At 71.9% G+C, this 57,671-nt stretch carries 41 protein-coding genes and 1 other RNA gene (2 of these 42 only partly in view); 30 read left to right on the top strand and 12 right to left on the bottom strand.

Translation table 11 applies throughout. From position 1 onward, the window contains the following. Window positions 1-1,259 carry the final stretch of an NAD-glutamate dehydrogenase gene (locus OG524_RS14250; RefSeq protein ID WP_405390442.1) on the top strand. Its footprint begins 3,775 nt before the window's first position, so the window shows 1,259 of its 5,034 coding nt (coding positions 3,776-5,034); the start codon falls outside the window, past its left edge; the stop codon is at window positions 1,257-1,259. A gap of 113 nt (window positions 1,260-1,372) precedes the next feature. On the opposite strand, the gene OG524_RS14245 is transcribed toward OG524_RS14250, so the two are convergent. Further along, a complete protein-coding gene (locus tag OG524_RS14245) occupies window positions 1,373-2,149 on the bottom strand; it encodes an ABC transporter ATP-binding protein (RefSeq protein WP_405393200.1) in 777 nt (258 codons plus the stop codon). A gap of 10 nt (window positions 2,150-2,159) precedes the next feature. Further along, window positions 2,160-3,101: an ABC transporter permease gene (locus OG524_RS14240; protein WP_405390443.1), complete on the bottom strand. Its 942-nt coding sequence runs from the start codon at window positions 3,099-3,101 to the stop codon at window positions 2,160-2,162. A 141-nt stretch (window positions 3,102-3,242) separates the two neighbouring features. Here OG524_RS14240 and OG524_RS14235 point away from each other — a divergent pair, with 141 nt between their 5' ends. Further along, complete coding sequence (locus tag OG524_RS14235; protein WP_384499019.1) at window positions 3,243-3,854, top strand: TetR/AcrR family transcriptional regulator; 612 nt, start codon at window positions 3,243-3,245, stop codon at window positions 3,852-3,854. Here OG524_RS14235 and OG524_RS14230 read toward each other — a convergent pair. Then, a complete protein-coding gene (locus OG524_RS14230) occupies window positions 3,838-7,248 on the bottom strand; it encodes a CDP-glycerol glycerophosphotransferase family protein (protein WP_405810501.1) in 3,411 nt (1,136 codons plus the stop codon). The two genes, OG524_RS14235 and OG524_RS14230, sit on opposite strands and share 17 nt — an antisense overlap. A gap of 101 nt (window positions 7,249-7,349) precedes the next feature. Between OG524_RS14230 and OG524_RS14225 the strand changes: the two genes are divergently transcribed. The 6 genes from OG524_RS14225 (at window position 7,350) to OG524_RS14200 (ending at window position 18,787) form a co-directional block, all read left to right on the top strand. Beyond that, window positions 7,350-9,365, top strand: coding sequence for a CDP-glycerol glycerophosphotransferase family protein (locus OG524_RS14225; RefSeq protein ID WP_405810499.1), 2,016 nt, complete (start codon window positions 7,350-7,352; stop codon window positions 9,363-9,365). A 179-nt stretch (window positions 9,366-9,544) separates the two neighbouring features. After that, on the top strand, window positions 9,545-10,279 hold the full coding sequence (locus tag OG524_RS14220) for a methyltransferase domain-containing protein (RefSeq protein ID WP_405390446.1): 735 nt from the start codon (window positions 9,545-9,547) through the stop codon (window positions 10,277-10,279). Window positions 10,280-10,290: 11 nt separating this feature from the next. Next, window positions 10,291-11,184, top strand: a complete 894-nt coding sequence (locus tag OG524_RS14215; RefSeq protein WP_405810497.1) for a TylF/MycF/NovP-related O-methyltransferase — start codon at window positions 10,291-10,293, stop codon at window positions 11,182-11,184. A 160-nt stretch (window positions 11,185-11,344) separates the two neighbouring features. Continuing rightward, window positions 11,345-14,797 carry a CDP-glycerol glycerophosphotransferase family protein gene (locus OG524_RS14210; RefSeq protein ID WP_405810495.1) on the top strand — a complete coding sequence of 1,151 codons (3,453 nt, stop codon included), beginning with the start codon at window positions 11,345-11,347 and terminating at the stop codon, window positions 14,795-14,797. Continuing rightward, the gene (locus OG524_RS14205; protein WP_405810493.1) at window positions 14,794-17,655 is read left to right on the top strand and encodes a CDP-glycerol glycerophosphotransferase family protein; all 2,862 of its coding nucleotides are present in this window, start codon (window positions 14,794-14,796) and stop codon (window positions 17,653-17,655) included. Before OG524_RS14210 ends, OG524_RS14205 begins: the two co-directional genes overlap by 4 nt. Further along, window positions 17,642-18,787, top strand: a complete 1,146-nt coding sequence (locus tag OG524_RS14200; RefSeq protein WP_405390450.1) for a glycosyltransferase — start codon at window positions 17,642-17,644, stop codon at window positions 18,785-18,787. Before OG524_RS14205 ends, OG524_RS14200 begins: the two co-directional genes overlap by 14 nt. Before the next feature lie 54 nt (window positions 18,788-18,841). On the opposite strand, the gene OG524_RS14195 is transcribed toward OG524_RS14200, so the two are convergent. The 5 genes from OG524_RS14195 to OG524_RS14175 form a co-directional block, all read right to left on the bottom strand. After that, window positions 18,842-21,076 (bottom strand): CDP-glycerol glycerophosphotransferase family protein, encoded by a 2,235-nt coding sequence (locus OG524_RS14195; RefSeq protein WP_405810490.1) that lies wholly within the window; start codon window positions 21,074-21,076, stop codon window positions 18,842-18,844. Window positions 21,077-21,245: 169 nt separating this feature from the next. After that, window positions 21,246-22,142 carry a carbohydrate ABC transporter permease gene (locus OG524_RS14190; RefSeq protein WP_405393201.1) on the bottom strand — a complete coding sequence of 299 codons (897 nt, stop codon included), beginning with the start codon at window positions 22,140-22,142 and terminating at the stop codon, window positions 21,246-21,248. Between the two features lie 17 nt (window positions 22,143-22,159). Continuing rightward, window positions 22,160-23,536 carry a carbohydrate ABC transporter permease gene (locus OG524_RS14185; protein WP_405390452.1) on the bottom strand — a complete coding sequence of 459 codons (1,377 nt, stop codon included), beginning with the start codon at window positions 23,534-23,536 and terminating at the stop codon, window positions 22,160-22,162. A gap of 4 nt (window positions 23,537-23,540) precedes the next feature. Then, window positions 23,541-24,905, bottom strand: coding sequence for an ABC transporter substrate-binding protein (locus OG524_RS14180; protein WP_405390453.1), 1,365 nt, complete (start codon window positions 24,903-24,905; stop codon window positions 23,541-23,543). 217 nt (window positions 24,906-25,122) lie between these two features. Then, entirely contained in the window at window positions 25,123-28,437 is a 3,315-nt protein-coding gene (locus tag OG524_RS14175) for an FHA domain-containing protein (protein ID WP_405810488.1), read from the bottom strand. A 439-nt stretch (window positions 28,438-28,876) separates the two neighbouring features. On the opposite strand from OG524_RS14175, the gene OG524_RS14170 reads away from it, so the two are divergent. The 4 genes from OG524_RS14170 to OG524_RS14155 all read left to right on the top strand — a co-directional run bounded on the left by OG524_RS14170 (window position 28,877) and on the right by OG524_RS14155 (window position 34,347). Then, window positions 28,877-30,520: a serine/threonine-protein kinase gene (locus OG524_RS14170; protein ID WP_405390455.1), complete on the top strand. Its 1,644-nt coding sequence runs from the start codon at window positions 28,877-28,879 to the stop codon at window positions 30,518-30,520. Window positions 30,521-30,674: 154 nt separating this feature from the next. Beyond that, entirely contained in the window at window positions 30,675-31,913 is a 1,239-nt protein-coding gene (locus tag OG524_RS14165; RefSeq protein ID WP_405390456.1) for a serine/threonine-protein kinase, read from the top strand. A gap of 69 nt (window positions 31,914-31,982) precedes the next feature. Then, entirely contained in the window at window positions 31,983-33,089 is a 1,107-nt protein-coding gene (gene prfB, locus OG524_RS14160; protein WP_405390457.1) for a peptide chain release factor 2, read from the top strand. Between the two features lie 349 nt (window positions 33,090-33,438). Beyond that, entirely contained in the window at window positions 33,439-34,347 is a 909-nt protein-coding gene (locus OG524_RS14155) for a hypothetical protein (protein WP_405390458.1), read from the top strand. Between the two features lie 129 nt (window positions 34,348-34,476). On the opposite strand, the gene OG524_RS14150 is transcribed toward OG524_RS14155, so the two are convergent. Then, the gene (locus OG524_RS14150; RefSeq protein WP_405390459.1) at window positions 34,477-34,668 is read right to left on the bottom strand and encodes a hypothetical protein; all 192 of its coding nucleotides are present in this window, start codon (window positions 34,666-34,668) and stop codon (window positions 34,477-34,479) included. 259 nt (window positions 34,669-34,927) lie between these two features. Here OG524_RS14150 and ftsE point away from each other — a divergent pair, with 259 nt between their 5' ends. From ftsE to ssrA, 5 genes are all read left to right on the top strand, one after another. Next, a complete protein-coding gene (gene ftsE / locus OG524_RS14145; protein ID WP_014046319.1) occupies window positions 34,928-35,617 on the top strand; it encodes a cell division ATP-binding protein FtsE in 690 nt (229 codons plus the stop codon). A gap of 63 nt (window positions 35,618-35,680) precedes the next feature. Next, window positions 35,681-36,598, top strand: coding sequence for a permease-like cell division protein FtsX (gene ftsX / locus OG524_RS14140; protein WP_405390460.1), 918 nt, complete (start codon window positions 35,681-35,683; stop codon window positions 36,596-36,598). 68 nt (window positions 36,599-36,666) lie between these two features. Then, window positions 36,667-37,854: a S41 family peptidase gene (locus OG524_RS14135; RefSeq protein WP_405810484.1), complete on the top strand. Its 1,188-nt coding sequence runs from the start codon at window positions 36,667-36,669 to the stop codon at window positions 37,852-37,854. 18 nt (window positions 37,855-37,872) lie between these two features. Then, entirely contained in the window at window positions 37,873-38,361 is a 489-nt protein-coding gene (gene smpB / locus OG524_RS14130; RefSeq protein ID WP_384498990.1) for an SsrA-binding protein SmpB, read from the top strand. A gap of 110 nt (window positions 38,362-38,471) precedes the next feature. Next, window positions 38,472-38,859: a transfer-messenger RNA gene (ssrA, locus tag OG524_RS14125) on the top strand. Window positions 38,860-38,949: 90 nt separating this feature from the next. On the opposite strand, the gene OG524_RS14120 is transcribed toward ssrA, so the two are convergent. After that, window positions 38,950-40,155, bottom strand: a complete 1,206-nt coding sequence (locus tag OG524_RS14120) for an MFS transporter (protein ID WP_405810482.1) — start codon at window positions 40,153-40,155, stop codon at window positions 38,950-38,952. An 83-nt stretch (window positions 40,156-40,238) separates the two neighbouring features. Here OG524_RS14120 and OG524_RS14115 point away from each other — a divergent pair, with 83 nt between their 5' ends. The 7 genes from OG524_RS14115 to OG524_RS14085 all read left to right on the top strand — a co-directional run bounded on the left by OG524_RS14115 (window position 40,239) and on the right by OG524_RS14085 (window position 49,009). Beyond that, window positions 40,239-41,213 carry a LysR family transcriptional regulator gene (locus tag OG524_RS14115; protein ID WP_405390463.1) on the top strand — a complete coding sequence of 325 codons (975 nt, stop codon included), beginning with the start codon at window positions 40,239-40,241 and terminating at the stop codon, window positions 41,211-41,213. Window positions 41,214-41,379: 166 nt separating this feature from the next. Continuing rightward, window positions 41,380-42,021: a hypothetical protein gene (locus OG524_RS14110; protein WP_405390464.1), complete on the top strand. Its 642-nt coding sequence runs from the start codon at window positions 41,380-41,382 to the stop codon at window positions 42,019-42,021. After that, window positions 42,022-44,220, top strand: coding sequence for a glycosyltransferase (locus tag OG524_RS14105; RefSeq protein WP_405390465.1), 2,199 nt, complete (start codon window positions 42,022-42,024; stop codon window positions 44,218-44,220). It begins immediately after the preceding gene. Continuing rightward, complete coding sequence (locus tag OG524_RS14100) at window positions 44,217-45,668, top strand: acyltransferase (RefSeq protein ID WP_405810479.1); 1,452 nt, start codon at window positions 44,217-44,219, stop codon at window positions 45,666-45,668. The genes OG524_RS14105 and OG524_RS14100 overlap by 4 nt, the downstream gene beginning before the upstream one ends. Window positions 45,669-45,820: 152 nt before the next feature. Beyond that, entirely contained in the window at window positions 45,821-47,152 is a 1,332-nt protein-coding gene (locus tag OG524_RS14095; RefSeq protein WP_405390467.1) for a nitrate/nitrite transporter, read from the top strand. A gap of 130 nt (window positions 47,153-47,282) precedes the next feature. Continuing rightward, window positions 47,283-48,425 carry a uroporphyrinogen-III synthase gene (locus tag OG524_RS14090; protein WP_405810476.1) on the top strand — a complete coding sequence of 381 codons (1,143 nt, stop codon included), beginning with the start codon at window positions 47,283-47,285 and terminating at the stop codon, window positions 48,423-48,425. 20 nt (window positions 48,426-48,445) lie between these two features. Beyond that, window positions 48,446-49,009: a GNAT family N-acetyltransferase gene (locus tag OG524_RS14085; protein WP_405390469.1), complete on the top strand. Its 564-nt coding sequence runs from the start codon at window positions 48,446-48,448 to the stop codon at window positions 49,007-49,009. On the opposite strand, the gene OG524_RS14080 is transcribed toward OG524_RS14085, so the two are convergent. Further along, window positions 48,942-49,565: a GNAT family N-acetyltransferase gene (locus OG524_RS14080; RefSeq protein WP_405810474.1), complete on the bottom strand. Its 624-nt coding sequence runs from the start codon at window positions 49,563-49,565 to the stop codon at window positions 48,942-48,944. The genes OG524_RS14085 and OG524_RS14080 overlap by 68 nt on opposite strands. A 114-nt stretch (window positions 49,566-49,679) precedes the next feature. On the opposite strand from OG524_RS14080, the gene OG524_RS14075 reads away from it, so the two are divergent. From OG524_RS14075 to OG524_RS14050, 6 genes are all read left to right on the top strand, one after another. Continuing rightward, the gene (locus OG524_RS14075) at window positions 49,680-50,270 is read left to right on the top strand and encodes a CGNR zinc finger domain-containing protein (protein WP_405390471.1); all 591 of its coding nucleotides are present in this window, start codon (window positions 49,680-49,682) and stop codon (window positions 50,268-50,270) included. Window positions 50,271-50,528: 258 nt separating this feature from the next. Further along, on the top strand, window positions 50,529-51,116 hold the full coding sequence (locus OG524_RS14070; RefSeq protein WP_405390472.1) for a sigma-70 family RNA polymerase sigma factor: 588 nt from the start codon (window positions 50,529-50,531) through the stop codon (window positions 51,114-51,116). Then, on the top strand, window positions 51,113-51,985 hold the full coding sequence (locus tag OG524_RS14065; RefSeq protein WP_405390473.1) for an anti-sigma factor family protein: 873 nt from the start codon (window positions 51,113-51,115) through the stop codon (window positions 51,983-51,985). Before OG524_RS14070 ends, OG524_RS14065 begins: the two co-directional genes overlap by 4 nt. Before the next feature lie 84 nt (window positions 51,986-52,069). Next, the gene (locus tag OG524_RS14060) at window positions 52,070-54,448 is read left to right on the top strand and encodes a HelD family protein (protein WP_405390474.1); all 2,379 of its coding nucleotides are present in this window, start codon (window positions 52,070-52,072) and stop codon (window positions 54,446-54,448) included. Between the two features lie 449 nt (window positions 54,449-54,897). Continuing rightward, the gene (locus OG524_RS14055; protein WP_405390475.1) at window positions 54,898-56,331 is read left to right on the top strand and encodes an NAD-dependent malic enzyme; all 1,434 of its coding nucleotides are present in this window, start codon (window positions 54,898-54,900) and stop codon (window positions 56,329-56,331) included. Between the two features lie 379 nt (window positions 56,332-56,710). After that, window positions 56,711-56,992: an HU family DNA-binding protein gene (locus tag OG524_RS14050; RefSeq protein ID WP_003968811.1), complete on the top strand. Its 282-nt coding sequence runs from the start codon at window positions 56,711-56,713 to the stop codon at window positions 56,990-56,992. A 380-nt stretch (window positions 56,993-57,372) separates the two neighbouring features. Here OG524_RS14050 and murA read toward each other — a convergent pair whose 3' ends face one another. Next, window positions 57,373-57,671, bottom strand: partial view of a UDP-N-acetylglucosamine 1-carboxyvinyltransferase gene (gene murA, locus OG524_RS14045; protein WP_361884629.1) — the end only. 1,042 nt of this gene lie beyond the right edge of the window; only the last 299 of its 1,341 coding nucleotides appear in the window; the start codon falls outside the window, past its right edge; it ends in the stop codon at window positions 57,373-57,375.

The following is a 57,671-nucleotide window of genomic DNA, read 5'->3' as shown; positions in this document are numbered from 1 at the left end:
AGCGCAACAAGGTGCTCGCCGAGATGACCGACGAGGTCGGACAGCTCGTGCTGCGCAACAACTACGCGCAGAACGTCGCACTGTCCAACGCCTGCGCCCAGGCTCCGTCGCTGCTCCACGCCCACCAGCGGTTCATGCGCAGGCTCGGCCGCGACGGGCATCTGGACCGGGCGCTGGAGTTCCTGCCGAACGACCGGCAGATCCGCGAACTGCTGAACCACGGCAAGGGGCTGAGCCAGCCCGAGCTGGCCGTGCTGATCGCGTACACCAAGATCACGGCGGCCGACGAGCTGATCTCCACGAGCCTGCCGGACGACGCGCATCTGCAGAAGCTGGTGCACGCCTACTTCCCGAAGCAGCTCCGCGAGCGCTTCCCCGAGGCGGTCGACGGGCACGCCCTGCGCCGCGAGATCATCACGACGGTGCTGGTCAACGACACGGTGAACACGGGTGGTTCGACCTTCCTGCACCGGCTGCGGGAAGAGACGGGGGCCTCGCTGGAGGAGATCGTGCGGGCGCAGTTCGCCGCCCGTGAGATCTTCGGCCTCTCCGGGGTGTGGGACGCCGTGGAGGCGCTCGACAACCAGGTGGCCGCCGATGTGCAGACCCGGATCCGACTGCACTCACGCCGGCTCGTCGAGCGTGGTTCGCGCTGGCTGCTCGGCAACCGGCCGCAGCCCGTCCAGATCGCGCAGACCGTCGAGTTCTTCCGCGACGGTGTCGAGCGGGTGTGCAACGAGCTGCCCAAGCTGCTCATGGGCGCCGACCTGGAGTGGTACGGGGGGATCCTCGACGAGCTCACCGCGGTGGGCGTGCCCGAGGAGCTTGCGGTGCGGGTGGCCGGATTCTCCTCGGCCTTCCCGGCGCTGGACATCGTCGCGATCGCGGACCGTACGGGCAAGGACGCCCTGTCCGTCGCGGAGGTCTACTACGACCTCGGCAACCGGCTGGGCATCACCCAGCTGATGGACCGGATCATCGAGCTGCCGCGGGCCGACCGCTGGCAGTCCATGGCCCGCGCATCCATCCGCGAGGACCTGTACGCGGCGCACTCCGCGCTGACGGCGGACGTGCTGGCCGTCGGCAACGGGACGTCCACCCCCGAGCAGCGGTTCAAGGCCTGGGAGGAGAAGAACGCGGCGATCCTGACGCGGTCGCGCTCCACCCTGGAGGAGATCCAGAGCTCGGAGGCCTTCGACCTGGCGAACCTGTCGGTGGCCATGCGGACCATGCGGACGCTGCTGCGTACGCACGCGTGACCGGGAGCGGCTGACGCAGCCGCGACGGCTCCGGCCGCCGGACGGGCCCCGCAGGCCCGTCCGGCGGCCGTGTCATTTCCCGGGCCCGCCAAGCCCTGCGGTCCCGGCGCGTGTCACTTCTTGCGGGACTTCGCGGGCGTCGTGAACTTCTCGTACGCGGCCACGACGTCCTCGGCCGGGCCGTCCATCCGCAGGGTGCCCGCCTCCAGCCACAGCGCCCGGTCACAGGTCTCGGTGATCGACCGGTTGCTGTGGCTGACCAGGAACACCGTCCCGGCCTCCTTACGGAGCTCCCTGATCCGCTCCTTGCTGCGCCGCTGGAACTTCGCGTCGCCCGTGGACAGCGCCTCGTCGATCAGCAGGACGTCGTGGCTCTTGGCCGCCGCGATGGAGAAGCGGAGCCTGGCCCCCATGCCGGAGGAGTACGTGCGCATCGGCAGGGTGATGAAGTCGCCCTTCTCGTTGATGCCGGAGAAGTCGACGATGTCCTGGTAGCGCTCACGGATCTGTTCCCGGGTCATGCCCATGGCCAGACCGCCGAGTACGACGTTGCGCTCCCCGGTCAGGTCGCTCATCAGGGCGGCGTTCACGCCGAGGAGCGACGGCTGGCCCTGGGTGTGCACCCGGCCCCGCGAGGGGGGCAGCAGGCCCGCGATCGCCTTGAGGAGCGTCGACTTCCCGGATCCGTTGGAGCCGATCAGGCCGATGGCCTCGCCCTTGTACGCGGCGAAGCTGACGCCCTTCACGGCGTGCACCTGGCGTGCGCCGCGCGGCTGCCCGCGCGACACGATCCGGTTCAGGGCGGAGGTGGCGCTGCCCTTCCCGGTTCGGGCGCCGTTGACGGTGTAGGTGATGTGCACGTCGTCGACGACGACGGTGGGCACACGCATGTCGGGGGTGTCAGCCACGTCCGTACCGCTCCTCGGCCTTCCAGAAGTACACGAAGCCGCCGATCCCGCAGACGAGCGCCCAGCCCGTCGCGACGGCCCATACGTGCGGGGGCAGCTGCGCCCCGGTGAAGCTGTCGATCAGCGCGTACCGCATCAGGTCGATGTAGACGGCGGCCGGATTGCACTCCAGCGCCAGCAGGACCCACTGCGGGACCCGGTCGCCCGTGAGCAGTGTGTCGAGGCTCCACATCACACCCGAGGCGTACATCCACGTCCGCAGCACGAACGGCATGAGCTGGGCGATGTCGGGGGTCTTCGAGGCCAGCCGGGCCATGACCATGGAGACCCCGGTGTTGAACAGGGCCTGCAGGGCGAGAGCCGGGATCGCGAGCAGCCAGGACGGCCGCGGGTACTGGCCGAAGACGAGCAGGATCATGAAGAGCGCGCCCAGCGAGAACATCAGCTGCTGGAGCTGCTGGAGGGCAAGCGCGATCGGCAGCGACGCGCGCGGGAAGTGCAGGGCGCGCACGAGCCCGGTGTTGCCGCTGATCGCCCGGGTCCCGGCGTTGATCGAGCTGGCGGTGAAGGTCCAGATGAAGACACCGGTGACGAGGAAGGGCACGTAGTCGGGGACTCCGTGCTTGGTGTTCATCAGGACGCCGAAGATGAAGTAGTAGACCGTCGCGTTCAGCAGCGGGGTCATGATCTGCCAGATCTGGCCCAGCTTCGCCTGGCTGTACTGCGCGGTCAGCTTGGCGGTGGCGAACGCCGTGATGAAGTGCCTGCGCCCCCAGAGCTGCCGGACGTACTCCCCGAGCGTGGGCCGGGCCCCGCTGACGGTCAGCCCGTGCCGGGCGGCGAGAGCGGCCAGCTCGCCCGGTTCGTACACGGGGAGGAGGGCGGGAGAGGCGGGGTCCACCGGGGCCGGCGGTGCTGCTGTCTGGCTCACCACGATCGCTTTCGACGGGGGCAGAAGGAACGGGGCGTACGGAATCGGACCGATGGGACGGCACCGTATCGTCGCAACGCTGACAGTAGGACGTATGTGCGTCGCAACGCAACCGTTTCGTCGTTACGGTCTATCATTCGGGCCATGACCACCCAACGGCGAACCGGGCGCCGTACCCCGGCAGGTGCCGCGGTGCTGCGCGAGGACGTGACCGACGCGATCCGCGGCGCCGTCTTCGAGGAGCTGGCCGCGGTGGGGTTCGCGCGGATGTCGATCGAGGGCATCGCCCGGCGGGCGGGGGTGGGCAAGACCGCCGTCTACCGCCGCTGGAAGTCCAAGCTCCACCTCGTCCTGGACCTGGTCGCGGCCGTCGCCGCCCAGGGCATGCCGGCCCCGGCGACCGGTTCGCTGTACGGGGACGTGCGCGCCGTGCTCGAACTGGCCGCGTACGCCCTGCGCCACCCCGTCGCCTCCCAGGTCATCCCGGACCTGCTGGTCGAGGCGGCACGCAGTCCGGAGATCTCCGACGCCATCAAGGCCGCCCTGCTCGACCAGCAGCAGGGCGTGGCCGCCGTGGTCGTACGGGCGGCGGTGGCCCGCGGTGAACTCCCCGAGGGCAGCGACCCGGACCGGGCGCTGGACCTGATCGTCGGCCCGCTCTACTGGCGCCTCGTCGTGGTCCGGGGCGACCTGCCCAAGGGGTATCTGGACGACCTCGCGCACTCGGCCGTCGCGGCCCTCAGGAGCGGTCGCTGAGCAGCCGGTCCGCGACCCGCCCCGCGGCACCGCCGTCACCGGGGCCGCAGTGATCCCGCCGGAAGGCCGCGTACGCCTCCGTGTGCGCGGCCGCCGACTCCGGGAGGGCCCGCAGGGCCCCGGCCACCTCGTCCGTGTCGGTGAGCAGGGGGCCCGGTGCGAGGGCCTCGAAGTCCAGACAGAAGCCGCGCACCGTGTCCCGGTAGTGCTCCAGGTCGGGCGTGTGGAACAGCACCGGGCGGCCGGTGTGCGCGAAGTCGAACACCAGGCCCGTGTAGTCGGTGACCAGCACGTCCGCGATCAGCAGCAGCTCGGCGGTGACCGGGTGCGCGGAGACGTCCCGCAGCGCGGGGCCGTCCGGCACACCGCCCGTGACCCGCGGATGCCTGCGGACGAGCACCGTGGTGCGGTCGTCGAGCGACCGCACCAGCGCGGGCAGGTCCAGGGCGGGCTCCCAGCGGTACAGCCGGGACCGGCCACCGGGCACGCTGCCCGGCGGGTGCGCGAGCTGGTCGCGGTAGGTCGGCGCGTAGAGCACCACCCGGTGGCCGTCCGGGATGCCCAGCCGGCGGCGTACCCGCTCGGCGGTCTTGTCCCCGCCGGGCGCGCACAGCAGGTCGCCCGCGGGTGAGCCCGCCTCCAGGACCTCGCCCCCGTAGGCCAGCGCACGGCGCAGGTGCGGGGTGGCGCGGGCGCCCGGGGAGACCAGGACCGACCACTGGGCGGAGCGGTGCGGCAACGAGGCGAGGTCCTGGTGGTCGGCGTACAGGGTGCCGGTGAGGTCCAGGCCGAACCGGCCGAGCGGGGCGCCGTGCCAGGTCTGCACGACCGTCTGGTCCGGGCGCCGCTCGAACCACACGGGCAGCTGCCCCGCCGTCACGATGCGGCGGGCCCGCGCCAGCGCCTCGTACCAGGCGGTGCTGCCCGCCAGGACGGGAACAGCGGTGTTCGGGACCTGCGCGGCGGCGCCCGCGGACCCGTCGGTGACCCACAGGTGCTCGACGTCCGTGCTCCGGCGCACGAGCTCGGCGTGCACGGCGCGCGGGGAGTCGCCACCTGTGTGCCCGCCCGCGTAGAGGACGACGTCACGCAGCGGGAGCCGACGCTGCGCCGGGTGGTGCGCCGTACGCAGGAGGCCCTGGCGGTACGCGCCCCGTTCGGCCTCGCCGAGCGCCGGCTCGGCGTGCACGGTCAGCCGGTCGCCGTGACGGCGGTCGGCCCGGAACCCGGCGGCGGAGCGCACGGGCAGCCGGGCGGCGAGGGCCGCCGTCACCCGCACGGGCCGGCCGTCCAGGCACACCTCCCAGTCGCCTTCGCGCGGCGGGCGGGGGAGCCGCGCGGCGAACCGGCCTCCCCGGTGGTCGACGGAGCCGTCCGCCACCGGCTCCACGGGGACGGTCAGGGTCTCGCCCAGGGTGCTGTGCCGCAGGACGAGCGCGCCGGCGACGTACGGCGCCCCCTCGACGCGCAGCCCGCCGTCCGGTGCCTGCCTGACACGGTCCACGAACGGGTGACCGGTCGGCTCCAGCACGAGATTGCCCTCCGCGTCCGCCAGGGCCGGTGGCGGCAGGTCCGGGGCGGCGGCCAGCGGGACGCGGACGCCGTCGGTTACGAGGGCGGCCCGCCATCTCACCCCCTGGTCGGGTCCGTCGGGTCCGTCGGGTCCGTCGGGTCCCTCAAGGCCCGCAAGTCCCGGGAGTTCCGCGACGGGGATGCGCACCGTGAAGCGCCCCCCTTCCCCGTACCGCACGGGGAAAGCGCGCTCCGTCGCCCCGTCGCGGGTCAGCGACAGGGCCGTCGGCCGGGCGGCGGGCCCGTAGAGCCGGCCCGACAGCTCCAGGCTTTCGGGCCCGCCGTCGTGCGTGAGGGCCAGGGCGGGCAGTTGGGCCACGGTCAGCCGGAGCCGGCCGTCCCGGTAGCCGAGCACCGCGCGCCGTCCCCCGCCCAGGTCGTGGACGAGCGGCTGGGCGGCAGCCGCCTCCACCGCGCGCAGGGCCGCCCGTCGTACGACGCCGTGTCCGGCCACCACCACGCCGACCAGCCAGGTGCCCGGACCGGTGCGCCCCGGGTCGAGGACCATCTCGAAGCCCGCGTGGTCGTAACAGTGCAGCTCCTGACCGGAGTCGGCGGTCGCCTCCGGCATCCGGACCGTGCGCACGGGCACGGGCCTCAGCCGTCTGCCGCCCGCCTCCCGCACCAGCCCCGCCTTCAGCGCGTGGCGGGCCGAACCGGCGGGGAGGTTGCGGACGTACGCGTATCCGCGCAGACGCAGCTTCCCGTCCTCGCCCCACGACGCCTCCGTCAGCCGTGCCACGGCCGGCAGATCGCCCCGGCCGAGCCGCGCACCGGCTCCCGCGACCCCCGGGTGCACCGCCCGCCGCCGCCCGGGCAGCCCCTCGACCGCGAACGTGCCCGTCCCGTTGGCCCGTTCGAACGCGAGGACGGCCAGCAGCTCGTCCAGCCTGCGCTCCCGCACCAGCCGCCACCTGATGCGCGCCTCGACGGGCAGCCCGTCCAGCACCGCGCCGCCCGCCCGGTCGAGGAAGGCACCCGCGCCCGCCATGAACGCCGACCGGTAGGCGGGCCCGCCCATGGGCAGCCCCTCCAGGAAGTACACGAAGTCGTCGCGCAGACAGGACGTGTCGTACCGCCGCCGCTGTTCCGGATCACGGTCCGCCAGGAACGCGCTGACCTGCTCGCAGGCCGCGATCCGGTCCCGTACGCCCCGCACGTCCGTACGCCGCCGGGTGATCGAACCCTCGCGCACCCGCCAGCAGTAGACGTGCTCGCTCAGCACGTCCACCGATCCGGCGAGGTGGTGTGCCGGGATCATCACGGGCGTGTCCTCGTAGAGCTTGCCCACCGGGAAGACGAACCCGTGCCGGTCCCAGAACGAACGCCGGAACACCTTGTTCCAGGCGACCCGGTCGGCCAGCAACCGGGCGTCGCGGGTGATGTGGGTGCGGGGGCGGTCGGCGGTCAGCCAGCGGTACTGCCACGCCTGCTGCCGCCCCTGCGCGGTCAGCCGCCACACATTGCCCGTCACCAGGTCCGAACCGGTCGACTCCAGGGACGCCACCATCCGTTCGTACGCGTCGTGGACGACGACGTCGTCGCTGTCCGCGAACGCGAGGTACGGAACACCGGGAGTGCTGTGGGCGACGCCCGTGTTGCGTGCCGCGCTCAGGCCCGCGTTGGGCTGATGGACACAGCGGAAGCGGTCGTCCCGGGCGGCGAAGTCCTCCGCGATCGCCCGGCTGCCGTCCGTCGAGCCGTCGTCGACGAGGATCACCTCGACGGCCTCCAGCGACTGGCCGGCCAGTGAGCCGAGGCACTCCTCCAGATACTCCTCGACGTTGTGCACGGGGACGACGACGCTGAGGAGTGGCTTCATGTACGGCTCAACCCGGGTGAGCGCCCCGGGTCACCGTCGCTGACCCGAACGGGTGAGTACGGGAGGGGTGCGGCGCGTGGTCCGCACTACGCTCGGCTGCCATGCTCCTCAGTGTCGTCATGCCCGTCCACCGCGTTCAGGGGTACCTGAGGGCGGCGCTGGAATCGCTGATCGACCAGTCGGTACGGGACTGGGAACTGATCGCCGTCGACACCGGCCCGCCGGACGGCGGCGCGGACATCGCCCGGGAATTCGCCGGGCGTGATCCCCGGGTACGGGTGCTGCGCCCCGCGCGGGGTTCCGAGGGGGCGGCGGGCTCCGAACACCTGGGCGCGGCCCGCAACGCCGGGGCCGCCGAGGCGCGCGGGACCTACCTGCTCTTCCTCGACGGGGACGACCTGCTGCTGCCCGGTGTGCTCGCGGAGATCGCCGCCCGGGTGGCGGACGACCCCCCGGACGTGCTGCGCCTCGGCCACGACCGCGTCGACTGGTGGGACGGCACACAACCGGGGGACGCCCTGCCCGCGGCCCGGAACCAGCTCTTCCGCCGCGCCTTCTGGGCCGCCCACGGACTTCGCTTCACCGACGGCCCGTACGACGACGTCGTGCCCGTCCTGCGCGCGGCCCTCCTCGCCGCCGACGCCGGCACCCTCGCCGCCCTCGACCGGGTCTGCGTACGCCACCGGCTGCGCCGCACCGGCACCTTCGCCACGACACCCGGCCGCGCCCACTTCGCCGTCATCGACGCCTACGCACGCCTGATCGCCGGTACCGGCGGCGACCCGCGCGTCCTGGCCGCGCGCTCCGCGCACCTGCGGGCCGTGCTCGACGACCCGGGCCGGATCGCCCCCGGCGATCGCGCGGCCTTCTTCCGGGCCGGCGGGCTCCCCGGCCGCTACGCCGCGCACCGCGTCAGGGAAGCCGTGCGCTCCGGGCGCACCCGGGCGCGGAGCGCCGTGCGCGCGGGCCGGAAGTCCCTGCGCGCCCACGTGATGCGGGCCCTCTACCGCGCCGACCTGCACCGTCCGCTGGATCCCCGCCTCGCCGTCTACGGGGCGTACTGGAACCGTGGCGTCGCCTGCAATCCGGCCGCCGTCTACGCCAAGGCCCGCGAACTCGTCCCGCACATCCGCGGTGTCTGGGTCGTCTCCTCGCGGCACCGTGACCGGATGCCGCCCGGGGTGCCGTACGTGATCGAGGGCTCCCGCGCCTACTGGCGGACCATGGCGACGGCCACGTACCTGGTCAACAACTCCAGCTTCCCCGGGGGCTTCACCAAGCGCCCCGGCCAGATCTACCTGCAGACCCACCACGGCACGCCGCTGAAGACCATGGGCCTCGACCAGCGTCCGTACCCCGCCCTCACCAACGGCGTCAGCTTCGAGCGGATCGTCGCCCACACCGACCAGTGGGACTTCAGCCTCTCCGCCAACCCGCACACCACCGAGATCTGGGACCGGACCTACCCCTCCTCGTACGAACACCTGCCCGTCGGGTACCCGCGCAACGACGTCTTCTTCGACGGCACCTCGGAGCGGACCGCGAAGATCCGGGCGGAGCTCGGCATCGCCCCCGGCCGGACCGTCCTGCTGTACGCGCCGACCCACCGCGACTACCACCGGGGCTTCGTCCCCCGTCTCGACCTGGAGCGCCTCGCCCGTGAGCTCGGCGAGGACCACGTCGTGCTCGTGCGGGCCCACTACTTCTACGGGCGCTCGGCCGGGGAGGTGGCGGGGGACCGGGTCGTCGACGTCACCGGGCACCCGTGCGTCGAGGAACTCTGCCTGGCCTCCGACGCGTTGATCACCGACTACTCGTCCCTGATGTTCGACTACGCCTGCCTGGACCGCCCGATCATCACCTACGCGCCGGACTGGGCCGCCTACCGGGCCTCACGCGGCACCTACGTCGACCTGCTGTCCGGGCGCCCCGGGGACACCCCGGGAGCCGTCGCCACCACGGAGGACGAACTGCGGGCGCTGCTGCGGACCGGGGCGTGGCGTTCGCCGGAGACGGCCCTGCTGCGCGCCGCGTTCCGCGACCGGTTCTGTCCGTACGACGACGGGCACGCGGCGGAACGCGTGGTGCGGCGGGTCTTCCCCGTCCGGCCCGGGTGAAGCTCCGTGCCCCCGGGGTGAAGCTCCGTGCCCCCGGGGTGAAGCCCCGCGCCCCCGGGGTGAAGCCCCGCGCCCGGGGCGTGAACGAAGCCCGCGTCACCCGTACGGGGCGACCCTTCCGCACCCCGTCCTCGTTGTGTTCAACAGGGCGCGCACACATCGCAACGTCGGGAGGGCCCATGCACCGATCCGCCTACGAGCAGATGGAACTCTGCATCCGGGAGTACCTGCCCACGTCCCGCAGGCACCGCGTCGTGGACCTCGGCTCCCGGATCTCCGGCAAGCAGACCCGTACGCACCGGGCCCTGCTGGCGGGCCACGACATCGACTACTTCGGGGTCGACGTGCTCGACGGTCCCAACGTCGACGCCGTGATGACCCGGCCCTACCGGATCCCCGCCCGGTCGGGCAGCGCCGATGTCGTCCTCTCCGGGCAGGCGTTCGAGCACATTCCCTTCTTCTGGGTGTCGATGCTGGAGATCGCCCGGGTGCTGAAGCCCGGCGGGCACGCCTTCATCACCGCCCCCTCACGCGGTCACGCCCACGACGCGCAGGACTGCTGGCGCTACTACCCCGACGGCTTCCGCGCGATGGCCGCCCACTCCCGCCTCGAACTCCGCGAGGCGTACACGGACTTCCCGCCCACCAAGGGGATCTGGCACGACTACCGCTCCATCGACGCCAAGGCCGCCTACTGGGGCGACTCCGTCGGTGTCTTCCGCAGGCCCGAGCACCCTTCCCGGCCGGTGGCCCGGCTGAAGGGCCGGCTGGCCGCGTTCGCCGTGCGGGAGACGGCGGTCTGGTGGGCCAACCGGGTCGGCGGGGTGGACCGGGTGCCGCTGCCGCGCCCGCTGGACGGCCGGGATCGGTGCGGACGGGCGGAGAGCCCGGCGAGCGCATCAACGACAGGTTGACGAAAAGTGACATGAGTCGCAAAGCGCGCGTACTCTCCGGCCCCATGGCTTGGCGCAACGCCGTCAACGGCGTCCTTCAGCAACTCACCGGGTACCAGCTCAGGCGCACGATCGTGCCCGCTCCCCGCACCGCCCCGGAACCCGTCGCGACGGATCCGGCGGACGCGGCGGCGCGGACCGCGCCCGGAAAGCCGGCCGCCGCGAAGAAGCCGGCGCCGAAGGCCGGACCACAGTTCCCGGCCGACTACGACGACGAGGCGAAGGACATCATCCGTGCGGTCAAGCCGTACACGATGACCTCCCCGGAGCGGCTCAACGCCTTCGTCCTCGCCACCCGGCACATCGTCAGGCACGGCATCCCGGGCGACATCGTGGAGTGCGGCGTCTGGCGCGGCGGTTCCATGCAGGCCTGCGCGAAGACGCTGCTGTCGCTCGACGAGACCGGGCGCGACCTGTACCTCTTCGACACGTACGAGGGCATGACCCCGCCCACCGCCGAGGACCTGCGCCGCGACGGCAGGCCGGCCCGGGAACTGCTGGACGCCCAGGGCAAGGACCGGCCGATCTGGGCCGTGGCATCGCTGGAGGACGTACAGGCCGGATTCGAGAACGTGCCGTACCCGAAGGACCGCATCCACTACGTGCGGGGCAAGGTCGAGGACACCGTGCCGGAGCAGGCCCCGGAGCGGATCTCCATCCTGCGGCTCGACACCGACTGGTACGCCTCGACGCGGCACGAACTGCGACACCTCTACTCGCGCCTGGTCAGCGGGGGTGTGCTCCTGATCGACGACTACGGTTACTGGCAGGGATCCCGCCAGGCCGTGGACGAATTCCTGGAGGAGACCGGCGAGCAGCTGCTGCTCCTGCGGATGGACGAGGGCCGTATCGCGGTCAAACCCTGAAGCCGTCGCCGGACAGCGGTCGTTGCGAGCCCCGTTGCCTCCCGGCACGGGGCTCGTTCGTCAAGAGGGTCCGGCGATCGAGGGCTCCCCGATTGCCGGACCCCCCAAGCAGCAGACCAGTTGACCGATGTCGTCCGCCCGGAAGGATCGTGCGCAGCGCATGGCACCCCGCCTCACCGTCGTCGTCCCGCTCTACAACGTCGAGGAGTACCTCGGAGCCTGCCTGGACTCGCTCGCCGAGCAGACCATGGCCGACCTCGAAGTCGTCATGGTCGACGACGGTTCGAAGGACCGCAGCGCGGACGTGGCCATGGAGTTCTCCCGGAGGGACCCGCGCTTCCGGCTGATCCGGCAGGACAACGCGGGGCTCGGCGCCGCACGCAACGCCGGGGCCGCGCAGGCGCACCCGGAAGGGGAGTTCCTGGCGTTCGTCGACAGCGACGACGTCGTCCCGCCCGGCGCGTACGCCCGGATGCTCGGCGAACTCGACGCCTCCGGCTCGGACTTCGTGACCGGCAACGTGCTCAGGCTCCGGGCGAACGGCGCTCTCGAACAGTCCCCGATGTTCCGCCGGCCGATGGAGAAGGCCCGCCGGGCCACCCACGTCACCCGGGACCGGATCCTGCTCGGCGACCGCATCGCGTGCAACAAGGTGTTCCGCAGGGCCTTCTGGGACCAGCACGCCTTCGCCTTCCCGACCGGCGTCCTGTACGAGGACATCGCCGTCGTCCTCCCCGCGCACTTCCTGGCCGGCGGCGTCGACGTCGTCGAGGAGCCCGTCTACCACTGGCGGGACCGGGACGGCTCGATCACCACCCGGCGCGCGGTGCCCCGGGGCATCCGCGACCGGGTCACGGCGGTCACCACCGTCAGCCGGTTCCTCGCGGAACGGGGCATGACCGAGGCCCGGGGGCACTACGACGCGCATGTGCTCTCCGGCGACCTGTGGCTGTTCATGGAGGCGCTCCCGGACGGCGACGCGGAATTCCACGAGGCCTTCCTCACCCATGCCAACGCCTTCGCCGACACCGTCGACCCGGCCGTCCTCGACGCGCTGCCGCTGCATCTGCGCGTCAAGTGGCAGCTCATCCGGGAACGCAGGATGTCCGAGCTGCTGGCCCTCCTCGCCCACGAGTCCACCGACCGTGACACCTTCCACGTCCGGGGCCTGCTCCGCCCCCGGGCCGAGCACCCGGGTGTCGAAGGCCCCCTCCCGCGCCGGGTCGCCACCCTGTCCGCCGCGGACCTACCCGTGCACGCGCACCTCACCGAGGCGGTGTGGCGGGACGGAAAGCTGCACCTCAAGGGCTACGCGTACGTCCGCAACGCCCCGGGCCGCTCGGCCGGGACCGGCTGGCTGCGGTCGGGCAGGCGGCTGATGCCCCTCCGGACGCGCACGACGGCGACGGACGAGGCGACGGCCGGATCGGGCCGCTCGCTGCACGACTACGGGCGCTCCGGTTTCGAGACCGTCATCGACCCGGCCCGGATCGCCGCGAAGGGAACGGGGCGCGGCGCCCGCAGGGTGTGGAAGCTGGAGTCCGTCGTCATCGGCGCGGGGCGCCCGCGCCGGGGCCCCATGCGGCTGCTCGGTCATCCGGCCGCACCCGCCGTGCGGTACGTCGACGAGCGCACCCGGATCGTCCCCGTGCTCTCCGGCAACAAGCTGGAGCTGCGCGTGGAGCGGATCGACGCCGTGCTCGCCGGGCACCGGCCGACGGAGGCCGGGAGCGGGGTACGGATCGCGGTGCGGGTCCTGGACGGGAGCGAGCCCACGGCCCTGCGGATCCAGGAGTGGCGCACGAAGGAGACCCGGGAGTTCCCGTTGGTGGTCAGCGGCGAGACGGACGGGTGCACCGTCGCCGCCGAGGTGCCGCTCGACGCGTTCCGGCGCTCCGACGGCGACTGGGGTGTCCAACTGGTCGGCGGAGCGGGCCGGCTGACGGTGGCGGCCCGCCCGGAGACCGACGCCGGACGCTATCCGCTGGCCGGAGACCGGGAGGTGTACGCCGCGGCCAACCCCTCCGGCGACCTGGTCCTCACCGACCGGACCGCGCAGCCCGTCGTCGGACGTGTGTCGTGGCCGGACGGCGGCGGCCTCGTCCTCGAAGGAAGTTGCCCGGCCGCCCCCGGGCAGCCGCTCGAAATGGTCCTGCGGCACAGCGGCCACCAGGAGGAGACCGCCTTCGCCGTGGAGCGCACGGGAGAGTCGTTCCGTACGGAGCTCGTGCCCGGGGCGGTCGACGGCATCGGCGGTACCCTCCCGCTCGCCGAGGGCCGCTGGTACCCGTTCCTCCGGGCACCGGGCGAGCGGGACCCGGAGCGCTACCTCCCGCTGCGCGTGGTGCACCAGCTCCACGCGGGGCTGCCGCTGGGCCAGGAGTCCGGCGGGCGCCGCTTCACACTGGAGCGGCGCTTCCACGACCGGCTCTGCCTGGAGTCCGGCAGCACCCTGCCGGTGCGGGACCGGGGAGCGTACGGGCAGCTCCGGTTGCGCGCCGGGTACGCCGGCGCGCGCGGCGGTGAGCTGCGTGAGGCCGTGCTGTACTCCAGCTTCGACGGACGCCAGTACTCGGACTCGCCCCGCGCCGTCCACGAGGAACTGGCCCGCCGCGCCACCGGCGTCGAGCACCTCTGGGTGGTGCGGGACCAGCAGGCCGCCGTGCCTGCCGGGGTCCGCGCCGTGGCCCTGCACAGCGCCGAGTGGCACGAGGCGCTGGCCCGCAGCCGCTGGATCGTCACCAACACCCAGCTGCCCGAGTGGTTCGAGCGGGCCGACGGCCAGTTCGTCGTCCAGACCTGGCACGGCACCCCGCTCAAGCGCATCGGCCGCGACCTGGAGGGCAGCCCCCACGCGGACACCGCCTACATGGCGTCCATGCCGCGGCGCGCCGCCCAGTGGAGCGTGCTCGTCTCGCCGAACAGCTTCTCCACACCCGTCCTGCGCCGCGCCTTCGGGCACACCGGCGAGGTCCTGGAGTGCGGCTACCCGCGCAACGACCTGCTGTACGCCCCGGACCGGGCGAAGGTCGCCGCCGCCGTACGGCAGGCCCTCGGCGTGCCCGACGGCCGCCGCGTCGTCCTGTACGCCCCCACCTGGCGCGACGACGGTCCCAGGCGGAGCGGCCGGTACGGGCTCGATCTCCGACTGGACCTGGAACAGATGCGGAAGGCGCTCGGCGACGACCACGTCCTGCTGGTGCGCCGCCACTACCTGGTCGGGGGGAGCGTCCCGGAGAGCGACTTCGTCCGTGACGTGTCGCGTCACCCCGACGTCGCCGAGCTGATGCTGATCAGCGACGCGCTGGTCACGGACTACTCGTCCCTGATGTTCGACTTCGCGCAGACCGGCCGGCCGATGGTCTTCCACACCCACGACCTGGAGCACTACCGCGACACCCTGCGCGGCTTCTGCTTCGACTTCGAGAACCGTGCCCCCGGCCCGCTGACCCCCACCACGGCCGGGGTCGTCGAGGCCCTGCGCGACCCGGAGGCCACGGCCGTCGCCCACAAGGAGGCGTACGACCGCTTCCGCGAGTCGTTCTGCGACTTCGACGACGGGACGGCGGCGGCCCGGGTCGTGGACCGCATGCTGAAGGGGGACCAGGCGTGAGCGGCCCCGACTTCAGCTGTGTCGTCATCGCGGCCCCGGGCGGGGAAGCGGCCCTGCGGGCCTCCGTGGAGTCCGTGCTCGACCAGACGCTGCGTGCCGTCGAGGCCCTCGTCGTCCTGCCCGCGGACGGCGGCCCGGCCCTCCGCGCGGCGGCCGCGCCACTCGCCGGGCGTTCCCCGGACCGTGTGCGTCTCCTCGACGCCGACGCCTGCGCGGACCGCGTCGCGGCCCTCCGCAACACGGGTCTGGACGCGGCCCGGGGCACCTACGTCCTCGTGCTCGGCGACGGCGAACGCCTCCAGGAGCACGCCTGCCGCAACCTCTGGGACGCCGGCGCGCGCACCGGCGCCGACCTGGTCGCCGGGCGCTGGAGCCGGCTCACCGGGGACGGGGACAAGGAGCAGGAACCGCCCTGGCAGCAGCCGCTGTTCGAGCGTTCCCGCGCCGTCGGCGGGTTCGCCGACGCCCCCGGACTCGCCGTGCACGACGCCCTGGTCACCGGCTTCTGCCTCCGCCGCGAGGCGCGGGAACGGCACGCCCTGCGCTACGGCGAGGACCTCACCCGCAGCGAGATCCTGTTCGGCCCCCAGGCCGCCGAGGCGGTGGGCCGGATCGCGCTCGTCCGCCGCCGGATCGTCTCCGGGCGTGCCGTCCCCGACGACGGCCGGGACCTCACCGGACTCGTCGAGGCACACCGCAGGGTCGGTCACCTCCTGAGGGCGCGGGGCCGGGCCGGGCTGTGCGAGGAGCGTGACGAGGCGTTCCTGCACGACCGCCTCGTACCGCTGGTGCGCACCTTCCCGCTGCTGCCCGCCGCCGAGCGGGACCGGATCGCCGCGACGGCCTCCCGGGTGCTCCCCGACAGCGTCCTGGAGAGGGTCCTGCTCACCCTGCCGCCCGCCGAACGCGCGGCCGTCCGGCTGCTGGAGCGCGGTGACGCGGACGGGGTGCTCGCGGCGGCGTACGCGCTGCGCCGGCGGGGCACCGTGGCCGCGCCGCTCACCGTGGCGGACGACGGGCGCGTGTACTGGCCGGGCGGGGAGGCGGACCCGGCGCTCGACGTCACCGGACTGGGGCACCAGCACCGCACGTTCGGCGAGCTGCGGCTGATGAACCGGCTCACCCGCTGTGAGACCGACGGCCGCCGGGTCCTGCTGGAGGGCCATCTCGTGCTGCCCGCGCACACCGGCCCCGGACCGTCACCGAAGGCCCATCTCGAATTCCGCGTACGGGACGGCTCCCGCTCCTTCCGCGTGCCCGTGGACGAGCTGCGGCGCGACGCCACCGGAATCCACTGGCGCACCCGCGCCGACCTCACCCGCGCCCTGCGCCCCCTCGGGGTCCGCGACACCGTGTGGGACGCCCGGATGGTGGTGGAGGACGGCCGGACCCGTGCGGTCAGCGACCTCTTCGCCGCCCACGACCTCGTCGGCCCGGCGGACCGGTTCCGTGCCCTGCCCAGGCTCGGCCCGGCGGCCGGGGACACCTGGCAGCCCTACGTCACGCTCAAGGACCACCTCGCGCTGCGCCTCGAAGCGCACCGCCGCCCCGCCCGCACGGCCGGGCGCCTGGTCCACTACGCCACCCACTTCCGCCCCGCGCGCCGGGTCAGGCTCCTGCTGCGGAGCCTGCGCAGGCGCCGCGACCGGCTGTACGCCCGGGGGTTCAAGGTCTCCGTCTACCACTCCTGGCTCCTCCGGCTGCCCGTACGCAAGGGGTCCGTGGTCTTCGAGAGCCACATGGGCACCTGTTACGGCGACAGCCCCCGGGCCGTCCACGAGGAGGTGCGCGCGAGGGGCCTGCCACTGCACTGCGTCTGGTCGTACGACAACTCCCCGGAGGGCTTCCCGGCCGACGGCGCACGGCTCGTACGCCGGTGGTCCTGGCGCTATCTGTGGGCGCTGGCCCGGGCCGAGTACTGGGTCGACAACCAGGGCTTCCCGCAGCACCTCGCGAAACCGTCCGGGACCACCTACCTGCAGACCTGGCACGGTTCGGCGTACAAGCGCATGGGTTTCGACGAGACCCGGGTGCGCCTGCTGAACGCCCCGCAGCGTGAGCGGCTCCAGCAGGCCGTGCACCGCTTCGACCACTTCCTCGTCCGCTCCGAGCACGACGTGCGCACCCTCGCCCGCGCCTACCGGCTTCCCGAGCGGACCCTGCTGCGCACCGGGTACCCGCGCAACGACACCCTCCTCGCTGCCCGGGCCAGGGACGAGGCCGAGGGGCGGCTCCCGCGTCCTGCGCTCGCGGCGCGGCTGGGGCTGCCCGACCACCGCAAGATCGTCCTGTACGCGCCGACCTTCCGGGGCGGGCCCGGGAAGCAGAAGCGGCGGCGGCTCCTGCTGGACGCGGCACGCTTCGCCGAGCGTTTCGGTGACGAGTACACGCTGCTGGTGCGGGCGCACTACCTGGGGGCGGCGAGCCTGCCCGTGTGCCCGCCGGGGACGGTCGTGGACGTCTCGGACCACCACGACGTGAGTGAACTCCTCGCGCTCGCCGACGTCCTGGTCACCGACTACTCGTCCATCATGTTCGACTACGCGCTCCTGGACCGGCCGATCGTCCTGTTCGCGCCCGACCTCGACGCGTACGCCGCCGACCGCGGCAGCTACTTCGACCTGCGGGAGAAGGCACCCGGGCCGGTGGCCGCCACCGAGGACGAACTCTTCGACGTACTGGCCCGGCTGAAGGCCGCGGACACCGGCTTCCAGGAACGCCGTGCCGGCTTCGCCCGGGAGTTCGGCGCCTACGACCGGGGGGACGCGGCACGGGCGGTCGTCGACACCGTCTTCGCCCGGTATCTGTCCGGAGCCACGAACACCGGTATCGGGAGGTCCGCCGATGAGCGGCCGTGATGTCTTCATCGTCTCCAACAGCACGGACGAACTCGGCGGGGTGACCGGCTGGATGCACCGGACCGCCCAGCTGTTCCAGCAGCGGGGCCACCGGGTGCACACCGTCGGCATCCACGCCGCCGAGCTCCGGATGGCCCTGCCCGACCCGCCGGAATACCCCGTCACCGCCCTGTACCCGGCTCATCCGCCGACCCCCTGGGCGCCCAAGGGGGTGCGGGACCGCTTCCGGATCACGGCCCGGCGGAACGAGGCCGCCCGCGCAGCGGACAAGCGGCGGGCCGTCGGCCGGCTCTCGGAGATCTTCCGTACCGCGGCACCCGGGGGCGTGGTGATCGTCAGCCAGGTCTGGGCGATGGAGTGGGTCACGGAGGCGGACACCACCGGCCTGCGGGTCATCGGGATGAGCCACGAGTCCTACGACTACTCCCGGGCGAGCCACCGCTACCGCTGGATCAAGAGGCACTACGCGGGCCTCGACCGTTGGCTCGTCCTCACCGAGGAGGACGCCGACAGCTGGGCCGGCGACGGGATGAACAACGTCGGCTTCATGCCGAACGCGCTCGCCGCACTGCCCGACGTGCCCTCCCCCCGGCGCGAGAAGTCGGTGGCGAGCATCGGCAGGCTCACGGACCAGAAGGGCATCGACATGCTCCTGGACGCCTGGGCACTGGTGGCCCCGCGGCGCCCCGACTGGCGCCTGGACGTGTACGGGGCCGGTGAGGACGGAGTGAGCCTCAGGGAGCAGTGTGCCGGCCTGGGGCTGGACGGGTCGGTCGGCTGGCGGGGGCCCACGGACGACGTCCCGGGCGCGCTCGCCGCCTCCTCCGTCTTCGTCCAGTCCTCACGCGGCGAGGGCTTCCCGCTCGCGCTGCTGGAGGCCATGGCGAGCGGTGTGCCGTGCGCGGCCTTCGACTGCGCGCCCGGGGTGCGCGAGATCGTGCGCGACGGCGAGGACGGACTGCTCGCACCCGCCGGGGACATCGGCGCGCTCGCCGACCGGCTGCTCAGGCTCACCGGCAACCCCCGGCTGCGGGACGCGATGGGGGACCGGGCCAGGACCAACGTCCAGCGGTTCTCGGAGGCGGCGACCGTCCGCCGCTGGGAGGAGCTGTTCGCGTTCCTGGAACGCTGAGTCAGAGGCCGGGGTGGGCCCGGGGTGCGGGCCTGCTCCCGCACCCCGGGGGCCTCACCCGTTCGTGTACTCCCGCACCGGCACCTGCCGGGGCACCCCGGTCGGGCCCCGGCTCGTCAGCGGTACGGGCAGCGGCAGCCCGGCGGTGTCGTCCAGGAAGACCCGGCGCACCACCCGCTCCGCCGCGTGCCCGTCGTCGTACGGACAGAACCGGGACCGGAACGCCGCCCGCCGCTGCGCGGACCGGGGGCCGCGCCAGTCGTCCGTGGCGAAGATCTCGTGCAGCTCCTCCTGGTTGCGCGCCACCGCCCCGGGAGGGAACGCCTCCAGATCGAAGTACGTGCCGCGAGCCGCCTCGTACGCCTGCCTGTCCTCCAGATGGAGGACGACCGGCCGGTCCAGGTTGACGTAGTCGAACATCAGCGACGAGTAGTCCGTGATCAACGCGTCCGAGGCGAGGCAGAGTTCCTCGACGGACGGGTGGGCGCTGACGTCGATGATCTGCGGATGCGGGGTGCGCCCGGCCGTGGTCCTGGCAGCCTCGTCCAGGTAGTGCGAGCGGGCCAGGACGACGAAGTGCGGGCCCAGGACCCGGACGAGCCGGCCCAGGTCCAGGGAGTGGTGCTGGGCACGCCGGTAGTCCCGGTGGGTCGGTGCGTACAGCAGGGCGATGCTGCCGGGCGGGACGGCCAGGCGCTCGCGCAGCCGCGTGATCTGGGCGGGGCCCGCGCGGTGGAACACGTCGTTGCGCGGACTGCCGTACTCCAGCGTGGTGTAGCCGGACGGGTAGGTGCGTTCCCACACCAGCGTGGAGTGCTGGTTGGCGGACAGCGAGAAATCCCACTTGTCGGCGTTGCGGAGCAGCTGCTCGAAGTCCATGGAACCGGCCGCCGCCGGACGGTGTACGAGATCGGTCCCCATGGTCTTCAGGGGCGTCCCGTGATGGGTCTGCAGCAGTACCTGGCTCCGTCTCTTCACCAGCCGGCGATCGAAGTTGACGTTGTTCACGAGGTACTTGGAGCGGGCCAGGGCCGTCCAGTAGGCGAACGTCCCCGGGTGCAGCACCCGGGTGGCCGCCGGGACGGTGTGCATGTCCTCGGGACGGCAGATCCAGGAGGTGCGCAGCCCGGGGACGAGCGCGCGGGCCGTGGCCTCCAGCGCCGCCGGGCTGCAGGTGTAGCCCCGGTTCCAGTAGGCCGCGAACACCGCCTCCCGGGGCCGTACGGGCAGCCGCAGCTGGAGGCGGTAGTGCAGCTGGAGGACCGCGCCCCGCACCGCACGGCGCAGCGTCGTGGTGCTCCGGCGCAGCCGGCCGCGCAGCTGCTGCGCGGCCCACAGGGCGCGGTACGTGCGGTGGGCGCCCAGCCGGAACAGCGCGTGCCGCAGCCGGGTCCGGCCCGGGACGGGGGCGCCCGGGGTGCGGTAGCGGCGGCAGTGGGCGCGGGCCCGGCGGAAGAACGGGGCCCGGCTGCCGCGCGGAAGCCGGGCGTGGGAGGTGTACAGCGTCGAGAAGTGGTCGAGCATCCGGCGGAACATCACCGGCCGCCAGAGGGCGAGTTCGGGGCGGGCGTCGATGAAGGCGAAGACCCGGTCGTACTGGTCGAACACGTCGAAGTGCCTGCGCGTGGTGGTGGAGAGGATGTTCCCCCGGCGCCGCTGGCGGTAGCCGACGCAGACCGCGTCCAGGACGGCGATCGATCCGGCGGCCATCAGCACCGGATAGGTCCAGGGGGTGTCCTCGTAGTAGCCGGGCGGGAAGGCGAAGCCCTCGGCCTCGACGAACTCGCGGCGGTACGCCTTGTTCCAGACGACCATCAGGACCTTGAGGAGCTCGGGCCGTTCCGCGAGCCGGAAGGAGGCGGAGCCGGTCTCCGCGAGGTGATGGGCGAAGGTGTTGCGTTCGCTCTCGCCCGACCAGTACGTACGGGCGTAGTCGTAGACCAGGACGTCGGGCCCACCGGTGGCCTCCAGACGGTCGGCGATGGTCTGCAGCGCTTCGGGGGTGAACGTGTCGTCGCCGTCCAGGAAGAGCAGGTAGTCCCCGGCCGCCCGGGCCACACCGGCGTTCCGGGCGGGGCCGAGGCCGGAGTTGTGCGGGAGGTGCACGGCGCTGACCCGGGGGTCACGGGCGGCGTACTCGTCGGCGATCGGGCCGCAGGCGTCCGGTGAACAGTCGTCGACCACGATGATCTCGTAGTCCTTGAAGGACTGGTTCAGCACGGAGTCGAGACACGCGTGCAGATACGCCTGGACCCGGTACGCGGGCACGATGACACTGAACCGGGGCACAACACATCCAGGGGTCGCTCGCGGGCGGGCAGGTGGCCCGCAAACGGCCGATGGAGTGACATGGTTACGCCGGATATGGCATTCGGGGGAACAGCGAGGTAGGGCGGCCCGGTCACGAGTGAACGGGCCGCCCTGGTGTTGACGAACGAATGTGCTGCGCCGAATGGCGTTACTTGACGGCGCCCGCCATCACACCGGACACGAACTGCCGCTGGAAGGCGAAGAACACCACCAGCGGAATCACCATCGACACGAAGGCGCCGGGCGCCAGCACGTCGATGTTGTTGCCGAACTGCCGGACCTGCTGCTGCAGCGCCACGGTGATCGGCGGGGAATCGGAATCCGCGAAGATCAGTGCGACCAGCATGTCGTTCCACACCCACAGGAACTGGAAGATCCCGAGCGAGGCGATCGCGGGGCCGCCGAGCGGCATCACGACCCGGGTGAACACCCGGATCTCGCCCGCCCCGTCCAGCCGTGCGGCCTCCAGGAGCTCGCGCGGGATCTCGGCGAAGAAGTTCCGCAGCAGGAAGATGGCGAACGGCAGGCCGAACGCCGTGTGGAACATGATCACGCCGAAGGTCGTCTCGAAGATCCCGATCGTGCCGAAGAGCTCGGAGACCGGGATCAGGGCGACCTGCACGGGGACCACCAGCAGCCCGACGACCACCAGGAACCACCAGTCGCGGCCGGGGAACTCCATCCAGGCGAAGGCGTATCCGGCGAGCGAGCCGATCACCACCACCAGGAACGTGGCCGGCACGGTGATCAGGACCGTGCTGAGGAGTGAATCGGTGATCGTCGAATTGTCCAGCAGCCGCTGGTAGTTGTCGAAGGTGAGCTCGGACGGGGCGGTGAAGATCTTCCACCAGCCGGTCGCCGCGATGTCCTCCGCCCCGCGCAGCGAGGACAGCAGCAGTCCGATGGTCGGCATCAGCCAGAACAGGCCGACCAGGACGAGGAAGACCCGCATGACCCCGCCGCCCGCACGGGCCGCGATCCGCGCGCCGAGAGGCGGCCGGACCTTCACCGGCTCGGGCACGGCATCCGTGGCCCGGTCCGACATCACCGGCTCGGTCGTCGTCATCGGCGTCCCTCCTTCCGCATCCTGCGGATGTTGAACAACATCACCGGGATCACCAGCAGCAGCAGGAGTACCGCGATGGCGCTGCCGATGCCCAGGTCCGCGTCCGTGCCGAACGAGGACCGGTACAGCTGGAGTGCCAGGACGTTCGCGTCGTCCTGGGAGGATCCCGGCGCGATGATGAAGACCAGGTCGAAGATCTTCAGTACGTTGATCATCAGGGTGACCAGCACCACCGCCAGGACCGGTGCGAGCATCGGGACCGTGATCCGGCGGAACACCTGCCACTCGTTCGCACCGTCCACCCGGGCCGCCTCCAGGAGCTCGCGCGGCAGGCCGGCCAGACCCGCGGCGATCAGCACCATGGCGAAGCCCGCCCACATCCACACGTAACTGCCGATGATCCCGGGCGTCACCAGGGACGGCCCGAGCCAGTCGACGCCGTTGTACGGCTCCCGGAAGTTGTCCGCCGGGAGCCGGATCTGTGCGCCGTCGGCCGAGGCGGGCAGGGTGAACACGCCGTCCGCGCCCGCCGTGGCCGAGGCGACGACCTTGCCGTCCCTGACCGCCTCGACCGTGATGCCCTTGAGGCCGAGCTCCTTGGGGTCGACGACGTTGGGCTTGCCGCCCCCGCCCTTGGTGAAGTCCAGCCACGCGGTGCCGGTGATCTTCCCGTCGGCCGCGGCGGTCGCGTCCTTCGCCGGCCGGGCGTCGCCCGGCATCTTCGCGGGCGCCACCCCCACCAGCGGCAACCGCACCGCTTCGCCGGCCCGCACGGGCTCCTTCGTGACGAAGGAACCGCCACCGCCCGCCTTCAGCGGGTGCACCGGGAGCGGATGCGCCTTCGGGAAGCCCGAGGACGCGGAGAAGGTGTCGTGCACACCCACCGCCACGGCGTTGGCGACCCCGCGCTCCGGGGCCTGGTCGTACACCAGCCGGAAGATGATGCCCGCGGCCAGCATCGAGATCGCCATCGGCATGAAGACGATCAGCTTGAACGCCGTACCCCACCGGATGCGCTCGGTCAGCACCGCGAAGATCAGCCCGAGAACGGTGGCGACCGTCGGCGCGAACACGACCCAGACGGCGTTGTTCCTGACCGCCGTACGGATGGTGTCGTCCGTGAACAGCGCCCTGTAGTTGTCGAGGCCCGCGAAGCCGGTACCCGCCTGGTCGAGGAAGGACCGGTAGACGGAGTACACGATCGGATAGACGACGAGTGCGCCGAGCAGCACCAGGGCCGGCAGCAGGAACGCCGCCGCGATGACCCTTCGGGTGCCGGTCACACTCTTGGGTGTGCGGACGCGCGAGGGTCCGTAGAGACGTCGGCCGGCGGGGGGCACCGGGTCGGAGCCCCCCGCTTTCACTGTGCTCATCCCGTCAGCTCTTGTACGCCGCGGCCGCGTCGGACTCCAGCTTCGTCTGGGCCCCCGCGATGTCCTTCGGGTTCTTCAGGAAGTCCTGGAGGATCTTCCACTCGCCCTTCCCGGGCGTTCCGCCGAACGACTGCGGGGCCTGGTCGGACATGTCGAACCGGACGTCGTCACCGGCCGCGATCAGCGCCTCGGCCATGGTGCGCTGCACATCGTTCGGGTACGCGGCCGCGTCCAGCGACTTGTTGGGCGAGATGAACCCGCCCTCCTCGGCCCAGATCTTCGCCGCGTCGGTCGAGGCGAGCCAGGTCAGCAGCGCCTGGGCGCCCTTGCTGTCCTTGAGCGCCACGGCCGCGTCGCCGCCCGTCACCACGGGGGAGTCCGCGCCGACCGCCGGGAACGGGAACACCTTGGCGTCCGTACCGATCTTCGCCTTGGTCTGCGCGATGTTGATCGAGACGAAGTCACCCTCGAACACCATGGCGCCCTTGGGCTGGTCACCCCCGGTGAACGTCTGCGTGACGGACGTCGGGAACTCGGTCTGCAGGGCGCCGTCCGCGCCGCCCGCGATGAGCTCCGGCTTGCCGAAGAGCTCGGCGAGGGTGGTGAGGGCGTCCTTCACGGACGGGTCCGTCCACTTGATCTCGTGCTTGGCCAGCTGGTCGTACTTCTCCGGGCCCGCCTGGGAGAGGTAGATGTTCTCGAACCAGTCGGTGAGCGTCCAGCCGTCCGCGCCGGCGACCGACACCGGGGTGACACCGGAGGCGGAGACCGTCTCGGCCGTGGCGATGAAGTCCTTCCAGGTCTTCGGCTCGCTCGCGCCCGCGTTCTCGAACGCCTGGGAGTTGTACCAGACCAGGGACTTGTTGGCGGCCTTGAAGTAGACGCCGTACTGGGTGCCGTCCACCGCGCCGAGGTCCTGCCAGACCTGAGCGTAGTTCTGGCCGAGCTGTGCCTTGGCCTCCGCGCCGACCGGCTTGGCCCACTTCTTGGCCACGGCCTGCTGGATCGCGCCCACCTGCGGGATCATCGCGACGTCCGGCGGCTGGCCCCCCGCTATCTTCGTACCGAGGAAGTTGACGATCGGGTCCTGCGCCGGGACGAAGGTGACCGTGGCCCCCGTGCGCTTCTCGAACTCGTCGAGCACCTTGGTGAAGTTGGCCTGCTCGGGGCCTGTCCAGACCGCGGCGACCGATATCTTCTCGCCGTCCAGTTTCGGCAGCGTGACGCTCGACGGACTGTCCTTGCCCGAGCCGGACTTCTCGCTCTTCGTGTCCTTGCCGTCCTCGCCGCCACCGCAGCCGCTGAGTGCCAGCGCTCCGATCGCGGTGAACACCAGTGCGGCCCTACGCATGCGAAGGGTTGTGCGCATCCCTGCCCCGTCTCTTCTGTGTGCACATGCGTGGACCGGGACCCACGGTGCGTCTCTCGGGGTGCCGGTCGCGACTCGCATGGTGCGGTTCAACTCGTCGTCCGTGCGCACAGTCCTACGCCGGGTCCACGGGTGCCGCAATACCGGTACGGCCTTCAGCGTAGAGATCGTGATCGGCTCGTGACGTCGTGTCAAAACTGTGGAGACGGGACGAAGTTCACGAGTGGGAAGGGGGCAACGGGGGGAGCCGCTCGGCGTTCACCGAGCGCGCCGCCCGCTCCAGGGCGCTGGCCAGAAGAGCGAGGTCGGTGGGTCCGTTGCCCAGCTCACGGACCTGCCGGCGGGCCGGCGGATCGCCCATCCGCTCCCACTCCAGCGGGACGACGACGGGGCGCAGCGTCGCCGTGCGCGGGATGCGGCCGGTGACCCGGCCGCCCTGGAACGGCGTCACCCGGCCGTCCGGATGCCCCAGCCGTCCGCGGCCCGGGGCGGCCTCGTCCGGTGACGGCGGTACGACGGGCGGGTCGAGCACGATGCGCAGCCGGGCCCCGCGCGCCAGCTCCGTGTCCTCGGTGCGGTCCGGGCGCGCGGAGGTGGCGACCAGATGGACGCCGAGCCGTCCGCCGTCCCTGGCCACGGCCTCCAGCACGCGCACGACGGACCCGGCGGACGGGCGGCCCGGGCTGCCGAGAGCCGGGGCGACCAGGGCGTCGAAGTCGTCGGCCAGGACGACGAGCCGGGGCAGCGGGGAGGGGCCGGGGTCCATGGACCGGGCCGCCGCGGGGCGCAGCCGCAGGGTGCCGCTGGCGGGGGACTCGATGTCGCCGCGCTGTTCGGCGGCGCCGGAGGGGCGCCTTCCGGTGAGCGTCCGCGATTCCTCGTACCGCGTGTGCCATTCGGTGAAGTCCAGCTGTCCGAGCAGCTCCGCGCGGCGCTTCAGCTCACCGCCGAGCGCCTGGGCGAACTCCCGCATCCGTACGGGGTCGGAGGCGACCAGATGTGTGAAGACGTGCGGCAGTTCCGTGCAGGGGCGCAGCCCCTCGCCGCGTTCCCCGCGCTCACCACCGGCACCGTCGATCAGCAGGATGCCGAGCCGGTCGGGCCGGGCGGCGGCGGCCAGCGAGGCGGCTACCGCCCGCAGCAGCTCCGTACGGCCGCTGCCCGCCGGTCCCTCGATCAGCAGGTGCGGTCCCTCGTCGGCCAGATCGACGGACAGGGGGCCATGAGGGCCGGCGCCGAGCACGAGCACCGGGCGTCCCGCGTAGCCGGAGGCAGCGGGTGCGGCGGCCGGCGCATCGCGCCGCTGGGCGGGCACCGTGCCCGCCGGGGCGTAGGGGGAGCGGCCCGAACCCCAGCTGGTGGGTCCGCCGCTCCGGAACGGCGTACGCCCCGGTTCGGGGGCCTCGCGCTGCTGGCCCACCCGGGGGCCGGTGCTCAGGGTGCGGCCGGAATTCGCCGTGTCGAGGTCCGCGCCGGCCGGGGCCGCCGTGCGCACCGTGGCACCCGGCTGGTCCTCCGCCGTGGACGCCCAACGGGCCATCAGGGAGGCCGGGGTGGCTCTGGCCAGGCCCAGCTCGTCCAGCAGCCGGGCGGACGGGGGCAGGGCCGCGGCCATGGGTCTGCCGGACAGGGCCGCGGAGCCCTCCTCCCGCAACGGGGCCAGGGCGCGCGCGAACCGCTCGGCCCATGCCGCCGACACCGCGTCCACCGCGGCGACGGTGCCGTGCCCGGCGGTCCGGCCGCCCGCCGTGCGCAGCAGCCGCAGGGCGGTCGCCACATCGCCGCTCAGCATCGCGACCGCCCCGCACTCACGGAAGGCGATCGAGGCCCGGCACGCGCTGTCGTAGGTCGCGGCGACCGGGGACGTGGGCGAGGCGGCCGGGGTCTCGGCCAGGCAGATGAGGTGGATACCGGCCGCCGCTCCCGCGCCGGCCAGGGCCGCCGTGGTCTCGCGCAGGGCCGCGGAACCGGGGTCGCCGTCCAGGATCACCACCGTGTGGGGACCCGCGTGCCGGTGGGCGGCCTCGGTCACCGAGGCCCGGTCGGCGCTCGCCCAGCCGGAGCCCAGCGGCCCCTCCTCCAGGCGCCGCACCAGCTCCGCCGCGCGGGCGTCCGCCTGCTCGCGGTCGTACGCCAGGAGCAGCCTGCAGTCCTGGCCGTGCATGGGCCGCAGATGCGGCAGCCACCCGAGCCAGGACCACTCGCGCCGCCGCTCCTCGGTGCTGCGGGCCCGGTCCGTGCTGATCAGCACGATCTCCAGGTCGAACGGGGAGTGCAGCGCGGCGAGCTGCGCCACCGTCGAGCGGGCCAGTCCGGACAGCCGTGCCCGGGGCCCGGCGAGACCGAGCGAACCGGCCTCCCGCAGCCCCACGGTGACCGGAACGGCGGACAGGGCGGCCCGCTCCGTCGTGCCCAGCCGTACGACGAGGGCCTCCGGGTGCGTGGTGTCGCGCTCCCACAGCCGGGGGCCGGGGCCGAGCGCCGTGAGGAGCACGGTGGCGGGATCCGGCCAGGTCCCGGCGGGGGCGGAGGGCGAAGGAGCCGGGAGGGAGGGGGCGGTGAAGGAGGGCGAGGTGTCGGTTTCGGCCTCTCCCGCGGGCTCCGGCTCCCCCTTGCCGCCAGCCAGGCGCCGTGCCCAGGCGCCTATGCCGCCGCGCCGCGGCGTCTCGCCGTCGGTGGGGCCGGTGCCGCGTACGTGGGTGACCTGCGGCCGTGGTCCGTCGGGCCCGCCGCGGTGCTCGCCGTGTCCGGCGGGCCCGTCGTCGTACGGATCGTGGCCGGTGGCCGCCCGGCTGTAGGCATGGCTGTGCCGCCCGCCGGCCCGGTCGTCGCCGTACTCCCGCGCGCCTTCGTCCGGATCCGTCCCGGGGGTGTCCGTGACGTCCGCCCGGGCGACCCGCAGATGGCCCTCGCCGTCGGGTGCCGTCGGGAGCGAGGGCGTACGGGTGCCCGTCGTCAGCCGGAGCGTCGACTCGCCCAGGCGCAGCAGGGCGCCAGGGGTCAGCCGGACCGGGCGGTCGCCGATCTCCGTACCGTCCAGCGAGGTGCCGTTGGTGGAGCCCAGGTCGGCGACCGACACCCGGCCGTCCTCGGAGACCGTGACCGCGCAGTGCAGCCGGGACACGTCCGGGTCGTCGAGCGGGACGTCCGCCTCGGCGGAGCGGCCGATGCGGATCTGCCCGCCGTGCAGCAGATGGACGCCGCCGGCGTCGGGACCCGCGATCACGTGAAGCCGCGCAGGGACGGCGTCGTCCGCCGCCTCGTCCTCACCGGGCAGCTGGAGAGAGAGCACCGCGCCGTCCACCAGGGGCGGCTCACCGAGGGAGCAGCGCTGCGGGTCGAGGCGGTCGCGCCCGGCGTACAGCACGACGGCGCCGCCGCCGAGGGAGCCTTCGGGGCCGGTCACCGCCGCGGCCAGATGCGAGGAGACGGCCGAGAGGGCGGTTCCCGCCGGAGCGGTGACGAGCACGTCGCAGGTGCGCGCCGGGGTCTGGCCGCTGCGCGGCGCGAGGACGGTCAGCCGGATCTGCATCGCCGTCAGCGGTCCCTTCTGCGCGGGGCGCCCGGCGCCCGGCAGGGGAAATGCCCTGTGATTCCCCCCACCCGGCACGGACGCGTCGTCCGGTACAGGTCGTCACGGAGCACGAGGTTGCCGACCTCGTAGTTCCGTGCTGGAGGCATCCTCGCACCTGCCACTGACAACACGCCCGGGGGTGACCGCTTAGTGATCTTGAATGGCCGACTGTGAGTGCAAAAGTTCCTGCTTGGTCCTGAACGGGGAGTGCTGCACACTCGTTCCGCAACCAACCCTTCGGCGTGAGCGTCCTCCCTCGGACAGGGCGGCGGCGCGCAGTGGCAACACGACCTGAGAACGACCGGCCGGTGCCCCGTACGGCGGCACTAGAGTGGGCCGGAACATCCGGGCGGGCCGGGGGGACCGCGTGCACAACGATCAGCAGGGAGCGCATGACGTGCGGCCCGTAGGCAGCAAGTACCTGCTCGAGGAGCCGCTCGGACGCGGCGCCACGGGCACCGTCTGGCGTGCCCGCCAGCGGGAGACCGCGGGCGCCGAGGCGGCCGTCGCCGGGCAGCCCGGCGAGACCGTCGCGATCAAGGTGCTCAAGGAGGAGCTCGCCAACGACGCGGATGTCGTGATGCGGTTCCTGCGCGAGCGCTCCGTGCTCCTGCGGCTCACCCACGCGAACATCGTGCGCACCCGGGACCTCGTCGTCGAGGGGGATCTCCTCGCCCTCGTGATGGACCTCGTCGACGGTCCCGACCTGCACCGCTACCTCCGAGAGAACGGCGCGCTCACTCCGGTCGCCGCCTCGTTGCTGACCGCCCAGATCGCGGACGCGCTCGCGGCCAGCCATGCCGACGGCGTCGTCCACCGCGACCTGAAGCCCGCCAACGTGCTGCTCGACGAGCGCAACGGCGAGATGCACCCGATGCTCACCGACTTCGGCATCGCGCGCCTCGCGGACTCCCCGGGGCTGACCCGGACCCATGAGTTCGTCGGCACGCCCGCCTACGTGGCGCCCGAGTCGGCCGAGGGCCGTCCGCAGACCTCCGCCGTGGACATCTACGGCGCGGGCATCCTGCTGTACGAGCTGGTCACGGGCCGCCCGCCGTTCGCCGGGGGCACCGCCCTGGAAGTCCTGCACCGGCACCTCAGCGAGGAGCCCCGGCGCCCCACCACCGTCCCCGAACCGCTGTGGACGGTCATAGAGCGCTGCCTGCGCAAGGACCCGGACCAGCGGCCCAGCGCCGTGAACCTGGCCCGTGCGCTGCGTACCGTCGGCGCGGGCATCGGGGTGCACGCGAACTCGGCGCAGATCGCCGCCGCCGAGGGCGTGGGCGCCCTGCTCGCACCGGACCCGGCGCCCGCCGCCGTACCGGAGACCCCCGGCGCGGCCGACCCGACCCAGGTGCTGCCGAGCAACGCCGGCTCCTACGACCCGTCGGCCGCGACCAGCGTGATGCGGCAGACCCCGGGCGGCCACGCGGACCCGACCTCGGTCATGCCGCCCGTGCCGCCCCGCCCCGACGGCCCGCCGCGCCCCGACGAGCCGCACCCCTGGCAGTCCCAGCTCCAGGCGGCCCGCGACCGCAACGAGCAGACGCAGGTCCAGTACCTCGACCCGAGCCAGGACCCGCTGCGCCGGCGCCCGCAGCGCCAGCAGCAGCCCCCGCAGCAGGACCGGCAGCCTCCGCAGCGGCAGCAGCGCCCGCAGCCCCAACAGCCGCAGCCCCAGCGCGCCCAGCAGTACCCGCAGCAGCAGCCCCAGCGCTACCAGCCGCAGCAACACCAGCCGCAACACCAGCCTCAGCGGCAGCAGTACGCGCCTCCGCAGCAGCCGGCACCCCAGCAGCCGGCCCCGCGCCAGCCCCGGCAGCGCAGCTCCAACCCGATGCACATCCCCGGCCTCGGCTGCCTCAAGGGATGTCTGTTCACGGTGCTGCTGCTGGTCGTCGCCAGCTGGCTGATCTGGGAGCTGACACCTCTCCAGGACTGGGTCGCCCAGGGCAAGGGCTACTGGGAGGCCATAGGGGACGGGATCTCCTCGGTCACGCAGTGGTTCGAGGACCTCGGCGGCAGCGGTCCGGCGACCTGACCGGGCAGTAAGCCGGCCACTCTGTGCCTTTGTCGACTTCTGCGGGCCAATTCGCCCGCAGAAGTGAAGGTTGGCGCCGTCCGGGGCACGCAACACCCCGATCGCCGCGTAACTTTGTCGCCGGGGGTCAACGCCAGCCGCTGAGGGAGCAGTCTTGGCACGGAATATCGGCAGCCGGTACACCGCCCACCAGATCCTGGGGCGCGGCAGCGCCGGCACGGTGTGGCTCGGCGAGGGGCCCGAGGGTCCCGTCGCCATCAAGCTGCTCCGCGAGGACCTCGCGTCCGACCAGGAGCTCGTGGGCCGCTTCGTGCAGGAGCGCACCGCCCTGCTCGGGCTCGACCATCCGCATGTCGTCGCCGTCCGCGACCTCGTGGTGGACGGCACCGACCTGGCGCTCGTCATGGACCTCGTGCGGGGCACCGACCTGCGCACCCGGCTCGACCGGGAACGCCGCCTGGCGCCCGAGGCCGCCGCGGCGATCATCGCCGACGTCGCCGACGGCCTCGCCGCCGCGCACCGTGCCGGTGTGGTCCACCGCGACGTCAAGCCGGAGAACATCCTGCTCGACATGGAGGGCCCCCTGGGGCCCGGCGGCTCGCACCCGGCCCTGCTCACGGACTTCGGCGTCGCCAAGCTGATCGACACCCCGCGCCGCACCAAGGCCACCAAGATCATCGGTACCCCGGACTACCTGGCCCCCGAGATAGTCGAGGGCCTCCCGCCGCGCGCCGCCGTGGACATCTACGCCCTCGCGACGGTGCTGTACGAGCTCCTCGCGGGTTTCACGCCCTTCGGCGGCGGCCACCCCGGTGCGGTGCTGCGCCGCCACGTCACCGAGACGGTCGTCCCCCTCCCGGGCATTCCCGAGGAGCTCTGGCAGCTCCTGGTCCAGTGCCTGGCCAAGGCGCCGGCCTCCCGGCTCCGCGCCTCGGAGCTGGCCACCCGCCTGCGCGAGCTGCTGCCGCTCCTGTCCGGGATACCCCCGCTCGACGTCGACGAGCCGGATACCGAGGCCGATCCGCAGGCGTACGACGAGCAGCAGTACACCCCGGCCCCCGAGGAGCCCCGCCGGCGCGGCGCGGTCCCGCTGGTCCCCTCTTCCTCCCCGGACTCCAACCGGGACACCCATACGAGCATGCGCGTCCCGGCCCCCGACGAGCTGGCCGGTGGCCCCCTGGGCACCGCACGTGCCCCACGGGCTCCCGGACGTCCGCGACCCGGCTCCGCCCGCAACAAGTCCGCGGCCGTCCGCAAGCGCCGGATCACGCTCGGTGCGGCGGCGGTCGTCCTCTGCGCGGCCATAGGTGTGGGCGGCTGGCTCGCGACGAGCGGCGACGATGCGGGCGCCACCCCCCAGGACACGAAGAATTCGGCGCCGTCGGCGCCCTGAGGACCGCCCGGACGCCGCCCGGATCCGGGGGAGGGGCAGGTTCACCCGTCCAGCCGTTACGCTGGACCCGTGGCAGTCGTCGATATTTCCGAAGAGCTGAAGTCCCTCTCCTCGACCATGGGGTCGATCGAGGCCGTCCTGGACCTGGATGCGCTGAGGGCCGATGTCGCCGCGCTCGAGGAGCAGGCGGCGGCGCCGTCCCTCTGGGACGACCCGGAGGCGGCCCAGAAGATCACCAGCAAGCTTTCGCACCTCCAGGCCGAGGTCCGCAAGGCCGAGGCCCTGCGCGGCCGTATCGACGACCTCTCCATCCTCTTCGAGCTCGCCGAGGACGAGGGTGACGCCGACGCGCTGGCCGAGGCCGAGTCCGAGCTGGAGTCGGTCCGCAAGGCGCTGGACGAGATGGAGGTCCGCACGCTCCTCTCCGGCGAGTACGACGCGCGCGAGGCCCTGGTCACCATCCGCGCCGAGGCCGGTGGCGTCGACGCCGCGGACTTCGCCGAGAAGCTCCAGCGCATGTACCTCCGCTGGGCCGAGCGGCACAACTACAAGACCGAGGTCTACGAGACGGCGTACGCCGAAGAGGCCGGCATCAAGTCGACCACCTTCGCCGTCGAGGTCCCGTACGCCTACGGCACTCTCTCCGTCGAGCAGGGCACCCACCGGCTCGTCCGGATCTCGCCCTTCGACAACCAGGGCCGCCGCCAGACGTCCTTCGCGGGTGTCGAGGTGCTGCCCGTGGTCGAGCAGACGGACCACGTCGAGATCGACGAGTCCGAGCTCCGCGTCGACGTGTACCGCTCCTCGGGCCCCGGCGGCCAGGGCGTCAACACCACGGACTCCGCGGTGCGCCTGACCCACCTGCCCACCGGCATCGTCGTCTCCTGCCAGAACGAGCGCTCGCAGATCCAGAACAAGGCGTCCGCGATGAACGTCCTCCAGGCGAAGCTCCTTGAGCGCCGCCGCCAGGAGGAGCAGGCGAAGATGAACGCGCTCAAGGGCGACGGCGGCAACTCCTGGGGCAACCAGATGCGTTCGTACGTCCTGCACCCGTACCAGATGGTCAAGGACCTCCGTACGGACTTCGAGATGGGCAACCCGGAGGCGGTGTTCAACGGCGAGATCGACGGTTTCGTCGAGGCCGGTATCCGCTGGCGCAAGCAGAGCGAGAAGTAGCCGTCCCCGTACGGCAGTCGGGCCCGGGCAGGGAATTCTGCCCGGGCCCTTCTCTTGTCCCGCCGCGCACAGGGCAGTTGGGGCGACCGTGTGGTGAATGCGTCACAGTCGTGGTTCCGAATAGCCGTCAAGAACACCCATAGCGACGCGTATGCCCCGCAACGGCCTTGACGTAATCCTTAACTCTGGACAGGGTGCTGGAGCAGCATGTGTATGTCTGGGACAGGTGTGATCGGGGGCGGGCGGGATGACCACGGTACGGCGTGGCCCTGCAGAGAGTGACCCCGCAGGGCCGTGGACCGCATATGGCTGCTCCTTTGACGAGATCAGCTACTGGGGGTAGCAACAGATGACGAAGAAGACGCGAATCCGCGTCGCGCGGATAGCCGCTGGTGCGGTTATCGCCGCGGGTGCCTCGCTCACCGTCGCGGGCGCCGCGCAGGCCGCCGGCCTCGGTATCGGCATCGGTGTGGACGCCGACGAGACCGGGCTCAGCGCCCAGGTGAAGACCGGCGGGGAGGCCGATGGCGGCCTCCTCGGCGGAGTCGACGCGGGCGCAGACGGCGGTTCCGCCGATGGTGGCGCTGACGGCGGTGCCGATGGTGGCGCTGACGGCGGTGCCGATGGTGGCGCAGACGGCGGTGCTGACGGCGGTGCCGATGGTGGTGCAGACGGCGGTTCCGCCGATGGTGGCGCTGATGGCGGTGCCGATGGTGGTGCTGACGGCGGTGCTGACGGCGGTGCCGATGGTGGTGCCGATGGTGGTGCTGACGGTGGCGTGGACGGCGGTGCCGATGGTGGCGTCGACGGCGGTGCCGACGGTGGCGTGGACGGCGGTGCCGATGGTGGCGCTGACGGCGGTACGGACGGTGGCACGGACGGCGGGACCACCGGCAACGGCGGGACCACCGGCAACGGTGGGTCGACCGGCAACGGTGGGTCGACCGGCAACGGTGGGTCGACCGGCAATGGTGGGTCGACCGGTGGTGACACCGGGTCGACCGGTTCCGCGACCGGTGACACCGATGGTGCCGGTACCTGCACCGTCGACCTCGACGGTGCCGCGTGCGCCGACAACACCGACACCGACAGCGTCGGCAACCAGCCGGTCGAGCAGGGCCAGGGCAAGGACGAGCTCGCCGAGACCGGTGCGGCCGAGACCACGTTCCTGCTGGTCGGCGCCGCGACGATGATCGCCGGTGGCATCGGCTTCCGCATGCTGCCGCGTCTGGTCGGCGGCGGTCGTACGGTCGCCTAAAGGCCGTACGCGCACGGAGAAGGGCCCGGGAGGCCGTCACGGCCTCCCGGGCCCTTCCGCGTACCGGAACCGCTCCAGCGGCCCGTACACGCACGTCTCAGCCGCATCGGGCGGCGCGCACCGGCCCGGTCAGACGGCCTGGTGCGCCAGCAACGCCAGAGCGGCCACCAGGATCACCATCAGAGCTATCAGCATCGCCGGATTCAGCCCCGCGAACGGTCCCTGGTCCTGCATCCGCTCCCGGCTCGCCCGGCACACCCGGCAGCGTCCCTCACTCACGGGCGCCGCGCAGTTCGCGCACACCAGTCGGTCATAGGTCATGCGCTTTCCTCCTCCCGCGCGGCGGAGCCGCATCACACACTCTCTCCGCACAACGCTCAGGGAAACGTGACCGTTCCCCCTACCACTGTGCCAGCTCGGGCGGATTTCGGCGCGGCCCGCCGTACAAGGTCCGGCACGCCCCGTTTCGTTCCCTGTCGCGTTCCGTCACAAATCCCTCATCGAAGGACGCCGACTGCACGCGTCAGCCCGGTTCGCGTATGGTCACGCACACCTACTCCCGGCCGACCGTGGTGCATCCGTGATCCGATTCGACAACGTCTCCAAGACCTACCCGAAGCAGAGCCGTCCAGCTCTCCGGGACGTCTCACTCGACATCGAGAAGGGCGAGTTCGTCTTCCTGGTGGGCTCCTCCGGCTCCGGCAAGTCCACCTTCATGCGGCTCATCCTCCGTGAGGAGCGCGCCAGTCAGGGCATGGTCCATGTGCTCGGCAAGGACCTTGCGCGGCTGTCCAACTGGAAGGTGCCGCAGATGCGCCGCCAGCTGGGCACGGTCTTCCAGGACTTCCGCCTGCTGCCCAACAAGACCGTCGCCGAGAACGTGGCCTTCGCGCAGGAGGTCATCGGCAAGCCGCGCGGTGAGATCCGCAAGGCCGTTCCGCAGGTGCTCGACCTCGTCGGTCTCGGGGGCAAGGAGGACCGCATGCCCGGCGAGCTCTCCGGCGGTGAGCAGCAACGCGTCGCGATCGCCCGCGCGTTCGTCAACCGCCCCATGCTGCTGATCGCGGACGAGCCGACCGGCAACCTCGACCCGCAGACCTCCGTGGGCATCATGAAGCTGCTGGACCGGATCAACCGGACCGGCACCACCGTGATCATGGCGACCCACGACCAGAACATCGTCGACCAGATGCGCAAGCGCGTCATCGAGCTCGAGCAGGGCCGTCTCGTACGTGACCAGGCGCGCGGCGTCTACGGCTACCAGCACTGAGAGGGGCCGGCGGTTGCCGGCCCTTTGGGCACCTGCACGAGCATCGAGTACTGAAAGGACGCCATGCGCGCCCAGTTCGTCCTGTCGGAGATCGGCGTCGGTCTTCGTCGCAACCTCACGATGACCTTCGCGGTCGTGGTCTCCGTCGCCCTCTCGCTCGCCCTGTTCGGCGGTGCGCTGTTGATGCGCGAGCAGGTCAGCTCGATGAAGACCTACTGGTACGACAAGGTCAACGTCTCGATCTTCCTCTGCAACAAGAACGACGCCAAGGACGTGCCCAAGTGCGCCAAGGGTGCCGTCACCGAGCAGCAGAAGAAGGAGATCGAGGGCGATCTCAAGAAGATGGACGCCGTCGACACCGTCGCCTTCGAGACGGTCGACGAGGCGTACAAGCACTACCAGGAGCAGTTCGGCGACTCGCCGATGGCCGGCAACATCACGCCGGACCAGATGCAGGAGTCGTTCCGCGTCAAACTCCACGACCCACAGAAGTACAAGGTCGTCGCGACGGCCTTCGCGGGCCGTGACGGGGTGCAGTCCGTCCAGGACCAGCGGAGCATCCTGGACAACCTCTTCGAGCTGATGAACGGCATGAACGTGGCCGCGATCTTCCTGATGGCGCTGATGCTGGTCATCGCGCTGATGCTCATCGTGAACACCGTCCGCGTCTCGGCGTTCAGCCGGAGACGGGAGACGGGCATCATGCGGCTGGTGGGCGCGTCCGGCTTCTACATCCAGATGCCGTTCATCATGGAGGCCGCCTTCGCCGGTCTGATCGGCGGACTGCTCGCCTGCGTGATTCTGCTGGCCGGCCGGTACTTCCTGATCGACGGCGGTCTCGAGCTCCAGGAGAAGCTGAATCTGATCGACTTCATCGGCTGGGAAGCGGTGATCACCAAGCTTCCGCTGGTCCTCGCGATCGGGTTGCTGATGCCCGCAGTTGCCGCTCTGTTCGCGTTGCGCAAGTACCTGAAGGTGTGACGAGCGCCCCGTGCGGCATGCGGCCAACGAGCCGTGTGCCGTCGGGGCGTTGTCCTAGACTCGTCGCCATGCCGGGCCTCACGCACCTTCGGGGGCCCCGCGGTGTCTACCGCGGGGCGGCCCTGACATTGGTTTTCGCGAGCGTGCTGGCCACCGCCGCGGCCACCGGTTCCCTGCCCCGCGAGGACGACACGAGCGCGGCGATAAAGACCCGTTCCGTCTCCGCCACCGTCGGCTCCGTGGACGGTGAGGAGATCGCGGACGCCGCGGCGGACGCGGAGGCCGACGGGAAGTCCGGCACGGCCGCCGCCGAGGAGGTCGTCAGCCGCAGCGGGGACCGCTGGGGCGCGGTCTACGACGAGCGGGAGTACAAGGACTTCGAGCAGGCCCTCGACGGCTCGTACACCGGGGTGGGCATCTCCGCGCGCCGCTCCGCCCGCGGAGTGATCACCGTGACCGGTGTCCAGACCGGCGGCCCCGCGGACCTGGCGGGTGTGCGTGAGGGCGACCGGCTGCGCTCGGTCGACGGCCGCCCGGTCGGCGAGCGCCCCGTGGCCGAGGTGGTCGCGCTGCTGCGCGGCGACCGTACGGGAGCGGCCGAGGGCACCCCGGTCGTCCTCGGGCTCCGGCGCGGCGACCGGGCATGGACCGTGACCCTGCGGCGGGCCCGGCTCAGCACCGAGGCGGTCACCGTACGACGGCTGGGCGACGATCCCTCCGCCGCCGTACTGATCAAGGTCGCCGCCTTCACCAAGGGCACGGGCACCGCCGTCCGTGACGCCGTGGACGCCGCTCCCCGGGACGCCGGGATCCTCCTGGACCTCCGGGCCAACGCGGGCGGCCTCGTCACCGAGGCCGTCACCGCCTCCTCCGCCTTCCTGGACGGCGGCCTGGTCGCCACCTACGACGTGCACGGCGACCAGCGGGCCCTCTACGCCGATCCCGGCGGCGACACCGGCCGGCCCGTGGTCGTCCTGGTGGACGGCGGGACGATGAGCGCCGCCGAGCTGCTGACCGGTGCGCTGCAGGACCGGGGGCGGGCCGTCACCGTCGGATCGCGCACCTTCGGCAAGGGCTCCGTGCAGATGCCCAGCAAGCTCCCCGGCGGCTCGGTGGCCGAGCTGACCGTCGGGCACTACCGCACTCCGGCGGGCCGCAGCGTCGAGGGGCAGGGCATCACACCGGACGTCAGGGCGGGTCCGGAGGCGCAGCAGCGGGCCGAGACAGTATTGATTGGCCTCGGGGGTGGGTCGTAGTGCGAAAATGACCGCACTATGGCCAAGGAAAAAGACACAGGGCGCAAGATGATCGCGCAGAACAAGAAGGCGCGGCACGACTACCTCATCATCGACACCTACGAGTGCGGCCTCGTGCTCATGGGTACCGAGGTCAAGTCGCTGCGGATGGGCCGGGCCTCCCTGGTGGACGGTTTCGTCCAGATCGACGGCAACGAGGCGTGGCTGCACAACATCCATGTCCCGGAGTACGTGCAGGGAACCTGGACCAACCACGCCGCCAAGCGGAAGCGCAAGCTGCTGCTGCACCGGGCCGAGATCGACAAGCTCGCGTCGAAGACGCAGGAGACGGGCCACACCATCGTGCCCCTCGCGCTGTACTTCAAGGACGGCCGGGTCAAGGTCGAGATCGCGCTCGCCAAGGGCAAGAAGGAGTACGACAAGCGCCAGACGCTGCGGGAGAAGCAGGACACGCGGGAGACGAACCGCGCGATCTCCGCGGCCCGCCGGCGCCAGCGGAGCGCGTAGTACGGGGTCCCGCCCCGGAGCTGCCGTAATAGGGTGGCCCCGGCGCGCGTCGGTCACGTACGATGGGCCGTGCACCTCACAGAAGGTGCGCGCATTTGAAAAAACAACATGGGGATGATCGGTTTCGACAGCGGATGTCGAGGCAGGGGAAGCGAGTCGAGGAAGCGACAATGATCTCGTTAACCATATGTCGCAAACAATAATCGCCAATTCCAAGCGCGATTCCTCCGCCTTCGCCCTCGCTGCCTAATTAGCAGCTAAGCGAAGACTCTGCGGAGTGTCAGCCCGGGGGTGATCCCGACCCGGATCCTGGCATCACTAAGGGATCTAAACTTCTAAGCCCGGTCACGGGGCTTGGAAGGAAATCAAACAGTGACTGGGCCTGTCGGAGGCTTGTTCGCGTGACCTCCGGGGCCGAGAAAAGCGTAGCGAACTGCACTCGGAGAAGCCCTGGTTCCGCACCGTTGGACGCGGGTTCGATTCCCGCCATCTCCACAATTCCCATGTGAACGAGGACCCCGTTGCCCCTGGCAGCGGGGTCCTCGTTTTTTCTGTTTTCTGTTTTCTGTTTCCGGACGCGATCCGGGTTCAGCCCCTGCGTGTACCCACCGTCGCCACGACCAGGGCCAGAGCCGCCGCGCACATCGGTGCCGCATAGCCGGTCACCGTTCCGGAGGTTTCCACCAGCCGGCCGCCGGCCGCCGAACCTGCGGCTATTCCGCCCAGCAGCGCGGTGACCGCGAGCGTCATGCCCTCGTTGAGCTGCGCCTGAGGGGTGAGGCGCTGCACCAGTGTCATGCCGGTGACCATGGTGGGCGCGGTGGCCGCACCCGCCAGCAGCAGGCAGCCCGCCAGGACGAGCAGGGAATCGGTCGTGGCCGCGGCGATCAGCGGGAGGGACATCAGTGCGGTCATCCCCGACAGGCAGAACAGCAGCCTGCGCCGGACGTCCGAGGACGGGCGCAGCGAGCCGTAGAGCAGTCCGGCCACGCAGGATCCGCCCGCCTGGAGGGCGAGGACCGCACCCCCGGCGTGGGCGATCGAGACGACCTCCATGGCGCCGAACACCGCGCCCGTCGCGAGGAACGCGGCGAGCAGGGCGGGCATGCCGGGGGTCCGCAGCGGGGAGGCCGCGCGGGTGCGGGGGGACACCGGGGGCTCGGTCGCCCGTTGCGCGGCGAAGACCAGGACGCCGGTCATCAGGAAGATCGCGCCGGTGAGGGTGCCGGCCTCGGGGAACAGAGTGCCGCACAGGGTGGCGGCGATCACGGGGCCGAGCATGAAGCAGAGCTCGTCGACGGCCTGCTCGAAGGAGTTCGCGGTGTGCAGGGCCGCCGGATCGCCGCGGTGCAGATGCGCCCAGCGGGCCCGGGACATCCCGCCGGTGTTCGGGGTGGTGGCCGTGGCGGCGTGAGCGGCGAAGAGCGTCCAGACCGGCGCCTCGTAGTGCACGCAGAGCAGCAGGGCGAGCGAGCCGAGCACGGCGATCGCGGTGGCGGGCACGGCGATCCGGGCCTGGCCGTACCGGTCGACGAGCCGGGCCGTCCAGGGGGCGACGACGGCGGTCGCGGCCAGGCCGGTCGCGGTGACGGCACCGGCGAGGGCGTACGAACCGTGCGCTCCGGCGATCATGATGACGGCGCTGACGCTGAACATCCCCATGGGCAGCCGGGCGAGAAGATTGCCCGCGGTGAAGGCGCGCGCGCCGGGAGTGGCGAGCAGCCTGCGGTACGGGTTGCCCGCGGACGGTCCCGCGGTGGTGGTGGCGGGGACGAGGGCGGCTTCATGAGGCACGCGTCCAGCCTCGGGGGGAGGGATCCGTACCGTCCAACACCTGCTTCGCACCGATTCACGCACCCTTGTTGTAAATTCGGCGCGTGCCTTCCTCCTCCGCCACCGATCCCCGGCTCCTGCGCGCCTTCACGGCCGTGGCCGAGGAGCTGCACTTCACCCGCGCCGCAGCCCGGCTCTTTGTCGCGCAGCAGGCGCTGAGCCGGGACATCCGCCGGCTGGAGCGCGAGCTCGGCAGGGAGCTCTTCGTCCGCACCACCCGCCAGGTGTCGCTCACCCCGGACGGGGAACGCCTCCTCCCGTACGCCCGGCAGGTGCTCGCCGCGCATGCCGAGCTGTCCGCGGCCTTCACCGACCCCGCCGCCCGTCCGCTGCTCGTCGACGTCAACACCGACGGCGGGACCGCGGCCCGGGTGCTGGCCAGGGCGCGCGAGCTCGCACCCGAGTGCGAGCTGATGGCGCGATTCGAGAGCGGACTGACCTGGGCGGCCGACGAGGTGCTCGCCGGGCGCCTCGACGTCTCCTTCGGCCGGGCCGCCGGACTCGACCCGGGAGTGCTCGCCCGGCTCTCGGTACAGCCTGTGCGGTACGAGCCGATGGCCGTCCTGCTGCCGCACGGTCATCCACTCGCCGGGCGTGAGGTCGTCGCCCTGGCCGACCTGTCCGGGGAAACCGTCTACGCGGGGGCAGGCAATGCGCGCACGCGGGAGTGGACAGATCTTGCCGCACGGTTGTTCGGCGAGTGGGGCATCGTGCTGGCCCCACCCGCTCCGCTGGCGGTCGGCATGGCCGAATTCCAGCGGGTGATGGCGAAGTCCGGGAACCCGGTACTGGTCGTCGTGGACTTCGTTCCGCTTCCCGGCACGGTGGTCCGTCCCTTGGTGCGACCGGTGCCGTTGTCCCCGCTGGTGATGGTGCGGCGGACCGGGCCGGACCATCCCGGTCTGACCGCGCTCCGCGCCGCGGCGGTCGAACTAGCTGCAACAAAAGGATGGATGCAACGGCCATCTGGATCTTGGCTGCCGGAAATCGATGCGTCACTCATGCTTCGCTGTTCCTGAGCAAGACGTACCGGGAGGGCCGGTCGGTCGCCGTCGTGCGCTACATTCGGGGTTCCGGGCGCACGGGGACATGTGCTGTGCCGACGGGGTGGCGGCCCTGTCCGACAGTAAGAATCCAGTCATTCCCGCGCACCTGCTTCATTGAGTGGGGGATGTGCGAACACCTGTGGAAAATTGGCGTGAAGGTACCCGTACCGGGCACACGCACGAGCCGAACGACGTCACCGTCCGGCTGGACGGACTCGGTCGGCAGCTGGCCGAACTGCCTGTGGAACCCAGCCCTCCGGACCCCTCCGAGGGCCCGGTCTTCGTCGACGAGAGCGGTCGCCGCGGCAAGACGTACCGGCGCCTGGGATGGGTGCTCGCCGCGATCTGCGCCGTCTACGCGGTGACGCTGGTGGTGGCCGTGCTCGGCGGGAACTCCACCGCCCCCCGGCTGCCCCTCTCCGGGCAGGAGGAGAAGCAGGCCGGCGACATCGAGGTGGGGCCCGCACCGACCGACGCCGACGAGGTGTCCGCGAGCCCCGGGGCCACACCCACCGCCTCCGTATCCGCCCCGGTCGCGGACGGCGCCGCGAGCCCGTCCGCCTCCGCGTCCGTGGCGGGACCGCCCGGCACGGCGGCCTCCGCGTCCGCCTTCGTGACACCCCCCAGGGGCGACGGTGCGAAGCCCGATCCCGGGACCTCGGTGTCCGCGTCACCGGCCGGCAGCCCCTCGCCGTCCGACACCGAACCTCCCGTCGTGGTGAGTCCGCCCCCGTCCGAGGACCCCTCGGTTCCGCCGGTGGAAGAAGAAGGCACCCAGTAGATGACAACCCCCGTCCCGCGGGGCAGGCACAACCATAGGAAGAAGCGGACCGTCCGGCGCAGGCTCCCGATGCGCTATCTGCTCCCGTCACTCCTTCTCGTCGCCCTGCTCGCCATGCTGATGCTGCGCGGATACGTGCACAGTGAAATCCTCGCCGACCACCGCGTCCAGGCCCCGGCTCCCACCACACAGGTCCCCGCCGACGTCCTCGACGGCGGGCCGGTCATAGACGCCCGTACGCCCGGTGGGGCCGCCAAGACCCTCCGGATACCCGACCACAGGATCGTCCTGACCTTCGACGACGGCCCGGACCCCGTCTGGACCCCGCGGGTCCTGGACGAGCTCAAGAAGTACGACGCGCACGGCGTCTTCTTCGTCACCGGCACCATGGCCTCGCGCTACCCGGACCTCGTACAGCGCATGGTCGACGAGGGGCACGAGATCGGGCTCCACACCTTCAACCACCCCGATCTGTCCTTCCAGTCCGCCAGCCGCATCGACTGGGAGCTCTCCCAGAACCAGTTGGTGCTGGCGGGTGCGGCCGGCATCCGCACGTCCCTCTTCCGCCCGCCGTACTCCTCGTTCTCCGACGCCATGGACAACAAGTCCTGGCCGGTCACGCAGTACATCGGCAGCCGCGGCTACCTCACCGTCGTGAACAACACCGACAGCGAGGACTGGAAGCGCCCGGGTGTCCGCGCCATCATCGAGCGGGCCACGCCCAAGGGCGGCAAGGGCGCCGTCATCCTGATGCACGATTCAGGCGGCGACCGGTCCCAGACCGTGGCAGCCCTGGGGGAGTTCCTCCCGCGGATGCAGGAGCGGGGCTACGAGTTCACCCACCTCACGGCCGCCCTCGGGGCCCCCAGCGCGCACACCCCGGTCACCGGGTTCGCTCTCTGGAAGGGCAAGGCGTTCGTCTTCGCCGTGGACATCTCCGAGCGGATCACCGGTGTGCTGGTGGTCGGCCTCGCGGTCATCGGCGGTCTGGTGCTCGTCCGTTTCGGGCTGATGCTGCTGCTCTCCTTCCTGCACGCGAGGAAGGTCCGCCGCAAGGACTTCAGCTGGGGCGAGCCGTTCACCCGCCCGGTGACGGTCCTCGTCCCCGCGTACAACGAACGCGAGTGCATCGCGGCCACCGTGCGGTCGCTGGTGGCCAGCGACTATCCGATCGAGGTCATCGTCATCGACGACGGCTCGACGGACGGAACGGCCGACTTCGTCGACGCGATGTGGATCCCGAACGTCCGGGTCGTCCGCCAGCAGAACGGGGGCAAGCCCGCGGCGCTGAACAACGGCATCGTGAACGCCCGCCACGACATCGTCGTGATGATGGACGGCGACACGGTGTTCGAACCCTCCACCGTGCGTGAGCTCGTACAGCCCTTCGCGGACCCCCGGGTCGGGGCGGTCGCGGGCAACGCCAAGGTCGGCAACCGTGACTCGCTGATCGGCGCCTGGCAGCACATCGAGTACGTGATGGGCTTCAACCTCGACCGCAGGATGTACGACCTCCTGGGCTGCATGCCCACCATCCCCGGTGCGGTCGGTGCCTTCCGCCGGGAGGCACTGGACCGGATCGGCGGCATGAGCGAGGACACCCTCGCCGAGGACACCGACGTCACCATGGGGCTGCACCGCGACGGCTGGCGCGTCGTCTACGCGGAGAACGCCCGGGCCTGGACCGAGGCCCCGGAGTCCGTGCAGCAGCTGTGGTCGCAGCGCTACCGCTGGTCGTACGGCACGATGCAGGCCATCTGGAAGCACCGCCGTGCGGTCGTCGAGCGCGGGCCCTCGGGCCGCTTCGGACGCGTCGGACTGCCGTTCGTCTCCCTGTTCATGGTGGTCGCCCCGCTGCTGGCCCCCCTGATCGACGTCTTCCTGCTGTACGGACTGGTCTTCGGCCCGACGGGGAAGACGGTCGCCGCCTGGTTCGGCGTCCTGCTGGTGCAGGCGGTCTGCGCCGCGTACGCCTTCCGGCTCGACCGGGAACGCATGACCCATCTGATCTCCCTGCCGCTCCAGCAGATCCTCTACCGGCAGTTGATGTACGTCGTGCTGCTCCAGTCCTGGATCACCGCTCTCACCGGCGGCCGGCTGCGCTGGCAGAAGCTGCGCCGTACGGGAGTGGTGGAGGCACCTGGCGGGACACCGAACCGCCGCAAGGACGCGGAGAAGGACCGGAGGCCGGTCGCATGACCCACCCGAACCAGCCCCGACAGGACGGCCACGACGGCTCCCGGCCGCCGGAGGGCGGTGCGTTCCCGGGGCAGGGCAGTGCGTACCCGGCGTGGGACGGCGCGTTCCCGGGGCAGGGCAGTGCGTACCCGGCGGAGGGCGGTGCGTTCCCGGGGCAGGGCAGTGCGTACCCGGCGTGGGACGGCGCCCACGCGGCGCACGCCGGGGCCTTCCCGGGGCAGAGCGGGCAGACCCGTACCGCCCCGGACCCCGCCACCCGCCGGGCAGCGGCTGCCCCGCTCCGACCGGACCCGGAGGCCGCCGAAGCACCCGTACCACCCGCCCGCCCGGGACGGGACCGCTATCTCGACCTCCTCCGGGCCGTCGCGCTCGTCCGCGTCGTCTTCTTCCACCTCTTCGGCTGGGCCTGGCTGACCGTCCTCTTCCCGTCCATGGGCGTCATGTTCGCCCTGGCCGGTTCGCTGATGGCCCGCTCGCTGGCCCGCCCCGCGGGCGGTGTCATCCGCGGGAGGCTGCGCAGGCTGCTCCCTCCCATGTGGGCGTTCTCGCTCCTCATGGTGCCCGTGATGTTCGCGCTGAGCTGGAAGCCCGTCCGGGAGGAGGGGCTGTGGTGGTTCGTCAAGATCGGCTGCTACCTCCTTCCCGTCGGCTCCCCTCCGTATCCCGAGGAGAACGGCTCCGCCGGCGGATGGCTGGAGGTGTCCTGGGCGGACCAGGCGGTGGGGCCGCTCTGGTACATCCGGGCCTACCTCTGGTTCGTGCTCGCCTCGCCCCTGCTGCTCAAGGCGTTCCGCAGGCTGCCGTGGGTGACGCTCCTCGCGCCGATCGGCCTCACCGCCGTGATCGGCACGGGCCTGGTGACCGTGCCCGGGATGCTCGGCGACGGGCTCGTCGACTTCGCGGTGTTCGGGTCCTGCTGGATCCTGGGCTTCGCACACAACGACGGGCTGCTCAAGGAGATCCCGCGCTACCTGGCGGTGTCGTCCGCCGCGATCGTCATGGGCTTCGGCCTGTGGTGGGCGTCCGGCCACCTCACCGAGGAGGGCTGGAACCTGGACGAGATCCCGCTCGCCCAGGCCACCTGGTCCCTCGGCTTCTGCGCGATCCTGCTGATCTACGCCCCGTCCTGGAAGCAGCTCCCCGGCAGGCTCGCCGGCTGGGACGGCCTGGTCACGCTGGCCAACAACCGGGCCGTGACGATCTACCTCTGGCACAACCTGCTGCTGATGGCCGCCGCCCAGCTCGTCGACGAGCTGTGGGCGATCCCGTGGTTCGGCGACGCGTTCGGCACGTACATCGAGAAGTCGTACGACGGGATCGTCCTGATCCTGATCTGGCCGCTGATCGGACTGGCGATCCTGGCGTTCGGCTGGGTCGAGGACGTCGCGGCCAAGCGACGGCCGCGCCTGTGGCCCAACGGGACGGACCGGCGCGGCAGCCGGGCCTGAACCCTTCCGGGGGTGCGGCGGGCCCGGGCTCACCGCACCCCCGGCGGCCGAGTGAGAGCAAGGTTGCGCACCGGTCACCTCGCGGCACCGCACCGAAACGAGCGTTCCCTAGCGTCGGCGGCACAACACCCCGACCCCTGTGGAGGCGCGTGATGGCCGGTCGTTGGATCGAGCAGTGGGAGCCGGAGGACGAGACCTTCTGGCGTGAGTCGGGCGAGCGCGTCGCCCGGCGGAACCTGTGGTTCTCCGTGCTCTCGGAGCACATCGGATTTTCGATCTGGTCCCTGTGGTCCGTGATGGTCCTCTTCATGGGGCCGGAGTACGGGATCGACCCCGCCGGGAAGTTCTTCCTGATCTCCACGGCCACCCTGGTCGGTGCCGTCGTCCGGGTGCCGTACACCTTCGCGGTCGCGCTGTTCGGCGGGCGCAACTGGACCGTGGTCAGCGCGCTGACGCTGCTGGTACCGACCGTCGCCGCCTTCGTGGTGATGGAGCCCGGGACCTCGTACACCACCTTCATCGTCGTCGCCGCGCTCACCGGAATCGGCGGCGGCAACTTCGCCTCCTCGATGACGAACATCAACGCCTTCTTCCCGCTGCGGAAGAAGGGCTGGGCGCTCGGGCTCAACGCGGGCGGCGGCAACATCGGGGTGCCGGTCGTCCAGCTCGTCGGCCTGCTGGTGATCGGCACGGCCGGCGCCGCGTACCCGCGGATCGTGCTCGGCGCCTACATCCCGCTGATCATCGTCGCCGCGCTCTTCGCCGCCTTCCGCATGGACAACCTCCGGCCCGTCCAGAACGACACCGGGGCCGCTCTCCAGGCCGTACGCGACCCGCACACCTGGATCATGTCGGTGCTCTACATCGGCACCTTCGGCTCGTTCATCGGCTACAGCTTCGCCTTCGGACTCGTCCTGCAGACGCAGTTCGGCCGCACCCCGCTGCAGGCCGCTTCGCTCACCTTCATCGGCCCGCTGCTCGGCTCCCTGATCAGGCCCGCGGGCGGCTGGCTCGCCGACAAGTACGGCGGCGCCCGGATCACGCTGTGGAACTTCGCCGCGATGGCCGCCGCGACCGGTGTCGTCGTATACGCCTCCGGCATCGAGTCCCTCGGCGTCTTCCTCGTCGGATTCATCGCGCTGTTCGTGCTGACGGGACTCGGCAACGGCTCGACGTTCAAGATGATCCCGGGCATCTTCCACGCCAAGGGTGTCAGCAAGGGCCTGGACGGTGAGGACGCTCTCGCGTACGGACGACGGCTGTCCGGGGCGGCCATGGGCCTCATCGGGGCGGTCGGGGCCCTCGGCGGCCTCGCGATCAACCTCGCCTTCCGCCAGTCCTTCGCGACCTCGGGTGCCGGGACGGCCGCCTTCTGGTCCTTCCTGGCCTTCTACGCCGTCTGTTTCACCCTCACGTGGGCGGTATACCTTCGCCGGACGGTGGCCGTGCCGGCGAAGCCCCAGCTCAGCTACGCCGAGGTGTGAGGATGACCATCGGGCGTCGTACGACGTAACGGGTGGGAAATGTGGGTGAACCGAGTCTGTCACGCAGGGTTGGCAGTCTCGGTCCTCCGCACCATCGAGCAGCAGCGGGACGAGAGCCGGGTATCACGCCATGCACGACGACGCACAGCACGGGCCCCTCGCGGGCTTCACGGTCGGGGTGACCGCGGCCCGTCGCGCGGAGGAGCTCGGGACGCTCCTCCGGCGCAGGGGCGCCGCTGTACTGCACGCACCCGCACTGCGGATCGTTCCGCTCGCGGACGACAGCGAACTCCTGGCCGCCACCAAGGAACTGATCGACGACACACCCGATGTCGTGATCGCCACCACCGCCATCGGCTTCCGGGGCTGGGTGGAGGCCGCCGACGGCTGGGGCATCGGGGACCAGCTCCTGAACCTGCTGCGCGGCGTCGAGCTCCTCGCCCGCGGACCCAAGGTCAAGGGCTCCATCCGGGCCGCCGGGCTCACCGAGGCCTGGTCGCCCGGTTCCGAATCGATGGCCGAGGTCCTTGACCGGCTGCTGGGCGAAGGGGTCGAGGGCCGGCGGATCGCCCTCCAGCTGCACGGCGAACCGCTGCCCGGATTCGTCGAGTCGCTCCGGGAGGCGGGTGCCCAGGTCGTCGGCGTCCCCGTCTACCGGTGGATGCCGCCCGAGGACATCGCCCCCCTCGACCGGATGCTGGACGTCACCGTCGCCCGCGGCCTGGACGCCGTCACCTTCACCAGCGCCCCCGCCGCCGCCTCGTACCTGAACCGTGCCGATGCCCGCGGACTCCTCCCGGAGGTGCTGTCCGCCCTGCGCCACGACGTGGTCACGGCCTGCGTCGGACCTGTCACCGCCCTGCCCCTGCAGGCCATGGGCATCGACACCGTCCAGCCGGAGCGCTTCCGGCTCGGCCCGCTCGTCCAGCTGCTCTGCGTCCAGCTGCCGGCCCGTGCCCGTACCCTCCCGGTCGCCGGGCACCTGGTCGAGATCCGGGGTCACGCCGTGCTGGTCGACGGCACCCTGCGCCCCGTACCGCCCGCCGGGATGGCCCTGCTGCACACACTGGCCCGCCGGCCGGGCTGGGTGGTGTCGCGCGCAGACCTGCTGCGGGCCCTGCCGGGCAGCGGAACGGACGAGCACGCGGTGGAGACGGCGATGGCCCGGCTCCGTACGGCCCTGGGTGTGCCGAGGCTGATCCAGACGGTCGTCAAACGCGGTTACCGGCTGGCGCTGGACCCGTCGGCGGACACCAAGTACGCGGATTCCTGACCGGTCGGTACCGTGCGGGGATGATCAACGACATTCACCCGCTGACCGCGGGCGTCCGGCTGAGGCCCGCGACGCTCGGCGACGCCGAGTCCTTCGCCGAGACCCTGACCCGCAGCCGGGCGTACATGCGCCGCTGGGAGCCCGTGCGGCCCGAGGCCTACTTCACCGTGCAGGGCCAGGCCCAGCGCCTGACCGGGCTGCTGGCGGACCGGGACGCCGGGCGTGCCATGCCCTGGGTGCTGGCCGACGAGGAGGACCGGGTGGTGGGCGCGATGACGCTCGCGTCGATCGAGCGCGGGCCGTTCCGCAACGCCCGGCTCGGCTACTGGGTCGACGTCGACCGGGCGGGCCAGGGCCTGGCGACCGCCGCCGTCGGCCGGGTCTGCGAGACGGCGCGGGACGAGCTCGGGCTGCACCGCGTCGAGGCCGGCACGGTCGTGGACAACACGGCCTCGCAACGGGTCCTCGCGAAGGCCGGGTTCGAGCACATCGGTACGGCGCCGCGCTACCTCCACATCAACGGAGCGTGGCAGGACCACCGGCTGTTCCAGCGGATCCTGCACGACGGCCTGCCGCAGGCATGAGCGCCTCCCGCGGTGCGCGGGGTGCGTGCCGGACGTGCCGGTGGCCGTCCAGCGGGTACTCCGGGGGCAGCGCGGGCACGACCTCGGCGAGCGCGTAGCCGGACTTCTCCGCGACCCGGCAGGACGCCGCGTTGTCCACCTGGTGCAGCAGCTCCAGCCGCCGCAGGCCCTCCCCGGCGAACGTGCCGAACGCCCAGTCGGTGAGCGCCCCGAGCGCCCGCGACGCGACGCCCCGGCCTCGGGCCGCCGCCGAGGTCCAGTAGCCCGCCTCGGCGCTCTCTGCACCGGGCACGGGGCGCTTCAGGGCGAGGTTGCCGACGAGTTCGCCGCCACGCGCCGTGTCCGTCACGGCGAAGCTGAGCCGGCTGCCGGACACCCAGCCCTCCCGCTGGGCCTCGATCCACCGCTCCGCGTCCGCGGCGCCGGACACCTGGGTGCGCAGCCAGTGCCGCATCGACGGGTCGTCGTACGCCGCGAGGAGCGCGGGGATGTCGTCCTGGCGCCAGGGGCGCAGCAGCAGTGGTCCGGCGGTCAGGGTGACTGTTTCGTTGTCCACGCGGATACGTTACGGCGGCGTCCCGGGCGGCAGGAGGGGTTCCGGGGCGGTCCGGGGACGGGCACTCTGGAAGTGGTGACTTCCCACCGGTGACCCCGAGGCGGTGACAGGCTCATGGCGGCGGGCACAGGCTCGTACGGCCGGCGGTTCGACTCCGGTCGGATCTGCCTGGACCTGGTGGCGACGGCGGCGGGGACCTCCGGTGCGTGTGAGCAACTGGACGGCCCCGCACGGCTCGCCGAGTGGCTGGTGGCGTCGCGGCTGGTTCCGAGGGGGACGCCGCTGACGTCCGTGGACGACACCTGGGTGGCGCGCTTCTGGCAGTTGCGCGCGTGCGTCGACCGGCTGATGACGGCGGAGCTGGCCGGCGGCAGCGCCGACGGCCCGCTGGACCGCGTCAACGCCCTCGCGGCCGGGGCGACTCCGGGCCTGCGGGCCGTCCGGGGAAAGGGCGGCGTGCTCGTACGGGTGCTGAGCGCGGACCCCGCGTGCGGGACGCTGCTGGCCGCGGTGGCCCGGGACGCCGTGGAACTGCTGACGGACCCGGTTGCCCGGGCGGGGCTGCGGCGCTGCGAGGGCGACGCCTGCCGGCGGCTCTACCTGGACACGTCGCGGGGGCGCCGGCGCCGCTGGTGCTCCAGCGAGGTCTGCGGCAACCGGGAGCGCGTGGCCCGGCACCGCCGCCGTGTGAAGGCCGTGACCTGACCATCTGAGCCGTCCCCCGACCTCCGTGTGAAGGCCGTGACCTGACGACGTGAGCCGTCCCCCGACCTCCGTGTGAAGGCCGTGACCTGACGACGTGAGCCGTCCCCCGACCTCCGTGTGAAGGCCGTGACCTGACCATGTGAGCCGTCCCCCAACCCCCGGGCCGTGAAAGAAAGTTCCGGACCCGTTGAATGATCCGGCGCCCGCTCCCGTATCGATGGTCACAGAGCTCGACAGGGTCTCGACCGGGAGGTTCGGGTGCGCAAGGATGCGGCCGTGGCCGATGACCGTCCGCACAGGGCCCGACATCGCAGTGAACCGCCCCGCTCCGCCTCCGACGTCCCCGACGAGGAGCTGATGCGGGCGCTCTACCGCGAACATGCCGGTCCTTTGCTGGCCTATGTGCTCCGACTCGTCGCCGGTGACCGGCAGCGGGCCGAGGACGTGGTGCAGGAAACGCTCATCCGTGCCTGGAAGAACGCCGGTTCGCTCAACCGGGCCACCGGCTCCGTCCGCCCCTGGCTGGTGACGGTCGCCCGGCGCATCGTCATCGACGGCCACCGCAGCCGGCAGGCCCGGCCGCGCGAGGTCGATCCGTCGCCGCTGGAGGTCATTCCCGCGGAGGACGAGATTGACAAGGCGTTGTGGCTGATGACGCTCTCGGACGCGCTCGACGATTTGACCCCGGCTCACCGGGAAGCCTTGGTCGAGACCTACTTCAAGGGCCGTACGGTCAACGAGGCCGCCGAGGTGCTCGGCATCCCCAGCGGGACCGTGCGGTCCCGGGTGTTCTACGCACTCCGTTCCATGAAGCTCGCACTCGAAGAGAGGGGGATCACGGCATGAGCGACCACGAGTGGCAGCCGTTCGGGCCCCGGCCGACCGGTCCCCGCGGCCCCTCGGGGCCGTCGGGACCCCCCGGCCCCGCCCCGGGTCCCTTCGAGTTCCCGAGGGAAGGCCCGGAGCACGACGCCGCCGGTGCGTACGTCCTGGGCATCCTCGACGACGCGGAGGCGAGCGCCTTCGAGGCGCACCTGGCGGGATGCGCGCTGTGCACCGCCCACCTCGACGAGTTCGCCGGGATGGAACCCGTGCTGGCGATGCTCGCGGAGGCCCCCGCGGCCGACCCGGGTGCCCGGCCCGTCCCGCACGTCCCGGAGCGTCCGGCGCCCCGGCTGCTCGCCGGCCTGGTCGACGAGGTCGCCCGCAAGCGGGCACAGCGGCGTCGGCGCGGCAGGTACCTTCTCGCGGCGGCGGCGGTCCTCGTGATCGGCGGCCCCGTGATCGCGGTCGTGGCCACGGCGGAGGAGAAGCCGGACAGGCAGGCCCTGGTCGCGCCCCATTCGACGAGCCCCGCCGAGGACGCCTTCTTCAACCACATGAAGGAGAAGGTGCGGGCCACCGACCCCACCACCCGGGTCGGTGCCACGGTCGGCCTGGAGCCCAAGGCCTGGGGCACGCACACGGTCCTGGAGCTGAAGAACGTCAAGGGCCCGCAGAAGTGCAGCCTGATCGCCGTCTCCCGGACCGGCGAGGAGGAGATCGTCACTTCCTGGTCCGTGCCCGTCCGGGGTTACGGGATCGACGGTTCCACGCACGCGAGTGCGAAGGCCCCGCTGTACGTGCACGGCGGCGCGGCGATGGCCCGCGAGGACATCGACCACTTCGAGGTCCGCACTTTCGACGGCGAGCGGCTGGTGGAGATCGACGCCTAAACGCAATCGGAGCGGCAGGTGCGCGTGGGGCCCCCTTTCGCGTACGGTTGACGGCTGCCCAGTGCACGTCAGAAGGGGGCCTCGGTGGCCGCGCAGGATGCCGCTGTCGATTCGTTGCGGGACCGGGAAATCGGTGTCGAGCAAGAACATCTGGACCGGGTCTACCACCGCCTCGAAGAGAAGATCCACGAGGCGGAATTTCTCATGCACGACGCCAGTAAACGGGGCCAGGTCGGTACGCCGGGGGCGCTCGCCGAGCGCGACGCCCAGGTCTTCCGCGCCGGTGTCCACCTCAACCGGCTGAACAGCGAGTTCGAGGACTTCCTCTTCGGCCGGATCGACCTCCTGCTCGGCAAGGACGGTGAACGCGGCCCGGACGGCGCCTTCACCTCCGTCGAGCCGGCCGACGACGCCGTACGGGAGGAGAACACCGCGGACATCGCGGAGACGCTCCACATCGGCCGCATAGGAGTACTCGACTCGGACTACGCGCCCCTGGTGATCGACTGGCGTGCTCCGGCCGCCGCGCCGTTCTACCGGTCGACGCCCAAGGACCCGGGCAGGGTCGTGCGCCGGCGCGTCATCCGCTCCAAGGGCCGCCGGGTCCTCGGGGTGGAGGACGACCTGATGCGCCCGGAGCTGACCGCGCACCTGGGCGGCGACAAGCTGCCCGTGATCGGCGACGGCGCCCTGATGGCGGCGCTGGGCCAGGCCCGCAGCCACACGATGCGGGACATCGTCTCGTCCATCCAGGCCGAGCAGGACATGGTGATCCGGGCCCCCGCCGCCTCCGTCACGGAGGTCTCGGGCGGACCCGGCACCGGTAAGACTGCGGTGGCGCTGCACCGGGCCGCGTACCTGCTCTACCAGGACCGGCGCCGGTACGCGGGCGGCATCCTCGTCGTCTCGCCGACCCCGCTCCTGGTCGCGTACACCGAAGGGGTGCTGCCCTCGCTCGGCGAGGAGGGCCAGGTCGCGATCAGGGCCGTCGGCTCGCTGTCCGACGAGGCGGCGGGGGTCGAGGGGGCGACCACCTACGACGAGCCCGCCGTGGCCCGGATCAAGGGCTCCTCCCGGATGCTGCACGTGCTGCGCAAGGCGGCCCGCGGGGCGCTGGAGCAGTCCGCGCCGCCCCGGCCCGCCGCCCAGGAGGGTCAGCTGGCGTTCGGCGAGGCGGAGGCCGCGGAGGAGCAGGGCGCTCCCACCCGGCTGAGGGTGGTCGCCTTCGGCGCCCGCGTCGAGCTGAACGCGGACGAGCTCCGGCGCATCCGGCACAACGTCCTCGGCGGCACCGCGCCCGTCAACCTGCTGCGTCCGCGCGCCCGCAAACTGCTCCTGGACGCCCTGTGGAGCAAATCCTCGGGCCGGGGCCGCTACACGGACCCCGAACTGGCCGCGGAGCTCCGTTCCTCGTTCGACGAGGACGTCTCCACCGAGACCCCGTTCCTCACCTTCCTGAACGCCTGGTGGCCGGAACTCACCCCTCGTAAGGTGCTGGCCGCGATGGGCGACGAGCGGCGCCTGGGCAGGTGGGCGCGCCGGATCCTCAACCAGGGCGAGGTGCGCCGCCTGGCCCGTGCGCTGAAGCGGCTCGACGAGGACGGCAAGGGCCCGCTCTCCGTCCACGACGTGGCGCTCCTGGACGAGCTGCAGACGCTCCTGGGCACTCCCAACCGCCCGAAGAGGAAGCGTGAGCTCGACCCGCTGGACCAGCTCACGGGCCTGGACGAGCTGATGCCGCAGCGCGAGGAGACCCAGTGGGAGCGGGCCGAACGGCTGGCGGCGGAGCGCACCGAGTACGCCCACGTGATCGTCGACGAGGCGCAGGACCTCACGCCCATGCAGTGGCGCATGGTCGGCCGCCGCGGCCGGCACGCCACCTGGACGATCGTCGGCGACGCGGCGCAGTCCTCCTGGTCGGACCCGGACGAGGCCGCCGTCGCCCGTGACGAGGCGCTCGGCAACCGGCCGCGGCGCCGGTTCACCCTCACGGTGAACTACCGCAACCCGGCGGAGATCGCCGAGCTCGCGGCGAAGGTGCTGACGCTCGCCATGCCGGGGATGGAATCCCCGGTGGCGGTCCGCTCGACAGGTGTGAAGCCGCGCTTCGAGGCCGTACGGGACGGGGATCTCGCAGGGGTGGTCCGGGAGGAGGCCCGCAGGCTGCTCGCCGAGGTGGACGGCACCGTGGGCGTGGTCGTCGCGATGAACCGCCGCTCCGAGGCCCGCGGCTGGCTGGCGGAGCTCGGCGAGCGCGTGGTGGCGCTGGGCAGCCTGGAGGCGAAGGGGCTGGAGTACGACGCCACGGTGGTCGTCTCGCCCGCGGAGATCGCGGACGAGTCACCGGCGGGGCTGCGGGTGCTGTACGTGGCGCTCACCCGTGCGACGCAGCAGCTGACCGTGGTGTCGGGCGAGCGTGACATGCCGGACGAGGACGGCGTGCCGGACCTGCTGAGGGACTGAGAGGGAGGGGCCGCGGCAGTCGGGCGGCCCCTTTTTTCGAGTCAACCCGTCGCACAGGAATCACTTCTCCGGGGTGTTTGTTAGCCTGGAGTCGGCATCGGCTCGATCCAAGCCCCCGGGCCCAACCTTCGTCGCTTCGAGCGACCACTTGCCGCGAGGCGAGCATGGCGGGCCGGTGCCACCTAAGCGAAGAAGACAGACCCGCGTCACCTTCCGGTGGCGCGGGTCTGTTTGTGTTCACGGCGGTGTCCGTCGGCCGGAGCGGTTCCGTCGCGTGGCCGGAAAGGGTTCCTTCGGACGGATGCTTCTCGTATGGTGGAAAAACATTTCCGAAAGGTGGCAGTCATTACCGGCTACCCGTCGGTAGGTGCGACGATCGGAACGCACGTACGGGGTGATGCCCCGCCGCGCGCACAGCAATGAAGCTAAGGAAAGCGAAGGACTCGGCCATGGCAACGGCGCCCAGCGTCTCGTACTCGATGACGGTCAGGCTGGAGGTGCCCGCGAGCGGCACAGCGGTCTCCCAGCTCACCACGGCCGTGGAGTCCTCCGGCGGTTCGGTCACCGGCCTCGACGTGACCGCTTCCGGCCACGAGAAGCTGCGGATCGACGTCACGATCGCGGCGTCCTCGACGTCGCACGCGGACGAGATCGTCGAAGGCCTGCGCGACATCGAGGGTGTCGTCCTCGGCAAGGTCTCCGACCGTACGTTCCTGATGCACCTCGGCGGCAAGATCGAGATGGCGTCCAAGCACCCCATCCGCAACCGTGACGACCTCTCGATGATCTACACCCCGGGTGTGGCCCGGGTCTGCATGGCGATCGCCGAGAACCCCGAGGACGCCCGCCGACTCACCATCAAGCGCAACTCCGTCGCGGTCGTGACCGACGGCTCCGCGGTGCTCGGCCTCGGCAACATCGGCCCGATGGCGGCGCTCCCCGTGATGGAGGGCAAGGCGGCCCTGTTCAAGCGCTTCGCCGGTATCGACGCGTGGCCGATCTGCCTGGACACGCAGAACACTGATGAGATCGTCGCGATCGTCCGTGCGATCGCCCCCGGCTTCGCGGGCATCAACCTGGAGGACATCTCCGCCCCCCGCTGCTTCGAGATCGAGGCGCGCCTGCGCGAGGCGCTGGACATCCCCGTCTTCCACGACGACCAGCACGGCACGGCGATCGTCGTCCTGGCCGCGCTCACCAACGCGCTGCGCGTGGTGGGCAAGGGCATCGGTGACGTACGGGTCGTCATGTCCGGCGCGGGTGCGGCCGGTACGGCCATCCTGAAGCTGCTCATCGACGCGGGCGTCAAGCACGCGGTCGTCGCCGACATCCACGGTGTGGTGCACGCGGGCCGTGAGGACCTGGTCTCCGCCGACCCCGACTCGCCGCTGCGCTGGATCGCCGACAACACCAACCCCGAGGGCGTCACCGGCACCCTCAAGGAGGCTGTCGTCGGCGCCGACGTCTTCATCGGCGTCTCCGCCCCCAACGTCCTGAACGGCGACGACGTCGCCGCGATGGCCGACGGTGCGATCGTGTTCGCGCTCGCGAACCCGGACCCCGAGGTCGACCCGACGATCGCCCGCGAGACGGCGGCAGTTGTCGCCACCGGGCGTTCCGACTTCCCGAACCAGATCAACAACGTACTGGTCTTCCCGGGTGTCTTCCGCGGCCTGCTGGACGCCCAGTCCCGCGCGGTCGACACGGACATGATGCTCGCCGCGGCCCGTGCTCTCGCCGACGTCGTCGCCGAGGACGAGGTGAACGCGAACTACATCATTCCGTCGGTCTTCAACGACAAGGTCGCCGGAGCCGTCGCGGGGGCGGTCCGCGAGGCCGCGAAGGCGGCCGGGACCTCCGGGGCCACGGCGGGCCCCGCGTAACACACGCCGCCCGCGGGGGTCGGCCACGGCTCCCGCGGACGGTGCCCTACCTCACGTCCGGGCGCCCCGTACGGCGCGTCGCGGGTCGTGGCGTCCCAAACGCCCCTTTAGGGTGGGCGGGCAGCGAGCCCCACAGGCCCGGCATCCGCTGCGGACCGCTGCAACAAGTCGACGGAACGTCACCACGGGCGGAATGGTGGTGATTTTCGTGTGACGTCCAGGGGATCCGGATTGGCGTTAGCGCCGCAGGTGGGGGCAGGATGCGTATTCGGGCGCGAGGGTCTGACATCAGACCCGGGTCCGGGGACTGTCAGAGGGCCCTGGCAGCATCGGCTTCGATCTCACGCCTCACAGGCAAGAAGAACACGGGAGTAACAACATGAACCGCAGTGAGCTGGTGGCCGCCCTGGCCGACCGTGCCGAGGTGACCCGCAAGGACGCCGACGCCGTTCTGGCCGCCCTCGCCGAGACCGTCGGCGAGATCGTCGCCAAGGGCGACGAGAAGGTCACCATCCCCGGCTTCCTGACCTTCGAGCGCACCCACCGTGCCGCTCGCACCGCTCGTAACCCGCAGACCGGCGACCCGATCAACATCCCGGCCGGCTACAGCGTGAAGGTCTCCGCGGGCTCGAAGCTCAAGGAAGCCGCCAAGGGCAAGTAAGGCCCTCAAGGCATCAGGAAGGGCGGCCGTCCCCACCGGGGCGGCCGCCCTTCGGCGTACCCCGGACCCTTGCGCACGCAGGCGGCGCGGGCGCTGTGAGGCGCCGCGACGCCCGGGAGGCCCCCGGGTCCGGCTTGTGTCCGTACGGGGCCGTACGGGCGCACTGCGGGGTTTGTGGGGCCGGCCGGGGTGCGGACCCGCTCGTCGCTCTGGCGCGGTTCGCCTTCGCGGGCGGGCCCCTCGTACGGGTCATGAAGAAGCCCGCCGCCCCGGTCCTCGTGCGGGACCGGGGCGGCGGGCTGTGGTGCGGGGGTGCGGGGGTGCGCAATGCTGTGTGCGGCAGCACTGTGCGCGCGCCGGAGCGCGCATCCGGCGCGCCGTCAGACGAGTGAGCCGCCCGGCAGTTCGACCTTCGCGCCGAGCTTCTCGAGCTTGTCCATGAAGTTCTCGTAGCCGCGGTTGATCAGGTCGATGCCGTGCACCCGGGACGTGCCCTGGGCCGCCAACGCGGCGATCAGGTACGAGAACCCGCCGCGCAGGTCCGGGATCACCAGGTCCGCGCCCTGGAGCCTGGTGGGCCCGGAGACGACCGCCGAGTGCAGGAAGTTCCGTTGCCCGAAGCGGCAGTCGGAGCCCCCGAGGCACTCGCGGTAGAGCTGGATGTGCGCACCCATCTGGT

It is taken from the genome of Streptomyces sp. NBC_01520, assembly GCF_045040375.1.
Lineage (GTDB): Bacteria > Actinomycetota > Actinomycetes > Streptomycetales > Streptomycetaceae > Streptomyces.
The sequence above is the reverse complement of the archived record's forward strand: the minus strand, read 5'-3'. Positions and strand labels throughout refer to the sequence as shown.

Coding starts and splice junctions, on each gene's coding strand:
- OG524_RS14245 (WP_405393200.1), bottom strand. CDS start 2,149: ATGCGTGTGCCCACCGTCGTCGTCGACGACGTGCACATCACCTACACC.
- OG524_RS14235 (WP_384499019.1), top strand. CDS start 3,243: ATGACCACCCAACGGCGAACCGGGCGCCGTACCCCGGCAGGTGCCGCG.
- OG524_RS14230 (WP_405810501.1), bottom strand. CDS start 7,248: ATGAAGCCACTCCTCAGCGTCGTCGTCCCCGTGCACAACGTCGAGGAG.
- OG524_RS14225 (WP_405810499.1), top strand. CDS start 7,350: ATGCTCCTCAGTGTCGTCATGCCCGTCCACCGCGTTCAGGGGTACCTG.
- OG524_RS14220 (WP_405390446.1), top strand. CDS start 9,545: ATGCACCGATCCGCCTACGAGCAGATGGAACTCTGCATCCGGGAGTAC.
- OG524_RS14215 (WP_405810497.1), top strand. CDS start 10,291: ATGAGTCGCAAAGCGCGCGTACTCTCCGGCCCCATGGCTTGGCGCAAC.
- OG524_RS14210 (WP_405810495.1), top strand. CDS start 11,345: ATGGCACCCCGCCTCACCGTCGTCGTCCCGCTCTACAACGTCGAGGAG.
- OG524_RS14200 (WP_405390450.1), top strand. CDS start 17,642: ATGAGCGGCCGTGATGTCTTCATCGTCTCCAACAGCACGGACGAACTC.
- OG524_RS14190 (WP_405393201.1), bottom strand. CDS start 22,142: ATGTCGGACCGGGCCACGGATGCCGTGCCCGAGCCGGTGAAGGTCCGG.
- OG524_RS14185 (WP_405390452.1), bottom strand. CDS start 23,536: ATGAGCACAGTGAAAGCGGGGGGCTCCGACCCGGTGCCCCCCGCCGGC.
- OG524_RS14180 (WP_405390453.1), bottom strand. CDS start 24,905: ATGCGCACAACCCTTCGCATGCGTAGGGCCGCACTGGTGTTCACCGCG.
- OG524_RS14175 (WP_405810488.1), bottom strand. CDS start 28,437: ATGCAGATCCGGCTGACCGTCCTCGCGCCGCGCAGCGGCCAGACCCCG.
- OG524_RS14155 (WP_405390458.1), top strand. CDS start 33,439: ATGACGAAGAAGACGCGAATCCGCGTCGCGCGGATAGCCGCTGGTGCG.
- OG524_RS14150 (WP_405390459.1), bottom strand. CDS start 34,668: ATGACCTATGACCGACTGGTGTGCGCGAACTGCGCGGCGCCCGTGAGT.
- ftsX (WP_405390460.1), top strand. CDS start 35,681: ATGCGCGCCCAGTTCGTCCTGTCGGAGATCGGCGTCGGTCTTCGTCGC.
- OG524_RS14135 (WP_405810484.1), top strand. CDS start 36,667: ATGCCGGGCCTCACGCACCTTCGGGGGCCCCGCGGTGTCTACCGCGGG.
- smpB (WP_384498990.1), top strand. CDS start 37,873: ATGGCCAAGGAAAAAGACACAGGGCGCAAGATGATCGCGCAGAACAAG.
- OG524_RS14105 (WP_405390465.1), top strand. CDS start 42,022: ATGACAACCCCCGTCCCGCGGGGCAGGCACAACCATAGGAAGAAGCGG.
- OG524_RS14100 (WP_405810479.1), top strand. CDS start 44,217: ATGACCCACCCGAACCAGCCCCGACAGGACGGCCACGACGGCTCCCGG.
- OG524_RS14095 (WP_405390467.1), top strand. CDS start 45,821: ATGGCCGGTCGTTGGATCGAGCAGTGGGAGCCGGAGGACGAGACCTTC.
- OG524_RS14090 (WP_405810476.1), top strand. CDS start 47,283: ATGCACGACGACGCACAGCACGGGCCCCTCGCGGGCTTCACGGTCGGG.
- OG524_RS14085 (WP_405390469.1), top strand. CDS start 48,446: ATGATCAACGACATTCACCCGCTGACCGCGGGCGTCCGGCTGAGGCCC.
- OG524_RS14075 (WP_405390471.1), top strand. CDS start 49,680: ATGGCGGCGGGCACAGGCTCGTACGGCCGGCGGTTCGACTCCGGTCGG.
- OG524_RS14065 (WP_405390473.1), top strand. CDS start 51,113: ATGAGCGACCACGAGTGGCAGCCGTTCGGGCCCCGGCCGACCGGTCCC.
- OG524_RS14055 (WP_405390475.1), top strand. CDS start 54,898: ATGGCAACGGCGCCCAGCGTCTCGTACTCGATGACGGTCAGGCTGGAG.
- OG524_RS14050 (WP_003968811.1), top strand. CDS start 56,711: ATGAACCGCAGTGAGCTGGTGGCCGCCCTGGCCGACCGTGCCGAGGTG.